Raw genomic sequence first — 53,650 nt, forward strand, 5'->3', positions numbered from 1 at the left:
CATGATCCGCGACTGGCTCACCGAGCGCACCGACGACATCGAGATGCACTTCCTGCCCGGCTACGCCCCTGAACTCAACCCCGTGGAACTGCTCAACCACGACGTCAAACACCATGTCGCACAAGCCCGCCCGGCCAGCCCTACAGATCTGGCCACCGCAGCCAGCCGGCACCTACGCCGCCGGCAGAACCAGCCAGCCACGGTGAAAGCCTTCTTCGGCAAGCCCGAAGTCCGCTACGCCGCAGAATAACCACGGCACATTTGCCCTACCCCTCAATAACACCTGACCCACCCGCGCCCCGTGGCGCACGCAGCGCGGGCCCCCCGGCGTTAAGAAGGGGCCCCGCACATCCGTATGCGTTAAAAGGGGTCCCTTCCTTACACCTCGGGCAGACTGGGGGGACCGCCGACTGGAGGATGTCCCCGTGAGTCTGTCGCAAGTGGTAGGCCGCCTGATCGGCGTACGCGAGCACGTCGTGGACCCGGGCGGCGGTGGCACCGACCGCGTGCCGCGACCGGTCCCGGCGCTCGTGGTCGGCGGCGGCATTGCGGGCATGTCGGCGGCGGTGGTGCTGGCCGAGCGCGGGGTGGCGGTGACGGTGCTGGAGGCGGCGCCGCACCTCGGCGGACGGCTCGGCGCCTGGCCGGAGGAGTTACCCGACGGCGTCCAGCGCAACGAGCACGGCTTCCACGCGTTCTTCCGGCAGTACTGGAACTGGCGGTCGATCCTGCGCCGGGTCGACCCGGCGCTGGGCTTCCTCAAGCCGATCCCGGGCTACCCGATCCTGTCCGAGCAGTGGCCGACCGAGGAGTTCGGCAAGCTTCCGCCCGCGCCGCCGGCGAACCTGCTGGCGCTGCTGCTGCGCAGCCCCAGCCTGCGCCTGGCCGATTTGCGCACGATGGACCGGGACGCGGCGCTGCCGCTGCTCACCTACGACCCGGTACGAACGTACGAGGAGTTCGACGAGCGCACCGCGGACGAGCTGCTCACCTCGCTGCGGCTGCCGGACCGGGCGCGGGCCATGCTGTTCGAGGTCTTCTCGCACTCGTTCTTCAACCACGAGGCGGAGATGTCGGCCGCGGAGATGATCGCGCAGTTCCACTTCTATCTGCTCGGCAACCCGGAAGGGCTGGCCTTCGACTGCCCGGACCGGGACTACGGCACGGCGATCTGGGAGCCGCTGACCGGGTACGTGGAGAAGCACGGCGGCCGGGTGCTGACCGGCGCGGCGGCGGCCCGGATGGACCGTACCCCGGCGGGGTGGCGGGTGACCGGCACCGACGGCGACGTCTGGGAGGCGCCGCACGTGGTGCTCGCGGTGGACCCGCCGGCGCTCGCCGCGCTCGTCGACGCCTCCCCCGGCCTGGCCGCGGCGGCGCCCGAGCTGGCGGCGCGGATGCCCGCGTTCGGTACGCCCGGCCCGCCGTACGCGGTGGCGCGCTACTGGATGGACGGGGACGTCCGGGCGGATCGTGCGGTGTTCAGCGGCGTCTCCCGGCAGCCGACGCTGGACTCGGTGACGCTCTACCACCGGCTGGAGGACGAACCCCGCCGCTGGGCCGAGCGGACCGGCGGCTCGGTGATGGAGCTGCACGCGTACGCCTGCGAGCCGGACGTGCCGGCCGACGAGCTGGCGGCGCGCATGCTGAGGGAGTTGACCGCGCTCTGGCCGGAGGTCGCCGAGCTGCGGGTTCGCGAGCTGCGGGCCCGCGTCGAGGCGCAGGCCCCGGCGTTCACGCCGGGCAGCCACGCCTGGCGTCCGGGGGTACGTACCGACGCGCCGGGCCTTTACCTGGCCGGGGACGGCATCCGCACCGAGTTCCCGAGCGCCCTGATGGAACGGTCGGCGGCCACCGGCATCATCGCCGCGAACCACATCCTGCGGGCCGAGGGTGCGGCGGCCGAGCCGGTCCGGTCGATCCGGCCGCGCGGCCTGCTGGCGGGCACTGTCGGCGCGAAAAGGTCGTAGGCGCATAAAAACCGCTTTACGCTCGACTGATCCGGTGACACGGGAGGTCGGGCGGTGAGCACCGCGACGCGGGATCGGCGCGACGAGGAGCACGGAACGCCACGGGACGAACGGACCGCGGTGGTCACCGCGCTGCGGCTCGGCTGGTCCATGGCGGACGCCTACCACCACGCGCAGACCGCCGACCTGACCGGGGACGGGCACCGGCAGTCGCCCGCGCCGCCGAAGCTGTCGAACCTGACCGAGCTGGCCGGACGCCACCGGCTCGGCATGTACCTCGACGGCGTGGACGTCGCGCTGGCCCAGATCGCGCCGCTCACCACGGACGGCCGTACCGTGCCGTCCACCGCCGCCGCCCGGGGCGCCACCGGGTCCGGCCGGGAACCGCTGCTGCGCGCGCTCGACGACCTCAACATCGACGTGCTGCGCTGGACGATGGCCACGAACCACCGGGTGGGGGTGGCGTACCGGCTCGGGCGCTCGCTCGCCGACACCGTGCGACGCGGCGACGCCGACCAGCTCGCCGCGCGCTTCGGCGGCCGGCACCTCCAGATCAGCAGGTGGCTGGACGAGCTGGCGAGCGTGCTGCCGCCGTACTCGGCCGCCGTGGTGCGCCGTTCGCTCGCCGCTTGGGCCGCGGCGGTCGGTCGCGCCACGGTGGGCGACCCGGGCGAGGCCGGGCCCGCCGAGCTTGCCCGCGAGCTGCGCAACCAGGGCGACCTGTGGCAGGACGTGCTGACCGGCGGCCTGCACCCGCGCGACCTGCTGGACGAGGAGAACTGGGCGGTGATCGCCCGCAACGTCGTCATCCGGGACCGGAAGCTCGTGGCACAGGCGGCCCGGGGCATCTTCTGGCCGGTGCTGGCGCCCCTGCTGGTGGTGCTGCTGGCGGTGGTCGGGGTCAGCGCCGCCGCCGCGGCCGGCTCGCCCACCACCCGGGCGGCGGTGGCGCTCGTCGGCCTCGGCGCCGGGCTCACCGCGATCTGGCGGTCGATCTCCACGCCCACGCTGACGGTGGCGGCCGAGGTGAACCGCCCGCTGCTGGACAGCGAGCTGGTGGTGCAGATGACCGCCCGGATCGACCGGCCGCTCGCCGCCGCGCGGCGGGCCGGCCGCGCCGGACGGCAACGGCGGCCCGCCGACCACGGATCGAAATACGTTGCCGGCGATTCCCGCATCGATCTACCGTGAGCGCGCAAGGTCAACCACCGTTCCGGGAGCCGTCGATGTCGCTGCGATCCGCCACCACGATGCCGTCGTGGCTGCTCGGCGACGGCTGCCGGGAACATGGTCCCTGGCCCGGGGGGCACGACTGACGCGCATCGCGCGTACCCGTCGTCGCCGCCCGGTCCCGTGGACCGGGCGGCTTTTTCGTCGCCGTACCGCCGATCGTGAAGGGAGAGCCCGGTGGACGCCGTCCTCGTCATCAACGCCGACCTCGGCCCGCTGCACCGGGTCACCGTCAAACACGCGATCCGGATGCTCTGCCGCAGGGTCGCCGAGATCCACGAGGCCGAGCCCGACCGGGTGATCGGCGTCTTCCCGCTGCCGCGGGTGGTCCGCCTCGTCCGGTACGTGGTGACCCGCTGGCGGTTCAGCGCCGGCCCGGCCTGGTCCCGGGCCGGGGTGCTGGCGCGGGACCGGCGGCGGTGCACCTACTGCGACGGTGCGGCGAGCACGATCGACCACATCCTGCCCCGCTCGCGCGGTGGCCGGAACACCTGGGGGAACACCACCGCCGCCTGCTACGCGTGCAACCAGCGTAAGGGCGACCGGACCCCGGCCGAGGCGGGCATGCCGCTGCGGCGGGAGCCGGTGACGCCGAGCTGGGCCGCACTGGCGCGGTGACGGACGGCCGGCGGGCACAGGGGGCGGTGTCGGGAGTACGTCCCGGCGCCGCGCCCGCCGGTCCCACCCCCACCGATCCAGACCTTGGGAAGGGGACGGCCCTCATCGGGGCCGAAGTCCTCCAAGATCTCGGACGGCGCCGTGTTACCCGACGGTCTCTCTCAGACCGCAGTCGGCTCGGACGCGCGGTGCCGGAGGAACGCCTCCGCCCGGCGGGCGTCCCGGTGGACCCGCCAGCCCGTCAACGCGAACAGCGCCGCCGCCAGACCGAAGATCGCCAGCGCCACGCCGGAGGTGAACCATGCGAGCACCTGACCGAGGTTGAACACCACGAGCCCGGCCGCGAGAACAGCCCACCAGCCGCCGTCCACCATCTGGCGGGCGACGACCGTGAGCGTCGGCAGGTCGGCGTCGGGTGCGGTCCCGCCGCGCCGCACCTGCTTCACCAGCCGGGACCGCTTCCGCATGCTCATCGCCCAGAGCGGGGACCGTCGACTGGACCGGAGCCGCCCTCGCCGGGCGGCCCACACGAGGGCGCCCAACTCGACCAGTACGCCGACCACGATGAGCACGATCCCGGTGATTCTTGCCCACTCCGGCGACTGCCCCGCCGACCGGGTCGCCCAGCCCTCGTCGGCCACCTGGCCGACGATCAACGCACCGATCACCCCGCCCAGCAACGGCGCCGCGAGAGCCAGCGCCAGAAACCGGCGAGTCCCTCGCCGGATCAGGTGTGCCTGATCGTCCATCCCAGACCCCCGTCTCCGCAGGCATCGACATACCCGATGCGGGAGGCGGTCAAACGGCGGTCCGCGCTAGGCGGGCGGGGTCCAGCCGAAGCGCGGCGGCCGGCGCTCGTTGATCGCCGCCACCCCTTCGCGGGCCTCGCCGCTGTCCCGCACCTGGGCGTGCCACCAGGCGAGCCGGTCGGCGTCGGCACGCCCGTCAACGATCTCCTTGGCGGCGGTCACCGTGAGCCGGGACCGCTCGGCGATGGCGGCGGTCAGCGCCGCCACCCGCCCGGCCAGCTCCCCGTCCGGCAGCACCTCGTCCACCAGGCCGATCCGCAGCGCCCGCTCGGCGTCGACCAGCTCGCTGGTGAACAGCAGGTGCTTGGCCGCGGACGGCCCGACCAGCGCGGCCAGCCGCCGCGTGGTCGGCGCCGGGTAGACCAGGCCGAGCCGGGCCGGGGGTACGCCGAATCGGGCTTCCGTCGAGGCCAGGCGCAGGTCGCAGGCGACGGCGAGCTGGCAGCCGCCGCCCACGCAGGCGCCCTCGATCGCGGCGACGGTGGGGCGGCCGAACGCGGCGAGCCGTTCCTCGGCGGCCACCGCGATGCTGCCGTCACCGGCGGCCAGCAGCTCGTCCAGGTCGCCCAGGTCGGCGCCCGCGCAGAACGTGCCGCCCGCGCCGGTGAGCACCAGGACCCGGACCGCCGGGTCGGTTTCCAGGCCGTCGAGCAGCACGGGAAGCTGCCGCCACATGGCCGGGGTCATGGCGTTGCGCCGGGCCGGGTTGTGGATGACGACAGTGGCCACCGGGCCGTCCAGGGTGACGGTCAGTTCCGCGTCGGACATGGGTCCGACCGTAACGGGCGGGGCCCGGCGACCACCCGCGTGGGGTGGCCGCCGGGCCCCGGGACCGGGCCGTCAGGTCAGGAGACGTTGACAGCGGTGTCGTCGAGCACGAACGAGGTCTGCAGCGAGCTGTCCTCGGTGCCGGTGAACTTCAGCGTGACGGTCTGCCCGGCGTACGCCGCCAGGGAGAACGACTTCTGGCTGTAGCCGCTGGCCTTGTTCAGGTTCGAGTAGGTCGCCAGCGTGGCGAGCACCGAGCCGGACGCGTTGAGCACCTGCACGTTCTTGTTGCCGGTCGAGCTGCAGGGCGCGTCGTTGCCGGCGACGTTCACCGCGGTCCACGCGGCCTGCACGGTCTTGTACTCGGTGGAGCAGTTCCCGTACAGGTCGGTCGCGGCCCGCAGGGTGTACGCGCGGGCGGTGTTGGCCGGGTTGCTGGTGCTGACGTACTGGGTGTTCGAGGTGAAGTACACGTCGAGCGCCCGGTACCAGATCTTCTCCGCCTTGGCGCGGCCGATGCCGGTCACCGCCGGGGCCGAGCCGCAGACCGGCGAGGTGCCGTACGCGGTGGCGCCGGTGCCCTCGGCGAGGTTGAAGAAGAAGTGGTTGCCGACGCCGGAGGAGTAGTGCACGTCCTTGTTCTTCGTGCTGGTGGACCAGCAGGAGTCGGACGAGCCGTCCAGCGACGGGTTGTACATGTAGCGCAGCGGCGTACCGTTGCCGTTGATGTTGATCTTCTCGCCGACCTGGTAGTCGCCCGGGTCGCTCGGCGCGGCGGCGTAGAACTCCACCATGTTGCCGAAGATGTCGCTGGTGGCCTCGTTGAGGCCGCCGGACTCACCGGAGTAGACCAGCCCGGCCAGCGCCTCGGTGACGCCGTGGCTCATCTCGTGTCCGGCGACGTCCAGCGAGACCAGCGGGCGGGAGTTGCCCGAGCCGTCGCCGTAGGTCATCTGGGAACCGTCCCAGAAGGCGTTGACGTAGTTGTTGCCGTAGTGCACCCGGCTCGGCACGCCCTGGCCGTCGCCGAAGATGCCGTTGCGGCCGTGCACGTTCTTGAAGTAGTCGAACGTCTTGGCGGCGCCGAAGTGGGCGTCCACGGCGGCCGACTGCCGGTTCGAGGTCGCGCCGTTGCCCCAGGTGTTGTCCGCGTCGGTGAACGTGGTGCAGGTGGAGGTCCCGTTGTTCATGTCGCAGGTACGGCCGTTGCCGCGCACCGGGTCGATCATCTGGTACAAGCTGCCGGACTGCGTCGTGTCGATGGTGACCGAGCCGGTGTAGACGCCCTGGCCGGTGCCGGCCACCGTCTCGATCTCGTCGTACGAGCCGATCACCTTGCCGGTGGTGGCGTCGGTGAGGACGTGCAGCTTGGACGGCGTCTGCTTGTCCGCCTTCCAGCCCGTCGCGACGGTCTCCCAGGCGAGCCGGCCCTTGCCGCTGCTCGCGTCGACGAACAGCTCCGGCGCGCCGACCGAGGTGAGGGAGCCGGAGAACGTCTTGCGGGCGCTGGCCTTGGCCGCGTCCGCGCCGACCTTGGCGGTGGTGCTCAGGGTCAGCGGGGCGTGGAGGCTGACCGACGCGAACCCGGACAACTGCGCCGACGGGTTCACCTACCGGCTCACCGTCGGCCCGGCCGAGAGCGGGTACGTGGACTGCGGGCCCGTCGCCCGGCAGCCGGCCGTCACCGCCGAGGTGGTCGAACTGCTCACCCGCGCCACCGGCTGATCCGGCTCTCAAACCCCCTGCCGCTGTGACATCGGCCTATGGCCGGCGGACGGCGGCCACGCCAGCATGGACGGCATGACTCGCGCACTCATCGCCCTGACCAGTCACTCCGAGCTGGGCCGCACCGGCCGCTCGACCGGCTACTACGTCGGCGAGGCCGCCGAGCCGTGGGAGGTGTTCCGGGCCGCCGGGTACGACGTCGACCTGGCGTCGGTGGCCGGCGGGGAACCGCCAGTCGACGGGCGGGACGAGAACGACAGCACCCAGAACGACTTCCTCGCCACCGCCGGCGTCACCGACACCCCGAAGGCCGCCGACGTCGACCCGGAGCGGTACGACGTGATCCTCTTCGCCGGTGGTCACGGCACCATGTGGGACTTCCCCGACGACCCCGACCTGGCCCGGATCGCCCGCTCGGTCTACGAGCGCGGCGGCGTGGTGGCCGCCGTCTGCCACGGCCCGGCGGCGCTGGTGAACCTCACCCTCTCCGACGGCTCCCGGCTCGTCGCCGGCAAGCGGGTGGCCGGGTTCACCAACAGCGAGGAGGCGGCCGTCGGCCTCACCGACGAGGTGCCGTTCCTGCTCGCCGACAAGCTCGGCGAAGCGGGCGCGCAGCACGTACCGGCACCGGACTTCACCGAACACGTGGTGGTCGACGGGCGCCTGGTGACCGGCCAGAACCCGCAGTCCGCCCGCGCCGTGGCCGACGCCGTGGTGAAGCTACGCGCCTGAGTCAGATTCGGTAGTCGTCGGGCAGGCCGGTGGCGCGCAGCTCGGGCGGCAGGTGGGCGACGTCGTTGAACGCGATGAGCGCCGGCGGTCCGCCCGAGCCGTAGCGGATCACGGTGAGCCCGCAGTTCTGCTGGTTGAGCCCGATCCACCGGCGCTCCGGCGCGTCCAACGCGTTCAGCACCAGCCAGGCCACCAGGAAGTTGTGGGTGACGACCAGTTCGCGTACGTCCCCCTCGGTGGGGGCGGTGGCGAACCGGGCCACCGCCTCCGCGGTGACGCGCGGCCCGTCGCGCCGCTCCCGCTCGGTGAAGCCGGCCAGGAACTCCGCGTACGACTCCGGCAGACCGGCCGGGTCGGTGTCGTGCGGCATGTGGTCGCCGGCGCGCTCGTCCGCGCGTACCGGGACACCTGGTAGCGACGCCGCGACCAGCGCGGCGGTCTCCGCGGCCCGGCGGGCCGGCCCATGGTGTACGGCGGTGAGCCCGGCCCCGCGCAGCCGCTCGCCCAGCAGCGTCGCCTGCCGCCGGCCCCGCTCGGACAGTCCGGTGTCCGCCTCCTCCTCCGGCCGGTCCTGCTCGCCGTGACGGACCAGGTAGAGCAGGCGGCTGGGCATCGGCACCTCCACGGTCGGGGACCGCGAGACTAGCCCACGCCCTTCGCGACCAGGTCCGCGTACGTCTCGTGCGCGTCGTCGGTGGTGAAGAACAGCAACCCGCCCGCGGCGTCCTTGGTCAGCTGCTCCCGGACCTGCTCGGCGGTCTTCGGGTCCAGGGCCGGCGGGCCGGCTTCTCCAGCAGGATCTCCCGGCCCGGGTCGCCCGGCACGTCGACGGTGAGCCAGCGCATGAAGCCGGCATGGTCACCCCGTTCCTGGCACCCGGGTTCGTCGCCGCCAGCTTCGCGGTATCCGGCGACCGTTACGACCCAGCGCAGTCGAATCCCGCCCGGATCGGGTCTAGCCTGAAGCCGGCAGGCTCAGCCAGGTCCGAGAGGGCACGGAAAATCGCCCGGCGGGGAGAAGACATCGTGGAACGCGTGACGGGCATCGGCGGCGTCTTCTTCCGCGCCCACGACCCGGACCGGATCAACCACTGGTACGCCACCCATCTCGGCGTCGAACTGGCACCGGAGTCCTACGACGTGTCCTCCTGGTGGCAGAAGCCCGGTCCTACCGTCCTGGCAGCCATGCCGGCGGACTCCGAGCACTTCGGCGGCCCCGAGTATTCCTGGTCGCTCAACTTCCGCGTCGACGACCTGGACGCGATGGTCGGCCAGCTACGCGACGCGGGTATCGACGTCGAGGTGGACCCCGAGGAGTACCCGAACGGCAGGTTCGCGAGCCTCAGAGATCCGGAGGGCAACATGGTCCAGCTCTGGGAGCCGGCCGGGGCCGACGCCCGTGGGCCCGCCTGACCCTCGCGCGGGGTGCCGTCGTGGCGCTGCTGACGGAGCCGGGCGTCCCGCGGCGGCATCGGCCCCGGAACGCCTTTGTGGAATTGGAGCCCCCGGCCGGGATCGAACCGGCGACATCTCGCTTACAAGGCGAGTGCTCTGGCCAGCTGAGCTACAGGGGCGCGTGCGTCGCGCTCAGCATAGCGACTGAGCCCCGGAAATCCCGCCTCGCAGGGCTCCCGAGCACGGAAAACGTCGGCATCCCGACCGGCACGACCGATGGAACATCGCCCCGCCGCGCTCACGGGTGGGGAGATTGATGCCTCGCAGTGCCTTCCTGACCGATATGCGTATGCGATCCGTCCCATCCCACGTGCCACGCCTTGGCACGATCGCGAAAGCCGTTTACCGTGCAGTGACACGGACGACACTCCGGCCGGCCTCGGCCGCCTGAGCGGCGACCCCGTTGGCCGGTGCCTTGGGCGCCGGTCGCTCCTTCACTCGGATCGTCCGGCACGTTCCTGCCGGTGAAAGGAAGCGCTCCATCATGGCTACGGTCACCTACGCGAAGGCGTCCCGGATCTATCCGGGCACCGAGCGCCCCGCCGTCAACCAGCTCGACCTCCAGATCGGTGACGGGGAGTTCCTCGTCCTGGTCGGTCCGTCCGGCTGCGGTAAGTCCACCAGCCTCCGGATGCTCGCCGGCCTGGAGGACGTCGACGACGGCGCGATCTACATCGACGACCGGGACGTCACCCACCTCCCGCCGAAGGCCCGCGACATCGCGATGGTCTTCCAGAACTACGCTCTCTACCCGCACATGACGGTGTACGAGAACATGGCGTTCGCCCTCAAGCTGCGCAAGACCTCGAAGTCGGAGATCGACCGGCGGGTCAAGGAGGCGGCCGGGCTGCTCCAGTTGGAGGAGTTCCTCAGCCGCAAGCCGAAGGCGCTCTCCGGCGGTCAGCGCCAGCGTGTCGCCATGGGCCGGGCGATCGTCCGCGAGCCGCAGGTCTTCCTCATGGACGAGCCGCTGTCGAACCTCGACGCCAAGCTGCGCGTGCAGACCCGCACCCAGATCGCCTCGCTCCAGGCGAAGCTGGGTGTCACCACCGTCTACGTCACCCACGACCAGGTCGAGGCCATGACCATGGGTCACCGGGTGGCGGTCATGCTCGACGGCGTGCTCCAGCAGGTGGACACCCCGCGGGCGCTCTACGACACCCCGGCCAACGTCTTCGTCGCCGGCTTCATGGGCTCTCCCGCCATGAACATCAAGACGGTGAAGCTGACCGACCAGGGCGGCGCCTTCGCCGAGATGATCGTGCCGCTGACCCGCGAGCAGGTCCAGGCGGCCCGCGCCGAGGGCGGCGACGGCAAGGTCACAGTCGGTTTCCGTCCGGAGGACTGCGACCTGGTCAGCCCGTCCGAGGGTGGCATGCCGGTCGTGGTCGAGCTGGTCGAGGACCTGGGCTCGGACGCCAACATCTACGGCCACGCCGCGCTCGAGGGCCACAACGAGCGGTTCGTGGTCCGTACCGACCGGCGCAGCATGCCGAACATGGGTGACACCGTGTTCGTCAAGCCGCGTACCGGCCGCAGCCACGTCTTCCACGCTGCCAGCGGCCAGCGGATCTGACGTACGCGAGAAAGGGGCGGCCCGCCACGGCGGACCGCCCCTTTCTGTTGTTCCCGGGTCAGACCTCGACGGACCGGCGACGGGCGACCTCGGCGAGCGTGACCGCGGCGGCGACGCTGGCGTTGAGCGACTCCACGTCGGAGACCATCGGGATGCTGACGGTGAGGTCGCAGGTCTCCCCGACCAGGCGGGACAGCCCGCGCCCCTCCGAGCCGACCACCACGACGAGCGGGCCGACGGCGGCCTCCAGGTCGTACAGGTCGGTCTGTCCGTCGGCGTCCAGGCCGACCACGACGAAGCCGGCCTCCTTGCACGCCTTGAGCGACCGGGTCAGGTTGGTCACCTGCGCGACCGGCACGCGCGCGGCCGCGCCCGCGCTGGTCCGCCAGGCGGTCGCGGTGATCCCGGCGGCACGCCGTTCGGGTACGAACACACCCTGCGCGCCGAACGCGGCGGCAGAGCGGATGACCGCGCCGAGGTTGCGCGGGTCGGTGACGCCGTCCAGCGCGACCAGCAGCGGGGCGGCCTGCTCCAGCGCGGTGGCGACCAGATCGTCGAACGGCTCGTAGGCGAACGGCGGCACCTGGAGGCCGACGCCCTGGTGTAGCACGCCGCCGGTCATCCGGTCCAGCTCGGCGCGGCTGACCTCGAGGATCGCGATGCCGCGGTCCGCGGCGGTGCGGACGATCTCCTTGACCCGGTCGTCGATGTCGATGCCCTGGGCGGTGTAGAGCGCGGTCGCGGGCACCTGGGTGCGCAGCGACTCCAGCACCGGGTTGCGCCCGACCAGCAGTTCGGGGCTGTCCTTCGCCGGGTTGGCCTTGCGGCCCGGCGCGACCCGGGGACCGCCCCGGCCGGCGGGCTTGCCCTTGCCGCCCTTGAGTGGCACACCGGCCCGGCTGCCCTTGCCCCAGGTGGTGTCCTTGGTGCCGGGCTGACCGATCTTCGGCGCGCGGCCCTCCTCGGCGGCCGCGCGGCGTTCCTTGTCCTGCTTCCAGGCGGTGCGCTGGGGCAGCTTCTCGGTGCCCGAGTACGCCTTGTGCCAGGGCCGCTCGTCGGCGGGCAGCGTGCGGCCCCGCCCGGCCAGGGAGTCCTTGTTCTTGCCACCGGTGCCCTTGGGGGCGCCCGCCTTCGGCGTCAGTCGCCGGCCACGGCGCTGCGAGTTGCCGGCCATCAGTCCTGCTCTCCAATAGTCCAACGCGGGCCCTGGGGGGTGTCCTCGACAACCACGCCTGCCTGCTTGAGCTGGTCGCGTACGGCGTCGGCGGCAGCCCAGTCCTTGCGGCTGCGGGCCTGCGCGCGCTGCTCCAGAGCCAGCGCGATCAGAGAGTCCACCACGCCGCGCAGGTCGTCCGTGCGGCCGCCGCCGGTCCAGGCCGGGTCCAGGGGGTCGACGCCGAGGATATCCAGCATCGCCCGGGTGGCGGACAGCGTCGTGCGGACGGTCACATAGTCACCGGCGGTGAGTGCGGTGTTGCCGTCGCGGACCACCTCGTGCAGCGCCGCCAGTGCCGCCGACGTGTTGAGGTCGTCGTCCATCGCGGCCACGAAACCGCCCAGCAGGTCGCCGGGTCGGCCCGGGCCGACCCGCTCGGCCGCCCGCTGCACGAAGCCCTCGATCCGCCGGTACGCGACGGCGGCCTCCCGCAGCGCGTCCTCGGAGTAGTCGATGCGGGACCGGTAGTGCGCCGCGACGTAGTAGTAGCGCAGCTCGACCGGGCGCACGCCGAGCGAGGCCACGTAGTCGAGGTCGAGCGTGTTGCCGAGCGACTTGCCCATCTTGGTGCCGCCGATGCCGAGCAGGCCGTGGTGCACCCAGTAGCGGGCGAACGGCAGGTCGGCGGCCTGCGACTGGGCGATCTCGTTCTCGTGGTGCGGGAACGTCAGGTCGAGCCCGCCGCCGTGGATGTCGAACTCGGGGCCCAGGTAGCGCCAGCACATGGCCGAGCACTCGATGTGCCAGCCGGGTCGCCCGCGACCCCACGGCGACGGCCAGTAGGCGTCGGCCGGTTCGCCCGGCTTGGCACCCTTCCAGAGCGCGAAGTCACGCGGATCCCGCTTGCCCCGGTCGGGGCTGTCGCCGGCGGGCTGCATGTCCGCCGGGGTCTGGCCGGACAGCGAGCCGTACGCGGGCCAGGACGCCACGTCGAAGTAGACGTCGCCGGAACCGTCGGTCGCCGGGTAGGCGTGGCCGGTCTCGATCAGCCGGGCGATCAGCTCGTGCATCTCCGGGACGTGCCCGGTGGCCCGCGGCTCGTACGTCGGCGGGAGCACGTTGAGCGCCCGGTAGGAGGCGGTGAGGATCTGCTCGTTGGCGTACGCGATCGACCAGAACGGCCGGCCGTGCTCCATCGCCTTGGCCAGGACCTTGTCGTCGATGTCGGTCAGGTTGCGGATGAACGTGACCTCGAAGCCCTTGCTCAGCAGCCAGCGGCGCAGCACGTCGTAGTTGACGCCGGAGCGAAGGTGGCCGATGTGCGGCGGGGCCTGGAGCGTGAGACCACACAGGTAGACCCCCACCTTGCCGGCTTCCCGCGGGACGAAGTCCCGCACCGATCGGGTGGCGGTGTCATACAGGCGTAGCGTCACCTCACAAGGGTAGCCGTCCGCACATTTCCGGGTTGGCCGGAGCCGGGTCGTACGCTGCGTGCTGTGGACACGGCGGCGCGCACGGGAGAGACGGCACAGACCCTGGACCGGGGCCTGCGGCTGCTGCACCTGGTCGCGGACGCGCCGGGCGGGCTCACCGTCACCGAGGCGGCGCACCGGCTGGGCATCGGCCGCGCGGCCGTCTACCGGCTGGTCGGCGCGTTGACCGGCCACGGGATGCTCCGGCGCGACGGCGAGGGCCGCCTGCGCATCGGTGTGGGCGTGCTGCACCTGGCGCGCCGCGCCCAGCCGCTGCTGGCCGAGGGGGCGCTGCCGGCGCTGCGCCGGCTCGCCGAGGGGAGCGGGGCGACCGCCCACCTGACAGTGGTCGAGGGCGGCGAGGGGGTCGCGCTCGCGGTGGTCGAACCGAGCTGGACGTCGTTCCACGTGGCGTACCGGACCGGCACCCGGCATCCGCTGGAGCGGGGCGCCGCCGGTCGGGCGGTACTGGCCGGGCGGGCCGGCGATCCGGGGCCGGTGAGCACCAGCGGTGAGCTTCAGTCAGGCGCGTTCGGGGTGGCGGCACCGGTGCTCGGCGTGCCCGGTCTGGAGGGCAGCGTCGGGGTGGTGTCGCTGACCCCGCTCGACGTGGCCGAGGTCGGCGCCCAGGTGACGGCAGCCGCCGGGGCGGTGGCCGCCGCTCTCTCCTGACCTTCGTACGTCTGTGGATCATGTGCAGGTCGAGGGCCATAGCACACGGACAGAACCGGTCGGGGGTTGTCCACAGGGCGCGGCAGGCGGCACGGCCACGGCTGTCCACAGGGGTACCGATCTCGACCCGCGCGCCGCCACGCTCGTCACATGCCACCTCATCCTCATCGCCCACCGGAGTTGGCCTGGCAGGTCTTCCGGGGCTCGGAAGCGATCCGGCGCGGGCTGCTGTCCCGGCACCATCTGCGGGGCGCGTCCTGGATCCGGCTCCGGCAGGACGTCTACGCCGACGCGCGGCTCGCCCGCGACCACGCGCTGGCCTGCCGCGCGGCGCTGCTGCGCATGCCACCCGGCGCGACGATCGCCGGCCCTTCGGCGGCCTACCTGCACGGGGTCGAGCACGCCGCCGGCTTCGACGACGACGTGCACGTCCTGCTGCCGGCCACGGTCCGGGCCGACTCCCAGCCGGGTGTCCGGGTGCACCACGCCCCGATGTCGAGCACCCGCAGCGGCCTCCTGGTCCCCGTCGGCGCCGACGCACCCGCGCGAACGAGCCCACCCGCGGGCACGAGCCCACCCGGCGCAGCACCGACGGCGGTCGACCGCCCACCGGGCCGGACCAGATCGCCGCACCCGGCCGACCCCCGCAACCGCCCCGGGCCGCCCGGTCCAACCACCCCACCCTCAGCCGCGGCATCGAACCCGTTCGCACCCACGACCCTCGGCCCGACGATGATCATGACCGGGCCGCCGCCACGGACCGAGCCGGCCGCCTGCGCCTGGGAGACCGCGGTCTGGGCCGATCCCGTGAAGGCGGTCGGCATCATCGACGGGCTGCTGCGCGCCGGCTCGGTGAACCGGTCGGCGCTGGCGAGCGAGGCGGCCCGCAACGCCTGTCGTCCCGGTGGGCGGCGGGCGTCGTGGGTCTTCGGCCTGTCGGACGGGCTGGCCCAGTCCCCGCCCGAGTCGCACCTGCGGGTACGCCTCGTCTTCGCCGGCCTGCCGCGTCCGGTGGCCCAGCATCCGGTGCGCGTGTCGACCGGCCTGATCCTGCACCCCGATCTGGCCTGGCCGGAGTTCCGGGTCGCCGTCGAGTACGACGGTCTGTGGCACTCCGACGCGGACCGGATGCACCTCGACCGGCCGCGGCTCAACCAGCTCGTCGAGGCCGGCTGGCTCGTGCTGCATGCGACCGGCCGCCGTCTGCACAAGGATTTTCCCGCCCTGGTGCGGGAGATCCGCGCCGCGCTGGTGGCCCGAGGGTGGCGCCCGTGACACCGCCCGCCGCCCCACCCGCCGCCGCCCCACCACCCCGCCGCGCCACCAACCGCCGAGACGCGGTCCGCCGCCGTGCGGACCCCGGAACGCCGAGGTGGCGGTGTCCGGAGCTCCGGACACCGCCACCTCGGGGGAAAGAGTCGTTACGGTCGGACGTTCGGCTTGACCGGGGTCTTCACCGCGGCGTAGGCGTCGACGATGCCGTAGCCGTAAAAGCCGTTGAAGTTCAGCGAGCCCGCGCAGTACGCGTCGAACTCGGCGTCCCGGCCCTCGTCGGTGTAGCTCTGCAGCCGCGGCTCCGGGCAGGCGTGCTCGGCCGCCGTCCGGTAGAGGTGCTGCTCGACCAGGTCCGGGGCCATGCCGTAGCCGTTGCGCCCCTCCTTCTTGCCGTGCTTGCTGACGATCAGCGCCGCCACGCCCGAGACGTGCGGGGACGCCATCGAGGTGCCCTGGAGGTAGGTGTAGTAGCCACACTCACCCTTGGCGGTGCACTGCTTGAACACCGAGTCCTCGAAGCCGGCGACGATGTTGCCGTCCTCGTCGACCGCCCCCTCCTCCTGGAGCACCTTCTTGGGGTACGTGGAGAGGATCATGTTGGCGTCGGTGCGGTACGTGTCGGTGCCGAAGCCGTCCCGGAACCAGCCACCCGGCGCCGCCACCGAGATCTGCTCGGTGCCGTAGTTCGAGTAGTCGGACTTCTTGCCGGACGGGCCGACCGCCGACACGCCGATCACGTGCGGGCCCTCGACCGGCAGATCCCAGCAGGTCGCGTTGTCGATCGGGCGCGGGTACGGGTCGGCGCCGTAGTCCGGGCTGCTCACGTCGGTGCGCGGCGCGCCCAGGTCCTCGTGGTTGTTGCCGAGCGAGCCGACGAGGGTGACGCCCTTGCGGTGGGCGAAGTTCAGCGCCCGCTTCATGGCCTCGATGATGGTGCGCTGCTCGGCCTGCGCCTCCGGCGAGTCGACCGGGTTGGCGGTGCAGTTGTAGAGCCACGGGTCGACGTAGAAGGACATGTTGACCACGTCCAGCCCGGAGCGACCAGCGTGCACCAGGGCGTTGACCACCGGGTTGAGGAAGAAGTAGCCGCTGTCCTGGCCACCCTTCAGATCGACCAGGGAGACGTTCGGGGCGACGCCGGAGAGGCCGAAGCCGTTCGCGGCGGCGCCGATGGTGCCGGCCACGTGCGTGCCGTGCCCGCCGTCGTCGGTACCGACCGGGTCGAGGCAACTCGCCACCTCGCACGGGCCGTCGACCTCGGGGATGTCCGGGGCGAAGTTGCGCGACAGCGCCCAGTTGAAGTTCGGCGCCAGGTCGGGCTGGCTGGCGTCGACGCCGGTGTCCAGGACACCGACGGTGACCCGGCGGTCGCCCGGCTCGACCTTGCGGGCCTTGTCGGCCCGGATCATGTCCAGACCCCAGAGCTTGTCGTCGAGCGCGTCCATCTTCTTGCCGTTGTTCCTGGCGGCCTTGCCCTTGGTCGCCGCGGCGGCCAGCAGGTGCTCCTGCTCGACCCGGTCCAGCTTCGGCTTGCGGCCGATCGCCTTCTCCTCGGCCGCGCCGACCAGCGCGGCGGCCGCGGTCGCCCGGCTGGCGAAGTCCGCGCGGTCGCTGGTGACCTGGAACAGACCGACCTCGTCGGTGCGGGCGACGACCTTGCCGCCAGCGGCGGTGATCGCGGCGACCGCGGCGTCGCCGGAGACACCGCTCTCGGCCAGCACGGTGAAGGTCCGGTTCTCCGACAGCGCGGCGTTCGCCGGAACGCTCAGACCGGTCACCGTGAGTGCCAGCGAGGCCGCAGCCGCGACCGCGCCGACGGTGAAGCGCTTGCTCACCACATCAGATCCTCTCGTTGAGGGACGTGGTGCCATCCCACATCACGGGAGCGGGTTCCGCCAGATCGAAGTCCGTTATCGGCCGCAACTAGGCATTCGCGTTCGTCACGGTGATCAGGGCCGCCGGTAGTTCGGCCAGCGTGGACACCTCGGCGTCCGGTTCGAGGCCGCGAGGGCGGGGCAGTCCGGCCCGGTTGAGCCAGACGGCACGCAGCCCGGCCCGCTGAGCGGCCACCACGTCGTGCTCCGGCGAGTCACCGACGTGGACGATCCGCGACGCCGGCAGCCCGGTCGCCGCCACCACCGCCGCGAAGAACTCCGGCGCCGGCTTCTTGGGCAGGCCGCCCTCGTGCGCGTACAGCTCGAAGGCGAACTGCCCGGCGAGGCCGCAGCGTTCGGCGCGGCTGTTGCCGTTGGTGGCGAAGCCCAGCAGGTGGTGCGGGCGCAGCGCCGCCAGCGCGGGCAGTACGTCCGGGAAGGGGCGGCTCAGCTCGTACCGGCGGGCGAAGAACAGCGCCGCGAACTCGTCCAGGTCCGCCTCCAGCCCGGCCCGGGCCAGCGAACGGGTCAGGGCGATCCGCCGGATCTCCTGCACCGGGACGGCGCTGAGCGCGCCGAAGACCGCACCCCAGTCCTCCTCCAGGTCCGCGAGCACCACCCCAGCCGCCGCCGGGGTCCGCCGCCGCATCTCCTCGAGTACGGCGACGAGCGCGCCGGTGACCGCCGGGCGCAGGTCGACGAGTGTCTCGTCGGCGTCGAAGACGACGGCGCCACGTGGCCCGCTCATCGCTCGCCGGTCAGCACCGGCTCGGCCGGGGCAGTCGCCGGCGCCGACGGTGTGCCCCGCAGTTCGTCCGCCCGGACCAGGGCGACGCCGCCGAGGATGAGCGCGCCACCGGCCAGCTGGATCAGGCTGGGCAGTTCGTCGAGCACCAGCCAGGCGATCAGCACCGCGAACATCACCTCGGTGAGCCCTACGAAGGAGGACAGCCGTGCCCCGAGCAGCCGGGTGCCGGCGACCCCGGCGAGGTACGCGACCACGGCGGCGATCAGCGACAGCCCGGCGATCGGCACCAGCCAGCTCACCCGGTGCCCGCCGAAGGTGACGTCGGCGGTGCCGGCGGCGAGCGGCAGCGCTCCGATGCCGCCGAGCAGCAGCAGCGCCAGCGCGCCGACGGCCATGCCGCCGCTGGCCATCACCACCGAAGGCAGGCCCGCGTCGATCCGGCCGGCGATGACGAAGTATCCGGCCAGTCCGACGCCCGCGCCGAGGCCCCAGAGCACGCCCACCGGGTCGAGCCGACCGGCGCCGGTGAGGTCGAGGACGAGCCCGAGCCCGCACAGGGCGGTGACCGAGCCGGCCACTGTGAGCAGTCGGGGGCGCTGCCCGTGGACCAGCCACATCCATCCGACCACGAGCACGATGCCGAGGTATTCCAGCAGGAGCGCCACGCCGACCGGGAGGTAGCGGACCGCGTTGAAGAAGCACGCCTGCGCCGTGGCCACGCCGAGCAGCCCGAACAGCACCACGCTTCCCGCGTTGCGGCGCAGCACCGCCCACCTACCGCGCAGCGCCAGCAGGGCGGGGACGGCGAGCACCAGGGCGGCGATGCCGACCCGGGCGATTACCACCGCGACCGCCGACCACTCGCCGGTGATCAGCGGGCGGGCGAAGGTGCCCGAGGTGGCGAACGTGATCGCGGAAAGCAGTGCCAGGCCGAGCCCGACGCTTGACCGTTCACGCACCGGCATCTCCTGGTCATGAGTCAAGGGAAGTTATGCTGATGACGCTAGGCGTCGCCTCCGACAGGAGTCAAGTTGCTTTTCGCTCATGACACCGAATGCGCGCTGGTCGCCGCCGCCGCGCTGGTGAACACCGCCGGCGGCCGGGACGGACTGCCCGACGTTCCCGCACTGGACGCCTTCTTCACCACCCACGGGTGGAGCGGCCGGCACGAGCACACCGACGTCGAACTGCGCCAGGTCCGCGCGCTGCGGCCCCGGCTGCGCCGCATCTGGTACGCCGACACCGACGAGGTGGTGGCGATCGTCAACGGCCTGCTGCGCGAGTCACACGCCCTGCCGCAACTCGTCCGGCACGACGACGAGCCGTACCACGTGCACGCCGTGCCGCGGGACGCGCCGCTGGCGACCCGGATGGCGGTCGAGGCCGCGATGGCGATGGCCGACCTGGTCCGGATGGGCGAGCTGAGCCGGCTGCGGCACTGCGACCACCCCGACTGCAACAACGTGCTCGTCGACCTGTCCCGGAACCGGTCCCGCCGGTTCTGCGACGCCGGCTGCGGCAACCGGGCCGCGGTGAGCGCCTACCGGGCCCGCAGGGCCGCCGCGTCCCACTCCTGACGGGTCGCGGGCCAGGCGTCGCGGCGCAGCTCGCACTCCACCTCGCCGTGCTCCGTACCCGCAATCGGGTCGTCGAAGGTCAGGTGGAAGGTGCGGACGTAGCGCAACCCGGCGCGGGCCATGACCGCGCGGGAGCGGTCGTTGACCGCCATCGTCTGAGCCCACACCCGGCGGACGCCGACCGTGTCGAACGCGTGCCGCACCAGCGCCCGCGCGCCCTCGGTGGCCAGCCCGTGTCCCCACGTGGCGCGGCGCAGCCGGTAGCCCAGTTCCGCCTCGACGCCGTCGCCGGACGGGTCGAGCGAGTGCCAGCCGAGGAACTCGCCGGTGAACCGGTCGAGCGTCGCCCAGCGGCCGAGCCCGGGGTGCCGGGCGTACTGCGCGAGCATCCGGGGCAGGACCTCGTCCCGGAACGTCCGGGCCGAGGTCGGCGCACCGCCGGTCAGGAAGCGCATGACCTCCGGGTCGGCGTCCAGCGCCACCAGCCGGTCCACGTCGTCCATCGTGAACCGGCGCAGCGTCAGCCGCGCGGTCTCCAGCAACACGCCGCCGTCGTCACGCACGGTCGGATCATTCCGCGCCCACCGTGACGGGTCGAGGCAATTACCGGCACCGGCTCAGGGGTGGGTCATCCGGAGCAGGTCCAGGGCCTCGTCCAGCTGGGTCTCGGTGAGCTTGCCGGAGTCGACGTGCCCCCGGGCGATCACCACCTCGCGGATGGACACCTGCTTGGCCAGCGCCTCCTTGGCGATCGAGGCGGCCTCGTCGTACCCCAGGTGGCGGTTGAGCGGGGTGACGATCGACGGCGAGCCCTCCGCGTACGCCAGGCAGACCTCGGCGTCGGCGACCAGGCCGGCCACCAGGCGCTCGGTGAACAGGCGGCTCGACGCGGCGATCAGCTTGATCGACTCCAGCAGGTTGCGGCCCATCACCGGGAGCATCACGTTCAGCTCGAAGTCGCCCTGCGAGCCGGCGAAGGCCACCGCCGCGTCGTTGCCGATCACCTGGGCGCAGACCTGCCGCATCGCCTCGGCCACCACCGGGTTCACCTTGCCCGGCATGATCGACGACCCCGGCTGGAGGTCCGGGATGCGCAGCTCACGCAGCCCGGCGCGCGGGCCGGAGCCCATCCACCGCACGTCGTTGGCGATCTTGTAGAGGCCGACCGCGACGGTACGGAGCTGGCCGGACGTCTCCACCAGCGCGTCGCGGGCGCCCTGCGCCTCGAAGTGGTTCCGCGCCTCGGTCAACGGCAGCCCGGTCGACTCCCGCAGCTTGCCGATCACCCGGTCGGCGAAGCCCAGCGGCGTGTTGATGCCGGTACCCACAGCGGTGCCGCCCAGCGGCAGCTCGGCCAGGCGGGGCAGCGCCGCCTCCAGCCGCTCGACGCCGTAGCGCACCTGCGCGGCGTAGCCGCCGAACTCCTGCCCGAGCGTGACCGGAGTGGCGTCCATCAGGTGGGTCCGCCCGGCCTTGACCACCGTCTCGAACTCGGCCGCCTTCTCCTCAAGCGCGCCCGCGAGCTGCTTCAGCGACGGGATCAGGTCCTCCACCACGAACTGGGTGGCGGCCAGGTGGATCGACGTGGGGAACACGTCGTTGCTGGACTGCGACGCGTTGACGTGGTCGTTCGGGTGCACGTCCCGGCCCAGCTCGCGGCTCGCCAGCGTGGCGATCACCTCGTTGGTGTTCATGTTGGACGAGGTGCCGGAGCCGGTCTGGAACACGTCCACCGGGAACTGGTCGTCGTAGCCGCCCTCGGCCACGTGCGCGGCGGCGGTGGCGATCGCCTGCGCCACGTCCGTGTCGATCACGCCCAGCTCACCGTTGACCAGGGCCGCCGCGCCCTTGATCTGGGCCAATGCCTTGATCTGGGCCGGTTCCAGGCCGCGCCCCGAGATCGGGAAGTTCTGCACCGCACGCTGGGTCTGCGCCCGCCACAGCGCCTCGGCGGGCACCTCCACCTCGCCCATCGAGTCGCGTTCGATCCGGTAGCCGGTCGCCTCTGGAGTCGTCACGCGTACCATCCTGCCGCGCCGCCGGTCGGTGTGCAGGGAAAGTGGCGCGGTCCGCAGCCCAGCCCGGCCAGCGACCTCTGCTCGTGGCGGGCGCCGAGCCGGGTGGCGTCGGTCAGCACCCGCCGGCGCAGGTCCAGCGCGCTGGCGACGTCACCCTGGTCCAGGATGGCGTGTCGGCCGGCGGCCCGAGCGCCGCGAACCGCTGCCGCGACACGCAGATCTGGAGCTGGGTCCGTACGGTCGCCGGTGGACGCTCATCCCTGACGGCGTCGACCAGTTCTCCACCGGCACCACCCGGCCGGGACGCAGCAACAGCATGGCGACCACGGTGCGATCCCGGCCCGCGGTGACGGTGGCTTCGCCACTGCCCGGGAACGTTCCCGGGCACCCCTCGCGTACGTCTGCGGTCACCGCCGGCCGACGGTGAGCACCGGCTTGGTGACCTCGGCGAAGAAGTCGTTGCCCTTGTCGTCGACGACGATGAAGGCGGGGAAGTCCTCCACCTCGATCTTCCAGACCGCTTCCATGCCCAGCTCGGCGTATTCGAGCACCTCGACGTGCTTGATGCAGTCCTGCGCCAGGCGGGCGGCCGGGCCGCCGATCGAGCCGAGGTAGAAGCCGCCGTGGGCCTGGCAGGAGCGGGTGACCTGGGTGGACCGGTTGCCCTTCGCCAGCATCACCATCGAGCCGCCGGCCGCCTGGAACTTCTCCACGTACGCGTCCATCCGGCCGGCCGTGGTGGGACCGAACGAGCCGGAGGCGTAGCCCTCGGGGGTCTTCGCCGGGCCGGCGTAGTAGACCGCGTGGTCGCGGAGGTACTGCGGCATCGGCTCGCCCGCGTCCAGCCGCTCGGCGATCTTCGCGTGCGCGATGTCCCGCGCGACGACCAGCGGACCGGTCAGGGACAGCCGGGTCTTCACCGGATACTTCGACAGCTCGGCCCGGATCTCGCCCATCGGCCGGTTCAGGTCGACGCGGACGACCTCCTCGGTCTCCAGCGTCTCGTCGGTCACGTCGGGCAGGTAACGCGCCGGATCGGTTTCGAGTCGCTCCAGCCAGACGCCCGACGGGGTGATCTTCGCCACCGCCTGCCGGTCGGCCGAGCAGGAGACCGCGATCGCCACCGGGCACGAGGCGCCGTGCCGGGGCAGCCGGACCACCCGTACGTCGTGGCAGAAGTAGCGCCCGCCGAACTGCGCGCCGATGCCGAAGTTGCGGGTCAGCTCCAGCACCTCGGCCTCCAGCTCCAGGTCACGGAAGCCGTGCGCGCTCATCGAGCCCTGGGTGGGCAGCGCGTCCAGGTATTTCGCGGAGGCGTACTTCGCGGTCTTCAGCGCGTACTCCGCGGAGGTGCCGCCGATGACGACGGCCAGGTGGTACGGCGGGCAGGCCGCGGTGCCGATGAGCCGCAGCTTCTCCTCCAGGAACTGCATCATCCGCGTCGGGTTGAGCAGCGCCTTGGTCTCCTGGTAGAGGTAGGACTTGTTGGCCGAACCGCCGCCCTTGGCCATGAACAGGAACTTGTACGCGTCGGCGTGGCCGTCCGGGTCCTCGGCGTACAGCTCCACCTGGGCGGGCAGGTTGCTGCCGGTGTTCCGCTCGTCCCACATGGTCAGCGGGGCGAGCTGGGAGTAGCGCAGGTTGAGCCGGGTGTACGCCTGGTAGACGCCGCGCGAGATCGCCTCCGCGTCGGTGCCGTCGGTGAGCACGTGCCGGCCGCGCTTGCCCATCACGATCGCGGTGCCGGTGTCCTGGCACATCGGCAACACGCCGCCGGCCGCGATGTTCGCGTTGCGCAGCAGGTCGAGCGCGACGAAACGGTCGTTCGGCGAAGCCGCCGGATCATCGATGATCGAGCGGAGCTGAGCGAGGTGGGCCGGGCGCAGGAAATGGGCGATGTCGTGCATCGCCTCCGCCGTCAGCGCGGTCAGCGCGCCCGGATCCACGGTGAGGAACCGGCGGCCTCCCGGGCCGTTGACGACGTCCACGCCCTCGTCGGTGACCAGGCGGTATTCGGTCAGGTCGGGACCGGTCGGCAGCAGGGGTGCGTACGAGAAGGCGGCGGCACTGCTCATGACCGAAAAGCCTAGGGCAGAGCCGTCGATCGGTGACACCCGCAGGTGGGTCGTGGGACGACGCTCTCACCCACTGTCACTTGCCGTCGGCGCAGAGTTCCCGTTTCGGCCCGCAACTGCCCTGGTCGTCGGGCGGGCGCCAGCTGCCACCCGGGTCCGGCGCCACCGGCGCGCCGTCCTGGCCCGGCCCCGGCGCGTCGCCCGTGCCGGCGCCCCAGCGGACGTACCCGATCTCCCGCCCCTCGCCGATGATCATGCCGTTCGGGCCGACCGCCAGCGCGTTCGCCGAGGTACGCAGCTCGACCAGCACCCGGCCCTCCCGCGGCTCGACCGCGATCAGCCGGGACGGCTTCTCCTCGCTGATCACCGCCGCGTACGGGGTGAGCGCCGCACCGCTCTTGCCGCCCGCCGGCCGGGTCCAGCGGGTCCGGTCGGCCGACAGTTCCCGGCCCAGCAGCGAGCCCTTGTCGGCGCTGCGCACCACGGCGTACCGGTCGTCCACGGCGAGCAGCTTCTCGCCGTCCGCGCCGACCTGGAGCAGCCGGCCGTCGTACCCGTCGAGCACCGTCTCACGCCCGTCCGGGGCGACCCCGATGATCACGTTGCGCCCGCCCTGCGGGTCCTCCCGCTGCACGCAGCCGGCGTAGTCGGCGGTGCGCAGGTTGATCCCGGTACGCCGCCACACCTGCTGACCGGTCGCCGGGTCGACGGCGGTCACCGCGTAGTAGCAGCTCCCGTCGCGGGAGGTGGCCGCGATCCGCAGCAGCCGGCCGCCGACCACGGCGAGCCGCTCCTCCCGGCCGGGCTGGACGTTCTGGAGCACCCGGCCGGTGGCGGTGTCCACCACGTGCACCCGTCCGTCGACCGGGAAGCCGAGCAGCGGCGGGACGGACTCCGGCCCGGCCACCCCGCCGTCGATCCGGGTGGCGCCGAGACGCCGGGTGCCGAGGAGTTCCGGGTTGTCGGCGAGCACGCCGCTGTGCACGCCGGGCAGGAACGCGGTCCACAGCGGAGCGGTGCCACGCGGATCCCAGGCGCGCAGCGTGCAGTCGGTGGCCTGCACGCAGTACGCGTCCAGCAGCAGGTTGCGGTAGGTCCAGACGGCTATCGCGCGGTCGTCGCGGCGGCGGGTCACGCCGGTCACCGGGTCGAGCACCTCGTACCCCCTGTCGAGCAGCTTGCCCACGGCGACGACCGACTCGCGGCCGCTGCCCGCGACCGCCGACCAGTCGGCCTTGCGCTCCCACAGCTGGCCGCCGTCGGCGAGGTTGCGCGCCTCGATCCGGGTACGCTGCTCGACGATCACGGTGTCGCCGGCGATGGTGACGCTGCGCGGCGTGCCGCCGACGCGCTGCTGCCAGGCCACGTCCGGCTCGCTGATCGGCTTGCTGCGGTCGACCCAGTCCCACAGCGCCGGGAACGGGTTCCAGACGCCGGTCGCGGCGAGGACGACCACGGTGACGAGCCCGAGCAGCAACCAGCCGCGTATCCCTAGGCCCTTCACACCGCACACGGTAGCGACGATCACCGGTCCCCCGGGTCCGCGTGCGGGGCGTGTCGCGGCGCTTCTTGCCCCGGCAGGTGTTAATACGGGGCCCTTCCACCTCCTGAGGCGTTAATAGGGGGCCCTTCCTTACCCGCGGGCGGCGGAGCGGACGAGCGGCAGCGTCCGGTACGGGATCTGCTCGGCCAGCGCGATGATGGTGGACGCCCGGCGGATGCCCTCCGAAGCGACGATCTGGTCGATGACCCGCTGGAGGTCGGTGTTCGACCGGGCGACGATCCGGCAGAGCAGGTCGCTGGAACCGGTGATGGTGTGTGCCTCCAGCACCTCGGGGATCGCCGCCAGGTGCGCGGTGACCTGGTCGTGGCCGTGCCGCTGGCTGATCTCCAGCGTGACGAAGCTGGTCACCCCGAAGCCGATCGCGGCGGGGGTGATGTCCGGCCCGAACCCGGTGACGACGCCCCGGCCGACGAGCTTGTCGAGCCGGGCCTGCACCGTTCCCCGGGCCACACCGAGGCGGCGGGAGCACTCCAGCACGCCGATCCGGGGCTCCTCCGCCAGCAGTTCGATCAAGCGGGCGTCCAGCTCGTCGAGCTGTACATCCTGACCAGTGTTCATGGTGCCCTACCGTACCGAATGCACAACCTGACCAGGAATAACGTCGACTGTTGCCCAACTCGCCGCGGTCCGTGGATCCTCGCCGGAAGAGCACATTCACGGCGGCCCACGAGGCCGGCCGGTACGCGAGGGAGGCCACCATGACCCAGGCGATCGACCGACCCCAGTCGACCGAGGAGGTCGACGTCGACGCTCTCGTCGGCGCAGTCGACCACGACATCACCCGCGACCCGTTCCCGGTCAAGGGCATGGACCACGTCCACTTCCTGGTGGGCAACGCCAAGCAGGCCGCGCACTACTACTCCACCGCGTTCGGCATGACCTGCGTGGCGTACCGGGGGCCGGAGCAGGGCTACCGGGACCACGCGCAGTACGTGCTGACCAGCGGTTCGGCCCGCTTCCTGCTGACCGGCGCGGTACGCCCGGACGCCGACGGCGCCGAGCACGTGGCGAAGCACAGCGACGGCGTCTCCGACATCGCGCTGGAGGTGCCGGACGTCGACGCCGCGTACGCGCACGCCGTGGCTCAGGGCGCGACCGGCCTGGTCGAGCCGCACGACGTCAGCGACGAGCACGGCACCGTGCGGATGGCGTCCATCGCCGCGTACGGCGACACCCGGCACAGCCTGATCGACCGGTCCCGCTACACCGGGCCGTTCCTGCCCGGGTTCGTGGCCCGCGGCCCGATCGTGAACCGGCAGCCGATGATCGACGCCGGCATCCAGCCGAAGCGGTTCTTCCAGGCGGTCGACCACGTCGTCGGCAACGTGGAGCTGGGCCGGATGGACGAGTGGGTCGAGTTCTACAAGCGCGTCATGGGCTTCTCGAACATGGCCGAGTTCATCGGCGACGACATCGCCACCGACTACTCGGCGCTGATGAGCAAGGTCGTCGCCAACGGCACCCGCAAGGTGAAGTTCCCGCTCAACGAGCCGGCCGTGGCCCGCAAGAAGTCGCAGATCGACGAGTACCTGGAGTTCTACCAGGGCCCCGGCGCCCAGCACATCGCGGTGGCCACCAACGACATCCTGGCCAGCGTGGACGCCATGCGCGCCGCGGGTGTCGACTTCCTGGAGACCCCGGACTCGTACTACGAGGACCCGGAGCTGCGGGCCCGCATCGGCGAGGTCCGGGTGCCGATCGAGGAGCTTCAGTCCCGCAAGATCCTGGTCGACCGGGACGAGGACGGCTACCTGCTCCAGATCTTCACCAAGCCGGTGCAGGACCGCCCCACCGTCTTCTTCGAGCTGATCGAGCGGCACGGCTCGCTCGGCTTCGGCAAGGGCAACTTCAAGGCCCTGTTCGAAGCGATCGAGCGCGAGCAGGAGAAGCGCGGAAACCTGTAACACTGTCCGCGTGACCCAGCCTCCTCCGAACCCGATGCCGCCGCCCGCCGGTCCTCCACCCGCGGGCGGCGGCTTCGCGCCGCCCGGCGGACCGGCGGTGCCCGCACAGCACGTTCCTCCGGGGTACGGCGGCCCGCCCGGCTACCTGCCGCCCGGGTACGCCCCGCCCGGGTACGCCCCGGCGCCCGTCCCGCCCCCGGTGGCGCCGAACGGGCAGCCGCTGGCGAGCTTCGGCGACCGGCTGCTCGCGTACCTGATCGACACCGCCGTCGCCACTGCGGTGGCGCTGGTGCTGTTCGCGCCGGTCGTCTTCCTGATCTTCTTCCGGATGATCGACGAGGTCGAGCAGGCCGGCCCGGCGGGACCGGACCCGGCGACGTTCTGGACGGACGTCTTCCTGCCGCTGCTCGCCGCCGAGTTCGGGGTCCTGCTGCTGATGCTCGCCTTCTACTGGGTCCACCACGTCGAATACGCCCGCCGGACCGGGCAGACGTTCGGCAAGAAGGTGATGAAGCTGCGGATCGTACCGGTGCAGCCGGGCGCCGCGCTGACCCGGGGCGTGCTCGGCAAGCGCTGGCTCGTCGAGTTCGCCGGCGGGATGTTCGTGCCGTTCCTCAGCTACCTCGACGGTTTCTGGCAGCTGTGGGACAAGCCCTGGCAGCAGTGCCTCCACGACAAGTTCGCCGGAACGGTCGTCGTTAAGGTTGCCCCGTGAGCGCGAGGAGTGAGCCGGGCCTGCGAGCCCCGCAGTCGCGAACGAGGACGGCATCGTGAGCGCGAGGAGTGAGCCGGTTTTGCGAGCCCCGCAGTCGCAAGCTAGGACGGCATCGTGAGTTTGGAACCCGGCTGGTACGTCGACCCCGCCGACACGGCGACCCGCAGGTGGTGGGACGGCGAGGGCTGGATCGGTGCGCCGATCCCGGTCGACGTCACCCCGCCCGACGGTCCGCCGCCCGCCGAACCGGAGCCCGCGCCGGCCACCCCGGCGCCCGCCGCCGACAGGCCGGCCTCCGGTCCCGGCCGCCCCGACGCGACCCCGGCGTCCGGCACGCCGGGCGCGCCGAGCCCGTGGCCGGGCCAGCCGGGCCCGGCGAACCCGTGGCCCGGACAGCCGGGTCAGGCGGGACAGCCGGGTCAGGCGGGACACGCGGGACAGCCGGGTCGGGCCGGGCCGGGCATGCAGGGACCGCCTCCGGGCTGGCCGTACCCGCACTGGCCGGGCGCGCAGCCGATCCCGCGTCCGCACGGACTGCCGCTGGCGTCGTACGGCGTCCGGCTGGTCGCGCGCCTGATCGACCTGGGCATCGTGTTCCTGCTCAACGCCGTGGTCAACGGCTGGTTCGTCTGGCGCTACGTCGAGGCCATCTCCCCGTACCTGCGTGCATCGGTGCGCCAGGCGCTCAACGGTGACACGTCCACCGAGGGGTTGCCCCAGATCGACGACCAGGCCGGCGGCCTCCAGATCGCCATCCTGGTGATCGCCACCGCGCTCTGGTACGCGTACGAGGTGCCGTCGATGGCGGCGCGCGGGCAGACCTTCGGCAAGCGGGTGATGGGCGTCCGCGCGCTGCCGGTCGAGGCGGACCAGCCGCTCGGCTTCGGCCGGGCCACCCGGCGCTGGAGCACGCTCGGCCTGCCGACGCTGCTCTGGTACTGCTGCGGGCTGGGCCTGCTGCTCCAGCTCATCGACGCGATCTCGCCCCTGTTCGACCAACCGCTGCGCCAGGCCCTGCACGACAAGCGGGCGCAGACGGTGGTGGTCCAGCTCCCCCGCAAGCGTGACACCAGTACCGCCCCGCCCGAGAGCGCCGACACCCCGGGAGACACCCCATGACCGAGACCGGACGCCACCAGCCCGCGCTGCGGCTGACCCGCGCCGACCTGGACGCGCTGCCCAACTACGTGCCCGGCCGCAGCCCGGCCGACCTGGCCCGGGAGCTGGGCCTGGCCGAGGCGATCAAGCTGGCCAGCAACGAGGTGCCGTACGGCCCGCTGCCGGGCGTGGTGGAGGCGGTCGCCGAGGCCGTCGCCGGTTCGCACCGCTACCCGGACATGGGCGTGGTGGCGCTGCGCCAGGCGCTCGCCGAGCGGTACGGCGTGGACGCCGACCGGATCGCCACCGGCTGCGGCTCGGTGGCGCTGGCCGAGCACCTGGTCCGCGCCACCTGCCTGCCCGGTGACGAACTGCTCTACTCGTGGCGCTCGTTCGAGGCGTACCCGATCATCGCGGCGACCAGCGGCGCGACCAGCGTGCGGGTGCCGAACGACGCCGGCCACGGGCACGACCTTTCCGCGATGGCGGCGGCGGTGACCGACCGGACCCGGATGGTCCTGGTCTGCAACCCGAACAACCCCACCGGTACGGCGGTGCGCCGGGCCGAGCTGGACCGCTTCCTCGACGCGATGCCGGACGACGTGCTCGTGGTGATCGACGAGGCGTACCGGGAGTTCGTCACCGACCCCGAGGTGCCGGACGGCCTGACCTACCTGGACCGGCCGAACGTGGCGGTGCTGCGCACGCTGTCCAAGGCGTGGGGCCTGGCCGGTCTGCGGATCGGCTGGCTGGTAGCGGCGCCGGAGGTGGCCGCCGCGGTGCGCAAGGTGGTCACCCCGTTCTCCACCAGCATGGCCGCCCAGGCGGGCGCGCTGGCCGCGCTGGCGCAGGCCGACGAGGTGGAGCGGCGCTGCGCGCTGGTCGTGGCCGAGCGGGACCGGGTCACCGAGGCACTGCGCAAGTTCGTCCCGGACGTGCCGGACAGTCAGGCCAACTTCGTCTGGCTGCCGCTGGGCGAGCGGGCGGTGGAGTTCGGCCGGGCGTGCGAGGCGCGCGGCGTGATCGTCCGCCCGTTCCCGGGCGACGGCGTCCGGGTCACCATCGGCACCCCGGCCGAGAACGACGCGTTCCTGGCCGCAGCCGAGGCCGCGCTGGCCTGACCGGGCGCGCCCGGCGCCGGTCCGTCAACCCCCTACGGACCGGCGCCGGGCGTCTTCGTCCAACCGATCCAACAAGAGCACTATAGAGGCTTTTGTCCGTTTTTGACGTTGACTCGCCGGATCAGGTCACGGCGAACAGCACCGGTTCCGCCATCAGGAAGTAGCCCTGGTCGTCGTCCTCCGGAGCGGCGCTCTCCCGCAGCCGCTCCACCGCGACGTAGCCGTCCACCGCGTACGCCCGGCCCGGCCGCCAGCCGATCCCGTCCCGGCCCAGGTCGAGCACGAAAGTCGACCGGGTCGTACCGGTTAACGGGTCGACGGTGACCAGTTCCCGCCGGTCCGTCAGCAGGTGCACCCGTCCCGGCTCGGTCGCGAGCACCCGGGCCGGATGGATGTCCGGCCGGCGCCACAGCTCCTCGCCGGTACGCGCCGACCGCCCGACCACCACCGGGCCCGACGTGTCCACCGCCCGCTCGCCGTCGAGCACCGTGTCCGGATGGTCCAGGCCCGGCGCGGCGGCCGGCTCGCCCGGGTCGGTCACCAGCCAGCCCCGACTGCCCGCGCCGTCCGGCCCGGCGGTACGCAGTCCGCGACAACCGGAGTGACCGTCGCGGCAGCCGACCGGCGTGACGACGAGCCGCTCCGGCGCGTCCGGCGGCCGCCAGCGGGTCCGTACGGCACCGGTCGCCGCGTCCCGCAGTTCGACCGTGGCGGGGCCCTCGCAGCGGTCCACGCCGACCAGCTGCCCGCTGGCGGTCGTACCCACGTCGGACCGGCAATCCCGGCTCACGTCCGCACGCCAGAGCCGGCGACCGTCGGTGAGGTCGTACCCGCCCATGCCGCCCGGACCGGTCGCGAGCAGCACCGTCCGCCCGTCGGCCGTACGTGCCACGTGCAGACCGGCCGGATCCCAGACCGTGGCGGCGAAAGTGCGTCGCGGCTCCGGCACGGACCCCGGCTGCGGGCCGTCCGCCCGCCAGGCCACCCGTCCGGTACGCGCGTCGAGCGCCACCAGCTTCCCGTCGGACCAGCGGCTGACCACAGTGGTCCCCTCGGCGAGCACTCCGACCAGCTTCGCCGGCCAGCGGCGGAAGGACCAGAACGGGGTGACCCGGTGCCGGCCGGTGACCGGCTGGTCCGCGTACACCTGACGGGCGCCCGCGTAGACGCGGAGGCGGCCGTCCACGACGAGCGGCGCCACCGGCAGCCGCGCGAGCACCCCCGCGGTCGGCGCGGGCGCCGCCGGGTAGGGCTCCCGGGCTGCGGTGTCGACCTCGGCGGGCGCCAGCACCCGGACGACCACGGCGACCGACGCCGCGACGGCGAGCACCGCCACCAGCGCCACCACGACCCGCTGCCTCGCGGCCTTCGCCATCCGCCACCTCCGCCCCGGCACCCTACCGGCCGCACGCGGGCCGGGTGCGGGGAGCGGCCGGGTCGGCTCAGGCGGCCTCGGTGGATTGGGCGGGACCGGCGGCCAGCGCCAGGTCGGCCAGGTCACGCCGGAGCGCGCCCTCGACCGCGCGGGCCGCCAGGCCGCCGAGGATCAGGGCCAGCACCCGCCCGTACGCCCGGGTCGGCACCGCCTCCTGCTCGACTGTGACCTCGGTGCAGCCGCGCCGTCGCCGCTCGACGGTGCGCAGCGTCCAGGTGATCCGGTAGTCGGCACCGGCGCCGCGCGACCCGAGCACGAGGCGGCCGGGCGCGACCGCCTCGAGCACCTCGAACTCCTCCGGCTCGGTGCCGCCGTCCGGCCGGATGCGGGTCTCCCGCCACACGGTGCCCGGCCCGAACCCACCGGCGGCGAGAACCTCGACCGCGTCCACCGCCGAGAGCCAGTCGGCGCGGGCCGGGAGGTCGGTGAGCAGCCGCCACAGGTCGGCGTCCTGCGCTTCGATGGATGCGGAAACCGTCACCGTCGACATGGCACCTCCCGTGTCGTACACGGTACGGGCCGTGACCGGAAACGGGGAGCCTCCCGGTGACATTTCCATCACCGGTGCCCCGGCGGGGGCACCGGTGTGGCGCAGACGGTCAGCCGCGGAGCGCGCCGCCCCGCAGCGCGGTGACGAACGCGGCCCAGCCCGGCGGGCTCACCGCGAGCGCCGGACCGTCCGGGTCCTTGGAGTCGCGTACACCCACCACGCCGTGCGCGGCGACCACGTTCGTCGCCACCTCGACGCAGAGGCCCTGGTCGTTCGAGCGGCTGCTGGTGCGCCAGACGGCACCGGTCAACTCGGTCATGCTCGGTCCTTCCTGTTCCGGCTTCCGCGGGTACGCCCCCCGACCCGGCACCACCGGCGGCTCCGGTTCGACCGGGAGCCGCCGTCCGGGGCGTACGTGATCCGGAGCGATCAACGCCGAAGGAACCGGCCCCGGTCGCACATCGGGTGCGACCGGGGCCGGTTCGGAAGGTCGGATGTCAGCGGGCCGGCAGGATCGCCCCGGTGACCTCGCCCAGCGCGACTGTGGTGCCGTCCGGCCCGGGCGCGGTGGCGGTGATCGTCACCGTGTCGCCGTCCTCCAGGAACGTCCGCTCGCTGCCGTCGGCGAACTTGACCGGCTCGGATCCGCCCCAGGTCAACTCCAGGAACGACCCGACCTGACCGCGCTGGGGACCGGAGACGGTGCCGGAGGCGTAGAGGTCGCCGGTCCGCAGCGACGCGCCGTTGACGGTGAGGTGCGCGAGCTGCTGCGCCGGAGTCCAGTACATGCCGGCGAACGGCGGCTCGGCGACCCGCTCGCCGTTCCACTCGACCGACAGCGTCAGGTCCAGCCCGAGGCGCGGGGTGTCGCGCAGGTAGTCCTGCACCGGCGGATCCTGGTCGGGCGCGGGCACGAACGCGTCGGCCAGCGCCTCCAGCGGGGTCACCCACGCCGAGACGGAGGTGGCGAACGACTTGCCGAGGAACGGTCCGAGCGGCTGGTACTCCCACGCCTGGATGTCCCGGGCCGACCAGTCGTTCACCAGCACCACGCCGAAGACGTGGTCGGCGAAGTCGGCCACCGGCACCCGCTCGCCGAGCCAGCTCGGCACTCCCACCACGAAGCCCACCTCGGCCTCTATGTCCAGCCGGACCGAGGCGCCGGTGGTCGGGCCCTGCGCGCTGGCCCGCTGACCGGTCGGGCGGGTCACCGGGGTGCCGGAGACGACCACCGTGCCGGCCCGGCCGTGGTAGCCGATCGGCACGTGCTTCCAGTTCGGCAGCAGCGGCGGCTGCCCCGGCCGGAAGATCTGCCCGACGTTCGAGGCGTGATGCTCGGAGGAGTAGAAGTCGACGTAGTCGGCCACCTCGAACGGCAGCGCCATCTCGACCTCGCGCAGCGGCACCAGCAGCGGCTCGACCGCCGCCCGGTGCTCCGCCTCGGTGAGCAGCTCGACGACCCGCTGCCGGACCGCCGTCCACTGCGGGCGGCCGAGCGCCATGAAGGCGTTGAGTGTCGGCTGGCCCAGCGCGCCGCCGGCCAGCACCAGACCGGCGGCCTCCGCGCCGGCCAGGTCCAGCGCGAAGTCACCGATGCGGACGCCGACGCGCGGCTCGTCCTCGCCGTGCCGGAACACCCCGTACGGCAGGTTCGTCACCCCGTACGGCGAGCCCGCCGCCCCTGGTACCCAGGTCATGCCGTGCCGACCGGGCATGCCCTCACGGCCCTCGCTCCGCTCGGTGCGTTCGCTCATGCCTCGTAGCCTCCGTTCACCAGCCCCAGCCGGATCAGATCGGTAAGTGGTTCGGAGACGCTGCACGAGCCGTACCCGGCCCACAGCGGGCGCTCGGCGTCGCGGTGCGCCCGGGCGGGCTCGACCACGCGTACCGGGTCGGTGGCGGCGAGCAGCTCGGCCACGCCGTCCACCTCGGCGCCCCCGACGGCGGCGAGCGAGGCACCCAGGACGTTGACGAAACCGTGGTGGTTGAAGCCGGTCTCCGGGTCGCGGTGCCGGATCGCGTGGTGCAGCCCGGCGGTGAGCTTGAACGGCAGCTTCCGGTCCCGGCAGGCGCAGATCACCGCGGCCAGCTCCACCGGGGTGGGGAACAGCTCGGCGGCGAGCCCGCCGGTACGGAACTTGGCGGCCACCGGCAGCCCGCCGGCGCGCGCCTCGGCGAGCGTGTCGAGCGCGCCCATCAGCCCGAGGGTCAGCGGGATCTCCGCGTACACGGCGGTGCCGTCGAGCCGGCCGGCGAGCGTCATCAGCTCGGACAGCCCGGGTTGCGGGTCCTCGCCGCGCTTGGCCACCGGCGCCTCGATCTGCCGGGCGGTCACCCCGTCGGGCGCGAGCGCGTCCAGCGCCTGCGGGAGCTGGTCCAGACCGGTGTCGCCGATCAGCCCGATCACCAGGCCCTCGGCCGGGTCCACCAGGCCGTTGAGCGACCCGCGCTGGATCTCCGAGGCGGGCAGCAGCAGCGGGCCGACCAGGCCGGTGTACCAGGCGGCGCGGTGGGTGCGGTGCGCGGTCACCGCGTCGGGCAGCGCGGCGTTGCCGGGCGGGAAGACCGCCGCGTCGTCCACCAGGCCGGAGAGGAGGCGGGGCACCTGCGTTGACACGAGACAAGAATGTACGGGACGCTACGAGGAACGGACAACAGCGTCCGATTATCGGACGCCACCGGCCGGAGAACGGGACATATCGGGAGGCGAGATGCCGTACTACCGCAGCGTCGGCGACGTGCCGCGCAAACGCCACACCCAGTTCCGCCAGCCCGACGGCACGCTCTACGCCGAAGAACTGGTCGGCCAGGAGGGCTTCTCCTCCGACTCGTCGCTGCTCTACCACCGGCACGCGCCGACCGCGATCCTCGCCGCGCAGGAGTACGCCCCGCCCACCGTCACCCGCGTGCCGAACCTGCCGCTCAAGCCGCGCCACCTGCGCACGCACAAGCTCGACGGCACCGGCGCGGACCCGGTGCTCGGCCGGCAGTACCTGCTCGCCAACGACGACGTACGCATCGCGTACGTGCTCGCCGACCGGCCGTCGCCGCTGTTCCGCGACGCCACCGGCGACCACTGCCTCTACCTGGAGTCGGGCACCCTGCGGGTCGAGTCGCCGTTCGGCGTGCTCGACGCGGTCGCGGGTGACTACGTCGTCATCCCCACCTCGACCATCCACCGCCTGGTACCCACCGGCGACGAGCCGACCCGGCTGCTCGCCGTCGAGGCGTCCGGCCACATCGGGCCGCCCAAGCGCTACCTCTCCGTACGCGGGCAGTTCCTGGAGCACGCGCCCTACTGCGAGCGCGACGTCCGCGGACCGGACACCCCGCTGCTGGTCGACGGCGAGGAGGTGGAGGTGCTCGTCAGGCACAGGTCTCGGGCCGCAGGCCCGGGTGGCAGCGGCACAGCCTGGACGCGTCACGTCTATGCGAACCACCCGTTCGACGTGGTCGGCTGGGACGGGCACATGTACCCGTGGGCGTTCTCCATCCACGACTTCGAGCCGATCACCGGGCGGATCCACCAGCCGCCGCCGGTCCACCAGACGTTCCAGGGCCCGAACTTCGTGATCTGCTCGTTCGTGCCGCGCAAGGTGGACTACCACCCGGCCGCCATCCCGGTGCCGTACAACCACCACAACGTCGACTCCGACGAGATGCTGTTCTACACCGGCGGCAACTACGAGGCCCGGCGTGGCTCCGGCATCGAGCAGGGCTCGATCTCGCTGCACCCGTCCGGCTTCACCCACGGCCCGCAGCCGGGCGCCGCCGAACGCTCGATCGGGGCGGAGTTCTTCGACGAGCTGGCGGTCATGGTGGACACGTTCCGCCCGCTCGACCTCTGCGACGCGGCCGCCGCCTGCGAGGACGACGGCTACGCCTGGACCTGGGCGCGCAAGTCCTGACGGCGGGTACGTGGTGATGCCGGCGCAGGTCCCTCTCACCGGCGAGCGAACGCGGTGAATCCGGCCACCACCGACGCGGTGATCGCCCCGACCAACGGCCACGGGCCGCCGACCAGCGCGTACCCGAGCAGCAGCACCACCGCGGCGGCGGCCGCGTAGACCGGCACGACCAGGCCGCGCGACATCGCCTCCCGCAGGCCGGGCCACCACGTCGCCGGGCGTCGCAGCAGCACCGCCACCGCGACCACCGCCAGCACCGCGAACAGCCGGGACGCGCCCGGCGAGGCCGGGGCCAGGGCGCCGACCAGCACGCTCGCGACCAGGGACAACCCGGCCACCGACAGCAGGAGACGCCGGATGCCGGCGTCCACGGTCCGCGCCGGGTCGGGACGAGCCACCGGCAGGTCGGCCATCGCGGTCAGGTGTTCCAGCGTCTCGGCGTACCGGCGCCGTTCCAGCCGGGCCACGCCCACGTCCTGCCCCGCCTCACCCAGCTCCGGGTCCAGCCGCAGCGCCTCCCGGTAGGCCCGCTCGGCCAGGTCGAACAGTTGCAGCCGCACCGCGACCAGGCCGAGCACCAGGTGCGCCTCCGGCTCGTCCGGCGACAGCTCCACCGCGCGCCACGCCGCGTCCAGCGCCGCCTGCCCGTTGCGTGACGCGGAGAGGATGGCGGCGGCGCTGCGCTGCGCGTACGCGTCACCTGGCGCACGCGTCAGGATCTCGTCGGCGGTCGCCGCGGCCTCCTTCCAGCGCTCCAGGTCGAGCAGCGCGAACCCGCGCGTCACGAGCGCCGGCACGACGATCCCTGCCGTGTCGGCGGCGGCGAGCGCCTCGGCGGGCCGGTCGGCGGCCAGGTGCATCCGGGCCAGCATGGTCAACGCGGGTACGTGCCCGGGCTCGGCCGCGAGCAGCGCGGTGAGTTCGCCGATCCCCTCGTCGTAGCGCCCCAGCTCGGCGAGCAGGTGGGCGCGTTGCAGGTAGCCGTCGGCGGCGGACTGGTCGGGAGCGGCGTCACTCGGCATCCCGGCGAGCGTATCCGCCCCGCCCCAGCCGCCGTTCCCGGCCACCGCGTCAGTCGGCCGGGGCCTCGTAGACCAGGGCCACCGCGATCCCGGCCAGCCCTTCCCCGCGCCCGGTGAAGCCGAGGCCGTCGGTGGTGGCGGCGGAGACGGTCACCGGCGCGCCCACCGCCTCGGAGAGCACCCGCTGCGCCTCCTCCCGGCGCGGCCCGATCTTGGGCCGGTTGCCGACGACCTGCACCGACACGTTGCCGATCCGGAAGCCCGCCGCCCGTACCCGGCGTGCGCTCTCGGTCAGCAGCGCCACGCCGGAGGCGCCCGCCCACTCGGGCTGGCCCACCCCGAAGTTCGCGCCCAGGTCACCGAGACCGGCGGCGGAGAGCACGGCGTTGCAGGCGGCGTGCGCCGCCACGTCGGCGTCGGAGTGACCGGCCAGGCCGTCCTGGTCCGGCCAGTGCAGGCCCGCGACCCAGCAGGGCCGCCCGGCCGCGAACGCGTGCACGTCGGTGCCGACAGCCACCCGAGGAACGATCATGACCAGAGGGTACGCGTCGCGCCTCGGCGGCGGCCCGGGCTGTACGAGTGGAGCGTCGCTCTGACCGGCACGCGTTGAAAATCCGGAACAGGCCGCCACCCGCGAGCGGCGGGCGGCGCGCGTCAGGCGCCCGTGGTCAGCAGGTGTTCGGCGAGGGCCAGGTCGAACGGTCGGGTGATCTTCAGGGCCAGCTCGGAGCCGGGTACGCAGGTCACCGCGATCCCCTGCTTCTCGACCAGGCCCGCGTCGTCGGTCAGCGCGTCACCTGCCGACCGGTGCGCCGCGACCAGCACCGACCGGCGGAAACCCTGCGGTGTCTGCACCGAGCGCAACGCGGACCGGTCGACGGTGCCGAGCACCCGTTCGGTCGCGTCGACCTCCTTGATCGTGTCGACCACCGGCAGCACCGGGATCACCGCGTCGTGCCCGTCGCGGACCGCCGCGGCCACCGACTCGACCAGATGGGGCGGGGTGAGCGCGCGGGCCGCGTCGTGCACCAGGACGATCTCCGGACCGGCGGGTACGGCCGCGAGGGCCGCCGCCACCGACGCCTGGCGTTCGGCGCCACCGGGCACCACTGTCACCGGGGCCGCGGGGGCGAGCATCGCGCGTACCGCCTCGACCTCGGTCGCCGGCGCGGCCACCACGATCGTGTGCACCGACGGCGCGGCGGCGATCCGGCGGACCGCGTGCACCAGCAGCGGCTCACCGGCGAGCAACCGGAGCGCCTTCGGGGCACCGGGGCCGAGGCGTACCCCGGCACCGGCCGCAGGAACGAGGACCGCGACGTCACCGCGCGGATCGAGCTGCGCGGTCACGTCGCGGTCCTCGGATTCGTTCGCTGCGGGGTGGGTAGAGGCAGACGCGTGGATCAGGCCTCGGTCAGCACCTTGTCGAGCAGCGTCTCGGCCTCGTCCTTGGTGCTCTTCTCCGCCAGCGCGACCTCGCCGACGAGGATGTCACGAGCCTTGGCGAGCATCCGCTTCTCGCCCGCCGACAGGCCCCGCTCCCGCTCCCGGCGCCACAGGTCGCGGACGACCTCGGCCACCTTCAGCGGGTTACCGGAGGCCAGCTTCTCCAGATTCGCCTTGTAACGCCGCGACCAGTTGGTCGGCTCCTCGGTGTGCGGTGCACGGAGCACGTCGAAGACCTTGCCCAGGCCCTCTTCGCCAACCACTTCGCGCACACCCACGATCTCGGCGTTCTCGGCGGGAACCCGGACCGTCAGGTCACCCTGTGCGACCCTCAGGACGAGGTATTGCTTGGGCTCGCCCTTGATGACCCGAGTCTCGATTGCCTCGATGAGTGCGGCCCCGTGGTGGGGGTAAACAACGGTCTCGCCGACACTGAAAACCATAGGTTCGAAACCCCTTTCGCTGTGTCTAGGGTAACACGCTCAGGCACCGATGTCTCACCGCCGTCCTGACCGTTGGCGCAGCTCAGGGGCCCTGTGAGAGGTATTTCTTCAGCTTGACAGGCGGTCAAACCGATGGTTTAGACACGCTCCGTGAGGAACACGTGACAACCCGGTAAGGGCGCACGGGAGCGTCAGATCTAGGGCTATGCGCTCCTCCCATGGTAGCTGCGTAACTCCGTCCGCGCCCAGGTGTGGCGTTACGGCGGCCGGTGCGGGACGCTGGTGAGGGACGTGACGTCCGCTCACCGAGACGTTCCTGGGGGTCCGATGGGCGTGCCTGACGCTGACGGCCAGGGGCCGCCGGACGGTCTGCCCGGCCTGCCTTCGGAGTGGGGCCGGGTGGTCGTCCCGAGCGACGCCTCGGCACTCGCCGACGAGGCCCGGCAGGTCCGCCGGGAGCTGCGCCGCGCACGGCAGGGCTCCGGCCGGCGTACCGTTCCGGCCCGCCTCGGGCTGCCGGCGCTGATCCTGCTCGTGTCGGTGCTTGTCACGCTCGCCGGGCTGGCCGCCGTGACCTGGCCGCGTGCCGCCACCCGGCCCGGCGCGCCGACGGTGCTCCCCCGCTCCACCACCGCGCCGCAACCGGTCGGCCCGCTGCCCGCGCTGGACCTGGTCGGCGCGGACGACACGCCGGTGCCGCTGCGCAGCCTGCTGCCCGCCATGATCATCCTGGTCGACGCCTGCGCCTGCGGCGAGCAGGTCGGCACCGCGGCGCGCGCCGCCCCGGCCGGCGTCACCGTGGTCACCGTGACCGAGGGCCGCAGCGCCGGGCCCGCGAGCGTCCCGGGAGTACGCCCGCTCGGCGACCCGGCCGGCGGCCTGCGCTCCTACCTGCACCTGTCCGCCCACCCGGGCACCGCCGCCGCAGTGCTCGTGGACCGGCAGGGCTCGCTGGTCCGGGTGGTACCGGAGCTGGGCCCGCTGTCGGACTACGGCGCCGACCTGGCCCGGCTGGGCGGCTGAGGCGCCGGGTGCGGGACCGCTGTCAGTAGAGCGCTTCGAGCCGGGCGTTCAGCTCGGCCCGGCCGCTCACCCCACTGAACCGCACCAGCACCGGCGCGCCGGTTCCGCCCAGCACGGGGACGTCCAGTCGCCCGCCGCACCGCAGCACCCGCCGTGCGTCGCCGGTCCCTGCGCCGGACAGCTGCACGGCGATCGACCCGTCACCGGAGCAGCTCACCGACAGCCGGTAGTCGTCGCCCTGCGAGGGACTCACCTGCCGCACGACGGGCGGCCCGCCCGGCACCAGCCGGGACGTCTCCCGCCACACCACGTGCGACACCTGCAGCACGCGTGCCGCGCCGTTCGCCTCCACCCGGACCACCACCGACCGGTCCGGCTCGGCGGCCGGCCCACGGCGCGCCCGGAGCGTCGGATCGCCACCCGGGCGTGCGGGCCAGGCGTCACCGGTCGACGGGTCGACCCGCCAGGTACGGGAGATCGGCTCGGCGGTCGCGGGAGCTGCCGTGGCCGAACCCGGCTCCGGTGCCGCCGCCCGCCACCAGGCCGCGCCGGCCACCAGCGCCAGAACGGTCAGGACGGCCAGCGGTACCCGCCCGTCACGCTCGTCAGAGGCCATGACGGCAGCGTATCCACGCGGCCCGATCGGGGCGAGCGGTCAGCCCACCCGTTCCAGCAGTACCGCGTAGAGCGTCAGTCCCGGCCCGAACGCGACCATCACCACCCAGCGCGGCGGCGACGGCTCCGTACGCCACAGCCGGTCCAGGATCAGCAGCACCGTCGGGGACGAGCAGTTGCCGTGCTCGGCGAGCGTGCCCCGGGAGGCGGCGAGGCCGTCCGGTGGCAGGGCCAGCTCGCGCTCCACCACGTTGAGGATCCGCGGCCCGCCCGGATGCACCGCCCAGCCGTCCACGTCGGAACGCTCACAGCCGTGCCGCGCCAGCAGGTCGTCGATCAGCGTCCGTACGTGCCGGGAGAGCACCTGCGGCACCTTCGGCGACAGCCCCATCCGGAACCCGGTGTCGGTGACGTCCCAGGTCATGTGGTCGGCCGTGGAGGTGTCGGTGACCGAGGTGACCTCGCGCAGCGCGTACCCCCGGCCGCCGGGGACGACCACGGCGGCGACCGCGGCGTCCGAGAACAGCGCGTGGGAGACGATCTGCTGGGTGTCCACCCGGGCACCCGGTGGCTGGATGTGCAGGCTGGTCAGCTCCGCGCAGAGCAGCAGCGCGGGCCGCCCGCGAGCGGTGACGAAGTCGCTCGCCGCACCGAGCCCGGGCAGGGCCGCGTAGCAACCCATGTGCCCGACGAACATGCGCTGGGTGCTCGGGGACATGCCCAGATCCCGGGCGAGCAGGATGTCCAGCCCCGGGGTGGCGTACCCGGTGCACGAGCAGACGATGAACAGGCCGACGTCGGCGGCGTCCAGGCCGGCGGCGGTGAGTGCCCGGCTGACCGCCTCCTTGCCCAGCGGCAGCGCCTCGACCTGGTAGCGGCGCATCCGGCGCTCGGTCGGCCACTCCGAGACGTCCTCCAACAGCGGATTCACCGCCGCCTGCCGCCGGGTCACGCCCGAGTTCGCGAAGATCCGCTCGGCCAGCGCCCGGGTGTTCCCCTGGAAGTGCCCCGCGAAGAAGCCCGTCCACAGTTCGTCCTGCCGTGCGGCCGGCGGTTGTGCCGTACCCAGACCCGCGATCACCGGCATGCCCACGTCCCCCACCCATCCCTCATCTCTCGCACCGACTCCTGCTCACCGTGCCGCTTTTCGTTCGCGACTGCGGGGCTCGCAACACCGGCTCACCCTTCGCGCTCACCAACGAGGGAGCGCGCTGTCCCGGTCCGGGTCGCCGCCGAGCGCGGCGATGCCGAGCCAGTCGGCGCACACGTCGGACGTGGCCGGATGCAGCGAGCCGCAGCGGGCGTCCCGGTAGAGCCGCTCCAGCGGATGCCCACGCCGGGTCGCCGACGTGCCCGCCGCCTCCAGCATGGAGGCCGCCACCTCGGCGGCGGTGGTGCCGGCGAGCAGCTTGGCCCGCCACACCCAGCGGTTCGTCTCGGCGTCGCCGGTTGCCTCGTCGACCCGCCGGGCCGCCTCGGCGACCACCAGCTCGGCGGCGGCGGTGGCCGCGTCGGCCCGGCCCAGGCGGGCCCGCACGGCGGGCAGACCGGCGAGATTACGCGCGTTGAGGTGCTCGGCCGCGGCGTCGACAGCCGCCCGGGCCACGCCGACGTAGACCGCCGCGTAACTCGCCACCAGCCAGTGCGGCATGAGTTGGGCGACGACCAGGGCCAGCCCCTCGACGCCGCCGAGCAGCCGGTCGGCCGGGACCGTCACGTCCAGGTGCACGTCGTGCGAGGAGGTGGCCCGCATGCCGAGCGAGTCCCAGGTGGGCTCGACCGTGATCCCGTCGCCGGCCGGCACCAGGAACTGCGACACCACCGACTGGTCGGCGGCGCTGCGGGCGGCGACCAGGTAGCCGTCCGGATGGCCGGCGCCGGAGCAGAACGTCTTGCTGCCCTTGATGTGCCAGCCGCCCTCGACCGGCTCGTAGACGGTGCTGAGCTGGGACAGCCGGGCGCCGGCACCACGTTCGCTCATCGCGACCGCGTACCAGGCGCCGTCGGCCGCCGCGCGCAGCAGCCGGTCCCGCGCCGCCAGCGCCTCGTCCGGTACGCCGAGCGCCTCGGCCAGTTCCTCGGTGACCGCGCCCAGCGCGCCGGTGACCGAGGCGTGCATGTTGAACACCAGCGCGGTCGCGCCGTTGCCCCGGGCCAGTTCGGTGGCGACCGCGGCGTACTCGGCGAAAGTCGCACCCGTACCGCCCAGTTCGGGCGGCACCATCAGGCCGAACAGCCCGGCCGCCCGCAGGTCCGCGAAGTCGTCCACGGGGAACGAACCGTCCCGGTCGTGCTCGCCCGCGCGGGCGGCCAGTCGCGGTGCCAACCGGCGGGCCGCCTCCAGCGCGTACACAGTCATGTCGCCCCCTTCTCGCGTCCTTTACCCCGGGCGGCCCCGGCTACCCGCCCCGGCGCCCCCAGCCCTGGTACAGCACCGCCGTCGACCGGGTCGGCACGATGCGCGGCTCGGTCCGGTCCGGACGGTCGGCACCGCCGCGCATGCGACGCAGCAGCCAGGTCAGCGTGCCGCCCAGCTCCGGCCGGACCCCGCGTACCGCCAGTGGCACGCCGCGCCGGGCGCACTCGGCGACCAGCTCGCGGGCGTCGACGAACAACCGTGGGTCGTGGATGCCGCGCGGCACCGTGGGCAGCCGTTCGCCCAGTTCCACCGCGACCAGCCGGGCCAGCAGCGTGTCGTTGAGCGTGTCCAGCACCAGCAGGCCGCCCGGGCGCAGCAGCCGGCACGCCTCGGCGACCGCCCGCCGCCAGTCCGGTACGTGCTCCAGCAGTTCCCCGGCGGAGACCACCGCCGCGCAGCCGTCGGCGAGCGGCACGGCTGTCGCGTCGGCCTGGATTACCGTCACGCCGTGCGCGGCAGCCTGGTCGAGCGCGGAGCGCGTCAGGTCGACCCCGACGTGGCGGTAGCCCTTGCCGGCCAGGTGCGGCGCCAGCAGCCCGGCGCCACAGCCCAGGTCGACGAGAAGGTCGTCCGGCTTGGCCGCCGCTGGTACCAGCGCCGCCCGGGCCCGGGCCAGCCAGTGCAGCATCGCGAACGCCCCGTCCGGCCGCCACCACTCGCCGGCCAGGTCGTCGTACTGCCGGGGGTCGTTCGGCGGCAGCACCCGGTACGGAGTGGACACCGGCGACGCGTCGGGCATGCGTCGAGCGTGGCACGACTGCCCGGTAACGACCAGACTTCTCTTATGTCGACACGGGTGTTAGGGCTGGTCAGGGCGAGCCATCCGGAGCCCGCTGCGGCGGTCACGGTGGTCGCCGCGCTGCTCGCCGCCGGCGTCGGGCACTCCGCGGCGGGCGTGGCGGCGGTGGCGCTGACGGTGCTGGCCAGCCAGCTCGCCGTGGGGTGGAGCAACGACCTCATCGACGCCGATCGGGACGCGGCGGTGGGGCGTACCGACAAGCCGGTGACCACCGGCGAGGTCGCCCGGCCGACGCTGGCCCGGGCCACCGCGGTGGCCGCCGTCGCAGTGCCCGTGCTGGCGCTGGCCGGCGGTCCGGCCGCGGCGGCCTGCGCGACGCTGGGCCTGGTCTCCGCGCTGCTCTACAACCGGCCGCTGAAGTCGACGCCGGTGTCGGTGCTGCCCTACGCGGTCTCGTTCGGCGCGCTGCCCGCGTTCGTGGTGCTCGCGCTGCCCGGCTCGCCGGTGCCCCCGGCCTGGCTGGTGGCCGCCGCCGCGCTGCTGGGCGCCGGGGCGCACTTCGCCAACGTGCTGCCCGACCTGGCCGACGACGCCCGGACCGGGGTGCGCGGCCTGCCGCACCGGCTCGGGCCGGTGGGCAGCCGGCTGGCCGCCGCCGGGCTGCTGCTCGCGGCCACCGTCGCGCTGGTCCTCGGTCCGCCCGGGCCGCCGTCGTGGACCGGCCTGTCGGCGGTCGCGGCCGCCGTCGCCGTGCCGGCGGTCGGCTGGTACGCGGGACGCGCGACCGCCGGACGCTCGGCGACCGCCTTCCGGGCGGTGCTGGTGGTGGCGCTCATCGATGTGGTGCTGCTGGTGACGAGCGGCCGGGTGGTCTGAGGAGTCCCCGCCGAAGGTGGCATTGCCGGGTCCGCGTGCGGGCCTCGATCAGCTCCAACTACCCTGGAGCGCGGTCTGCGCGGGTATGGCCACCCCGTGCCCGGCGGTCGACCGGGCGGGGATCGTGACGAGGAGGACCGACGTGACGCGCTCGATCAGGGGTTCCCGGGGGCCGGCCCTGCTGCTGGCCGGCACGGCGGCGGCGAGCCTGCTGCTGTCCGGGTGCGGCGCCGGGCAGATTTCCGAGACCGCCAACAAGATCCCGTCGGTCCAGGGCGTCAACGTCCAGACCTCCGACGACCTCTACAAGGTGCGCGGGCTCTACGTGCAGTTCCCGGGCCCGACGGGCTACGAGGCCGGGTCGAACGCGCCGGTCAACGTGGTGATCTACAACGACAGCAAGAAGCCGGTCACCGTCACCGTCACCACCGACAGCGCGCGCGACATCGTGCTCACCGGTTCCGGCGCGGGCGAGAGCGGCGCGGCCACCCCGACCGGGTCGCCCACCGAGCCGGCCACCGCCTCGCCGACCGCCACCGACCCGAGCGCGTCGCCGAGCCAGTCGCTGGAGGTGCCCGCGTCGCCGTCGGCCAGCCCGTCACCGAGCGAGTCCGCGCCCGCCGGTCAGCCGGCCCGGATCGAGATCCCGGCGCTCAGCTACGCCCAGCTCAACGCCGGCAACCCGCGCTTCCTGCAGCTCATCGGCCTCAACCAGGAGCTGCTCGTCGGCCAGCAGGTCAACCTGACCTTCGACTTCGGTGACGGCAAGGTCATCACGACCCCGGCGCCGATCGGCGTCCCGCTGACCCCGGCGGCCACGCCGTCGAAGATCGTGAACCCGCGTGAGCACGTCGGTGAGGACGGCGGCGCCGAGGGCGGCCACTGACCTCCGTACCCTTTCCGCCGGCACCGCCGCCGTGGCCAACGCCACGTCGGCGGTGTCGCCGTTGCGGGTGGGCTTTCGTCGTACGGGCCGGTTAGCGTCCGGTGGTGACCACGCCCCGATCGACCCGTGCCGGCGCCGGCCGCGGTCGCGCCGCCACCCGTGAACCCCGCCCGGCCTACGAGTGCGACGCCTGCGGCCACCAGCCCCCGAAGTGGGTGGGCCGGTGCCCCGAGTGCGGCGAGTGGGGTTCGGTGGTCGAGTGCACCGTCACCGGCCCGACGGTCTCCGGCCGGGTGGTCAGCTCGCGGATGCCGGCCGAGCCGGCCCGGCCGATCGCCACCATCAGCGCCGCGCCCGCCCGGGCCCGTCCCACCGGCGTCAGCGAACTCGACCGGGTGCTCGGCGGCGGGCTGGTCCCCGGTGCGGTGGTGCTGCTCGCCGGTGAGCCCGGCGTGGGCAAGTCGACGCTGCTGCTCGACGTGGCACAGCAGTGGGCGGCCGGATCCGGCAGCCCGTCGCTCGTGGTCAGCGGTGAGGAGTCGGTCAGCCAGGTGCGGCTGCGCGCCGAGCGGATGGGCACCCTGCACGATCAGCTCTACCTGGCCGCCGAGAGCGACCTGTCGGCGGTGCTCGGCCACCTCGACGCGGTGAAGCCGGGGCTCCTGGTGCTCGACTCGGTGCAGACCATCTCCACCACCGGCACCGAGGGTGTGCCCGGCGGCGTCACCCAGGTCCGCGCCGTCACCGCCGCCCTGGTCGCGGTGGCCAAGGAGCGCGGCATCGCCACCGTGCTCGTCGGGCACGTCACCAAGGACGGCCAGGTGGCCGGTCCCCGCGTGCTGGAGCACCTGGTCGACGTGGTGCTGCACTTCGAGGGCGACAAGCACTCCTCGCTGCGCATGGTGCGCGGCGTGAAGAACCGGTTCGGCGCGGCCGACGAGGTGGGCTGCTTCGAGATGCACGAGGGCGGCATCAGCAGCCTGGCCGACCCGTCCGGCCTGTTCCTGACCCGCTACTCCGAACCGGTGCCGGGCACCTGCGTGACGGTGGCGATGGAGGGGCGCCGGGCACTGGTCACCGAGGTGCAGGCGCTGATCGGGGCCACGGTGGCCGGCTCCCCCCGGCGTACCGTTTCCGGCCTCGACAGCGCCCGGCTCGCCATGGTCCTCGCGGTGCTCCAGCGCCGCACCGAACGGCTGACGCTGCACGACCGGGAGGTCTTCGCCGCCACCGTCGGCGGCATCCGGGTGGTCGAGCCGGCGGCCGACCTGGCCGTGGCGCTCGCGGTCGCCTCCGGCGGGCTCAACCTGGCACTCAACCCGCACCTGGTGGCCATCGGCGAGGTGGGACTCACCGGCGAGGTCCGCCGCGTCGGCGCGGTACCCCGCCGGCTGGCCGAGGCGGCCCGGCTCGGCTTCCGGCTGGCCCTCGTGCCGCCCGGGTGCGGGCCAGAGAGCAGCGGCGCCGGGCCGGAGAACATGCGGGTGATCGAGGTCACTGACGTGCGGGCCGCCCTCCAAGCGGCCGCACGCGCGTCGGCGGAGTGACAGGGTGGGATCCACGGGGCGTTTCCGGGCAGGCCACGCAGGCCGCACCGATTCGCCCGACCCGGGCATCGTGACACATCACAGTAACCACGAGAGCACCCACCGCATGGCAGTCCGTAGACTGTGCCCGTGCCGATCGACCGCGATGCCACCAAGCCCGCTACGGCGACGCCGCACGCCCGTACCAGCGCCGTGAGCGGCAACCCCGCCCGTGCCATCAGCGTGAGCGTCAACGGAAGCGTCGGCGGCGGGGCCGGCGCTGATCCGCTGCGCGCCAACCTCGCCCTGATGGCTCCCGGCACCGCCCTGCGGGACGGTCTGGAGCGGATCCTGCGCGGCCGCACCGGCGCGCTGATCGTCCTCGGCTACGACAAGGTGGTCGAGCAGATCTGCACCGGCGGCTTCCCGATGGACGTGGAGTTCTCCGCCACCCGGGTCCGTGAGCTGTGCAAGATGGACGGCGCTGTGGTGCTCTCCAGCGACGGCACCCGGATCGTGCAGGCCGGCGCGCACCTGATGCCCGACCCGTCCATCCCCACCGAGGAGTCCGGCACCCGGCACCGGACCGCCGAGCGGGTGGCCCGGCAGACCGGCTACCCGGTCATCTCGGTCAGCCAGTCGATGCGGATCATCAGCCTCTACGTAAACGGCCAGCGGCACGTGCTCGACGACTCGGCGGCCATCCTGTCCCGCGCCAACCAGGCACTCGCCACGCTGGAGCGCTACAAGCTCCGGCTGGACGAGGTCTCCGGCACGCTCTCCGCGTTGGAGATCGAGGATCTGGTCACCGTCCGCGACGCGGTGGCGGTGGTGCAGCGGCTGGAGATGGTCCGGCGGATCGCCGACGAGATCGCCGGCTACGTAGTGGAACTGGGCACCGACGGCCGCCTGCTGGCGCTCCAGCTCGACGAGCTGATGGCCGGTGTGGACGCCGACCGCACCCTGGTCATCCGCGACTACCTGCCGACCGGCCGAAAGTCGCGCACGCTCGACGAGGCGCTCGTCGAGCTCGACCTGCTCAGCGCCACCGAACTCATCGACCTCGTGGCGGTGGCGAAGGCGATCGGCTATCCGTCCGCCTCGGACGCGCTCGACGCGGCGGTCAGCCCGCGCGGGTTCCGCCTGCTGGCGAAGGTGCCCCGGCTGCCGGTCGCCGTGGTCGACCGGCTGGTGGTGCACTTCGGCAGCCTCCAGCGGCTGCTCGGCGCGACCGTGGAAGACCTCCAGGCGGTCGAGGGCGTGGGCGACGCCCGCGCCCGTGGCGTCCGCGAGGGCCTGTCCCGGCTCGCCGAGGCCAGCATCCTCGAACGGTACGTCTGACCGGCCGCTCAGCCGGTGATCGTCAGCTTCACCGGCTCGCTGATCTTGGTGCCGACGCGGGCGAACACCTGGTACTCGCCGATCGCGGCGAACTCACCGTTTGCCAGCCCGCTCGCGCACTTGTTGTCCCGCTTGCCGTTCCAGCCCAGCGCGTAGGAGCGCTCGAAGTTCGGCGTGAACGACTGCGGGTCCGAGCCCGTGCCGGTGCCGCACGTGTCCGACGACCAGATCTTCTCCGCGCCCGCCTTGATGTACAGCTCCTGGAGGTCGGCCCCGACGTCTCGGCTGCACGTACGGTTCGACACGTTCTTGACCTTGAGGCGCAGCGTGACAACTGCGCCCCGCTGGGCGGTCTGCGGCACCGCAACCGGCGTCACCAGCAGCTCGGAGTCGGTGCAGGTGCCGTCGTCGGAGACCGGCTGACCGGTAGCGCCACCGTTGCCGGTGCCGCCCCCGTTGTTCGCGCCGCCGCCGTCGTCCCCACCACCGGTGTTCCCGCCACCGGTGTTCCCGCCACCGGTGTTCGCCCCACCGTCACCGGAGTCGCCCGGTGTCGGTGACGGGCTGCCCGACTGCGGGGTCAGCACCGAGTCCGACGGGTCGGGCCCGGCGGAACCGGTCGGGGACGGGTCGGTGCCCGGCGCGCCGGTGTTGCGGTCCGAAACGGTGCAGGAATAGAGCAGGACAATCAGGAAGAGCAGCCCGGCTCCGAGCACGACGGCACGACGCCGCCAGTACACAGCAGGGGGCAGGGGGCCGACCGTCAGACGCATGATGCGCCTACCGTAGCCGCGCGGCGCACGGCTCGCCGGTCCGACGCGCCGGTAACCCGCCGCCGTACGGCCGCTTTCGTCCACACTGGATCGCGACGGCCACCGTCAGAGGTAGTCCTTGCGCTGGTAGATCGCGTGCGCGCCGGCCACCCGGTCGAGGAAGAGCAGCCCGGCGCAGTGGTCGATCTCGTGCTGGAGCGCCCGCGCCTCGAAGCCGTCCGTCACCAGCCGGACCGGCTCGCCGCTGCCGGGAAGCGCGCCCTCGACCACCAGACGGCTGGCCCGCTTCACGTCGCCGGTCAGGTCCGGCACCGACATGCAGCCCTCCCGCCCGGCCTTCCACCGGGACGCCTCCACCACGCGCGCGTTGCAGAGCACGAACGTGCCGTGCACGGTGACCGCCTTCGGGTGCCCCGTGACGTCCACCGCGAACACCTGCGCGCTGACCCCGACCTGCGGCGCCGCCAGTCCCACACAACCGGGCGAGACGCGCATCGTGGCCACCAGGTCCGCGGCGAGGCGCACCACCTCGGCGGATGTGGGGTCGACCTCCGGCCCGGGCCGGCTCAGCACCGGCTCCGGCGCGGTGACCACCGGGCGTACCGCACCGGGAACGCCGAGCTTCTCCGGTGTCCAGCCGCCCAGGCCCGCGTACTCCGGGCCGGTCACAGCAGATCCGTGTCCGCCGGGCGGAGGCTGACCCCCACGCCCAGCTCCGCGGCGACCCGGGTGAGCCGACCGGCCACCTCGTCGGACACACCGGGCGGCAAGTCGACCTCGGCGACCACCACGTACAGCGAACCGGTCAGCCGGGTGCTCAGGTCGGTCACGTTTCCGCCCGCGTCGGTAAGCACCCGGGTCATGGCCGCGACGATGCCCATCCGGTCGGCGCCGTGCACCGCCAGCACGTACGGCTCACCCGTGGGCTCACTGCCACCGTCGGGCGTGACAGCACGTACGGTCGCCAGCAGGCGCCCGTCGGCGGCGAGCGGAGCCAGCGCGGCCTCGACGTCGGCGGCGGCCGGGCCCACGCAGATCAGCGTCATCGCGAAGTGTCCACGCAGCCGGGTCATCGTCGAGTCGGTGAGGTTCGCGCCGAGCCGGGCGAGGACCTCCGCGACGTCGGCCACGATGCCCGGCCGGTCCCGGCCGATGACGGTGATCGCGAGCTCGTTCATTCGGACATTCTGCCCCGACGCCCATGATCGATCGCGCCCGGCCACCCGGCCCGCCCAACCTGCGGGAAAGACCGCCGTGACATGATCGACGGCGCGATGTCCGATCCCACATTCGCCACCCAGGTCAGCCGGTGGTACGAGCGCAACGCCCGCGACCTGCCGTGGCGCAAGCCCGGCATCGGCGCCTGGGCGATCCTGGTCAGCGAGGTCATGCTCCAGCAGACCCCTGTGGTCCGGGTGGTGCCCGCCTTCCAGGCGTGGCTGGCCCGCTGGCCCGAGCCGCGCGCGCTCGCCGAGGACACCCCGGCCGAGGCGATCCGGATGTGGGGGCGGCTCGGCTACCCCCGCCGGGCGGTACGCCTGCGCGAGTGCGCGGTGGCGATCGTCGAGCGGTACGGCGGCGTGGTGCCCGACCGGCTCGACCAGTTGCTGGCACTGCCGGGCGTCGGCACGTACACGGCCCGCGCGGTCGCCGCGTTCGCGTACGGGCAGCGACACCCGGTGGTGGACACAAACGTCCGGCGCGTGGTGTGCCGGGCGATCGCCGGTGAACCCGACGCCGGCCCCACCACCCGCCCGGCCGACCTGGTCGCCACCGAGGAACTGCTGCCGGTCGAGCCGGCCGCCGCCGCGCTGGCCAGTGCCGCGTTCATGGAACTCGGGGCCGTCGTCTGCACCGCCCGTGCGCCGCGCTGCGCGGTCTGCCCGGTCGAGTCGAGCTGCGCCTGGCGGGCCTCCGGGCAGGCTGCGCCCACGGGTCCGACCCGCCGGCCGCAGCGCTACGCCGGCACCGACCGGCAGGTGCGCGGACTGCTGCTCGCGGTGCTGCGGGAGTCCACCGGTCCGGTGCCGCACCAGCGGCTGGACCAGGTGTGGCACGACGACGTCCAGCGGGCGCGAGCGCTGGCCGGGCTGGTCACGGACGGCCTGGTGGAACCGGTGGGCGAGGAGTCATTCCGCCTGGCCGGCGACGGCCCCGCCGTCCCCCTCCCCTAATCCCGCACCCACCCACCGCGCCCCGGCCCGGCCCGGTTGATCATGAAGTTGACCGCAACTTCCGTCCGATTTGTCGCCGTCAACTTCATGATCGACACGTGCGGGCGGGGGCGGCAGGGCGGGGTGGGCGGTGCGGTGGGCAGAAGAAGGCGACGGCCCCGGTGGCTTTCGCCTACCGGGGCCGTCGCCCTTGGTGCTCTGGTTATGCGGCGTCGTCCGCGCCGGTGGCGGCGGTGCCGCCGAGGTCCGCCGGGACCGCGTCCGGCACAGCGTCCGGCCGGTCCGCGCCCCGGAAGACGAGCTTGGACTTGTCGATGTTTTCCGGGTCGCCCTCGCAGTCCACCACCACGATCTGGCCCGGGGTCAGTTCGTTGAAGAGGATCCGCTCGGACAGGTTGTCCTCGATGTCGCGCTGGATCGTGCGGCGTAGCGGCCGTGCGCCCAGTACCGGGTCGAAGCCCTTCTTCGCCAGGTACTTCTTGGCGTTGTCGGTCAGCTCCAGACCCATGTCCTTGTTGCGTAGCTGCGTCTCGATCCGCTGGATCATGATGTCCACGATCGAGAGGATCTCGTTCTCGCGCAGCTGGTGGAAGACGATGGTGTCGTCGATGCGGTTGAGGAACTCGGGCCGGAAGTGCTGCTTGAGTTCGTCGTTGACCTTCTGCTTCATCCGGTCGTAGTTCGACTCGGAGTCCTCAGATGCCTGGAAGCCCAGCGACACCGCCTTGGCGACGTCACGCGTACCGAGGTTGGTGGTCAGGATGATGACCGTGTTCTTGAAGTCCACGATCCGGCCCTGACCGTCGGTCAGACGCCCGTCCTCCAGGATCTGCAGGAGCGTGTTGAACACGTCCGGGTGGGCCTTCTCGATCTCGTCGAACAGGACCACCGAGAACGGCCGGCGCCGCACCTTCTCGGTCAGCTGCCCACCCTCGTCGTAGCCGACGTAGCCCGGAGGGGCACCGACGAGCCGGGACACCGTGTACCGGTCGTGGAACTCCGACATGTCGAGCTGGATGAGGGCGTCCTCGCTGCCGAACAGGAACTCGGCGAGCGCCTTGGACAGCTCGGTCTTACCGACGCCGGACGGGCCGGCGAAGATGAACGAGCCGGAGGGACGCTTCGGGTCCTTCAGGCCGGCCCGGGTACGCCGGATCGCCTTCGACACCGCCTTGACCGCGTCCTCCTGGCCGATGACGCGCTTGTGCAGCTCGTCTTCCATACGCAGCAGACGCGAGGTCTCCTCCTCGGTCAGCTTGTAGACCGGGATACCGGTCCAGTTACCGAGCACCTCGGCGATCTGCTCGTCGTCGACCTCGCTGACGACGTCCAGATCACCGGCCTTCCACTCCTTCTCCCGCTGCGCCTTCTGACCCAACAGCTGCTTCTCCGTGTCGCGCAGCTGCGCAGCCCGCTCGAAGTCCTGCGCATCGATCGCGGACTCCTTGTCACGGCGCACCTGAGCGATGCGCTCGTCGAAGTCGCGCAGGTCCGGCGGCGCGGTCATCCGGCGGATCCGCATCCGGGCACCCGCCTCATCGATCAGATCGATCGCCTTGTCCGGCAGGAACCGATCCGAGATGTACCGGTCGGCGAGCGTCGCCGCGGCGACCAGAGCAGCATCAGTGATGGACACACGGTGGTGCGCCTCGTAACGGTCCCGCAGACCCTTGAGGATCTCGATGGTGTGAGCCAGAGACGGCTCACCCACCTGGATCGGCTGGAAACGACGCTCCAGAGCAGCGTCCTTCTCCAAGTGCTTACGGTACTCGTCGAGCGTGGTGGCACCGATGGTCTGCAACTCACCACGGGCCAACATCGGCTTGAGGATGCTCGCGGCGTCGATCGCGCCCTCAGCCGCCCCCGCACCCACCAAAGTGTGGATCTCGTCGATGAACAAAATGATGTCACCACGAGTACGGATCTCCTTGAGCACCTTCTTCAGACGCTCCTCGAAATCACCACGGTAACGGGAACCAGCCACCAGAGCACCCAGGTCAAGCGTGTAAAGCTGCTTGTCCTTCAGCGTCTCGGGCACCTCACCCTTGATGATCTTCTGCGACAGACCCTCCACCACAGCGGTCTTACCGACACCAGGCTCACCGATCAACACCGGGTTGTTCTTGGTCCGGCGGGACAGCACCTGCATGACCCGCTCGATCTCCTTCTCACGCCCGATCACCGGATCGAGCTTGCCCTCACGCGCCGCCTGGGTCAGGTTACGGCCGAACTGGTCCAACACGAGACTGGTCGACGGCGCGGCCTCACCCGGGGCAGCACCAGCAGCAGCCGGCTCCTTACCCTGATAGCCCGACAGCAACTGGATGACCTGCTGCCGCACCCGGTTCAGATCAGCACCCAGCTTCACCAGAACCTGCGCAGC

53 protein-coding genes, 1 tRNA gene and 1 pseudogene are annotated in these 53,650 nt (G+C 72.8%); 22 read left to right on the plus strand and 33 right to left on the minus strand.

All coding sequences use genetic code 11. From position 1 onward, the window contains the following. The 4 genes from C569_RS31090 to C569_RS0125920 form a co-directional block, all read left to right on the plus strand. Positions 1-250, plus strand: a 250-nt coding sequence (locus tag C569_RS31090; protein WP_018788020.1) for a transposase, incomplete at its 5' end; no start/stop codon positions are given. A 175-nt stretch (positions 251-425) separates the two neighbouring features. Beyond that, the gene (locus C569_RS0125910) at positions 426-1,970 is read left to right on the plus strand and encodes an FAD-dependent oxidoreductase (RefSeq protein ID WP_026268651.1); all 1,545 of its coding nucleotides are present in this window, start codon (positions 426-428) and stop codon (positions 1,968-1,970) included. 54 nt (positions 1,971-2,024) lie between these two features. After that, complete coding sequence (locus C569_RS0125915) at positions 2,025-3,161, plus strand: hypothetical protein (protein ID WP_018788652.1); 1,137 nt, start codon at positions 2,025-2,027, stop codon at positions 3,159-3,161. Positions 3,162-3,377: 216 nt separating this feature from the next. Then, on the plus strand, positions 3,378-3,818 hold the full coding sequence (locus tag C569_RS0125920; RefSeq protein ID WP_018788653.1) for an HNH endonuclease: 441 nt from the start codon (positions 3,378-3,380) through the stop codon (positions 3,816-3,818). Between the two features lie 161 nt (positions 3,819-3,979). Here C569_RS0125920 and C569_RS0125925 read toward each other — a convergent pair whose 3' ends face one another. From C569_RS0125925 to C569_RS0125935, 3 genes are all read right to left on the minus strand, one after another. After that, the gene (locus tag C569_RS0125925; protein WP_018788654.1) at positions 3,980-4,567 is read right to left on the minus strand and encodes a hypothetical protein; all 588 of its coding nucleotides are present in this window, start codon (positions 4,565-4,567) and stop codon (positions 3,980-3,982) included. 66 nt (positions 4,568-4,633) lie between these two features. After that, positions 4,634-5,395, minus strand: a complete 762-nt coding sequence (locus C569_RS0125930; RefSeq protein ID WP_018788655.1) for an enoyl-CoA hydratase/isomerase family protein — start codon at positions 5,393-5,395, stop codon at positions 4,634-4,636. A gap of 77 nt (positions 5,396-5,472) precedes the next feature. After that, positions 5,473-6,987 carry a M4 family metallopeptidase gene (locus tag C569_RS0125935; RefSeq protein ID WP_018788656.1) on the minus strand — a complete coding sequence of 505 codons (1,515 nt, stop codon included), beginning with the start codon at positions 6,985-6,987 and terminating at the stop codon, positions 5,473-5,475. Here C569_RS0125935 and C569_RS0125940 point away from each other — a divergent pair. Both C569_RS0125940 and C569_RS0125945 read left to right on the plus strand, forming a co-directional pair. After that, positions 6,938-7,120, plus strand: coding sequence for a hypothetical protein (locus C569_RS0125940; protein ID WP_155945613.1), 183 nt, complete (start codon positions 6,938-6,940; stop codon positions 7,118-7,120). The two genes, C569_RS0125935 and C569_RS0125940, sit on opposite strands and share 50 nt — an antisense overlap. A gap of 75 nt (positions 7,121-7,195) precedes the next feature. Then, complete coding sequence (locus tag C569_RS0125945) at positions 7,196-7,852, plus strand: type 1 glutamine amidotransferase domain-containing protein (RefSeq protein WP_231394893.1); 657 nt, start codon at positions 7,196-7,198, stop codon at positions 7,850-7,852. Between the two features lies 1 nt (position 7,853). On the opposite strand, the gene C569_RS0125950 is transcribed toward C569_RS0125945, so the two are convergent. Further along, positions 7,854-8,465 carry a histidine phosphatase family protein gene (locus tag C569_RS0125950; RefSeq protein ID WP_026268652.1) on the minus strand — a complete coding sequence of 204 codons (612 nt, stop codon included), beginning with the start codon at positions 8,463-8,465 and terminating at the stop codon, positions 7,854-7,856. A gap of 412 nt (positions 8,466-8,877) precedes the next feature. Here C569_RS0125950 and C569_RS0125955 point away from each other — a divergent pair, with 412 nt between their 5' ends. Beyond that, on the plus strand, positions 8,878-9,264 hold the full coding sequence (locus C569_RS0125955; RefSeq protein ID WP_018788660.1) for a VOC family protein: 387 nt from the start codon (positions 8,878-8,880) through the stop codon (positions 9,262-9,264). A gap of 84 nt (positions 9,265-9,348) precedes the next feature. On the opposite strand, the gene C569_RS0125960 is transcribed toward C569_RS0125955, so the two are convergent. Continuing rightward, positions 9,349-9,425 (minus strand) — tRNA-Thr (locus C569_RS0125960). 365 nt (positions 9,426-9,790) lie between these two features. On the opposite strand from C569_RS0125960, the gene C569_RS0125965 reads away from it, so the two are divergent. Further along, a complete protein-coding gene (locus tag C569_RS0125965; protein WP_018788661.1) occupies positions 9,791-10,882 on the plus strand; it encodes an ABC transporter ATP-binding protein in 1,092 nt (363 codons plus the stop codon). A gap of 58 nt (positions 10,883-10,940) precedes the next feature. On the opposite strand, the gene rlmB is transcribed toward C569_RS0125965, so the two are convergent. Both rlmB and cysS read right to left on the minus strand, forming a co-directional pair. Further along, complete coding sequence (rlmB, locus tag C569_RS0125970) at positions 10,941-12,056, minus strand: 23S rRNA (guanosine(2251)-2'-O)-methyltransferase RlmB (protein ID WP_018788662.1); 1,116 nt, start codon at positions 12,054-12,056, stop codon at positions 10,941-10,943. Beyond that, positions 12,056-13,471: a cysteine--tRNA ligase gene (cysS, locus tag C569_RS0125975; RefSeq protein ID WP_018788663.1), complete on the minus strand. Its 1,416-nt coding sequence runs from the start codon at positions 13,469-13,471 to the stop codon at positions 12,056-12,058. Before cysS ends, rlmB begins: the two co-directional genes overlap by 1 nt. Before the next feature lie 63 nt (positions 13,472-13,534). On the opposite strand from cysS, the gene C569_RS0125980 reads away from it, so the two are divergent. Together C569_RS0125980 and C569_RS0125985 are read left to right on the plus strand one after the other, a co-directional pair. Then, a complete protein-coding gene (locus tag C569_RS0125980; protein ID WP_018788664.1) occupies positions 13,535-14,182 on the plus strand; it encodes an IclR family transcriptional regulator in 648 nt (215 codons plus the stop codon). Positions 14,183-14,332: 150 nt separating this feature from the next. Next, on the plus strand, positions 14,333-15,457 hold the full coding sequence (locus C569_RS0125985) for a hypothetical protein (protein ID WP_051090540.1): 1,125 nt from the start codon (positions 14,333-14,335) through the stop codon (positions 15,455-15,457). Between the two features lie 146 nt (positions 15,458-15,603). Here the strand turns inward: C569_RS0125985 and C569_RS0125990 are convergent, their stop codons facing one another. The 3 genes from C569_RS0125990 to C569_RS0126000 form a co-directional block, all read right to left on the minus strand. Continuing rightward, the gene (locus tag C569_RS0125990) at positions 15,604-17,292 is read right to left on the minus strand and encodes a S8 family serine peptidase (RefSeq protein ID WP_026268653.1); all 1,689 of its coding nucleotides are present in this window, start codon (positions 17,290-17,292) and stop codon (positions 15,604-15,606) included. A gap of 88 nt (positions 17,293-17,380) precedes the next feature. After that, the gene (locus C569_RS0125995; RefSeq protein WP_018788667.1) at positions 17,381-18,079 is read right to left on the minus strand and encodes an HAD family hydrolase; all 699 of its coding nucleotides are present in this window, start codon (positions 18,077-18,079) and stop codon (positions 17,381-17,383) included. Further along, entirely contained in the window at positions 18,076-19,044 is a 969-nt protein-coding gene (locus tag C569_RS0126000; RefSeq protein ID WP_018788668.1) for an EamA family transporter, read from the minus strand. Before C569_RS0126000 ends, C569_RS0125995 begins: the two co-directional genes overlap by 4 nt. 66 nt (positions 19,045-19,110) lie before the next feature. Here C569_RS0126000 and C569_RS0126005 point away from each other — a divergent pair, with 66 nt between their 5' ends. Next, the gene (locus C569_RS0126005) at positions 19,111-19,656 is read left to right on the plus strand and encodes a CGNR zinc finger domain-containing protein (protein ID WP_018788669.1); all 546 of its coding nucleotides are present in this window, start codon (positions 19,111-19,113) and stop codon (positions 19,654-19,656) included. On the opposite strand, the gene C569_RS0126010 is transcribed toward C569_RS0126005, so the two are convergent. From C569_RS0126010 to C569_RS0126030, 6 genes and pseudogenes are all read right to left on the minus strand, one after another. Beyond that, entirely contained in the window at positions 19,620-20,219 is a 600-nt protein-coding gene (locus C569_RS0126010; RefSeq protein ID WP_018788670.1) for a GNAT family N-acetyltransferase, read from the minus strand. The genes C569_RS0126005 and C569_RS0126010 overlap by 37 nt on opposite strands. A 54-nt stretch (positions 20,220-20,273) precedes the next feature. Next, positions 20,274-21,683 (minus strand): class II fumarate hydratase, encoded by a 1,410-nt coding sequence (locus C569_RS0126015; protein ID WP_018788671.1) that lies wholly within the window; start codon positions 21,681-21,683, stop codon positions 20,274-20,276. A gap of 163 nt (positions 21,684-21,846) precedes the next feature. After that, positions 21,847-22,085, minus strand: a pseudogene (locus C569_RS34555) (hypothetical protein); the annotation flags it as partial. After that, the gene (locus tag C569_RS0126020; RefSeq protein ID WP_018788672.1) at positions 22,082-23,749 is read right to left on the minus strand and encodes a fumarate hydratase; all 1,668 of its coding nucleotides are present in this window, start codon (positions 23,747-23,749) and stop codon (positions 22,082-22,084) included. The pseudogene C569_RS34555 and the gene C569_RS0126020, both read right to left, overlap by 4 nt. Positions 23,750-23,825: 76 nt before the next feature. Further along, complete coding sequence (locus C569_RS0126025) at positions 23,826-25,262, minus strand: PQQ-binding-like beta-propeller repeat protein (protein WP_081636032.1); 1,437 nt, start codon at positions 25,260-25,262, stop codon at positions 23,826-23,828. Between the two features lie 120 nt (positions 25,263-25,382). Then, positions 25,383-25,871: an Lrp/AsnC family transcriptional regulator gene (locus tag C569_RS0126030; protein ID WP_013288920.1), complete on the minus strand. Its 489-nt coding sequence runs from the start codon at positions 25,869-25,871 to the stop codon at positions 25,383-25,385. Positions 25,872-26,011: 140 nt separating this feature from the next. On the opposite strand from C569_RS0126030, the gene hppD reads away from it, so the two are divergent. The 4 genes from hppD to hisC all read left to right on the plus strand — a co-directional run bounded on the left by hppD (position 26,012) and on the right by hisC (position 30,151). Continuing rightward, entirely contained in the window at positions 26,012-27,217 is a 1,206-nt protein-coding gene (gene hppD / locus C569_RS0126035; protein ID WP_018788674.1) for a 4-hydroxyphenylpyruvate dioxygenase, read from the plus strand. Between the two features lie 34 nt (positions 27,218-27,251). After that, on the plus strand, positions 27,252-27,932 hold the full coding sequence (locus C569_RS0126040; protein ID WP_018788675.1) for an RDD family protein: 681 nt from the start codon (positions 27,252-27,254) through the stop codon (positions 27,930-27,932). A 114-nt stretch (positions 27,933-28,046) separates the two neighbouring features. Next, positions 28,047-29,051: an RDD family protein gene (locus tag C569_RS0126045; RefSeq protein WP_026268656.1), complete on the plus strand. Its 1,005-nt coding sequence runs from the start codon at positions 28,047-28,049 to the stop codon at positions 29,049-29,051. Continuing rightward, a complete protein-coding gene (gene hisC / locus C569_RS0126050) occupies positions 29,048-30,151 on the plus strand; it encodes a histidinol-phosphate transaminase (protein WP_018788677.1) in 1,104 nt (367 codons plus the stop codon). Before C569_RS0126045 ends, hisC begins: the two co-directional genes overlap by 4 nt. A 121-nt stretch (positions 30,152-30,272) precedes the next feature. Here hisC and C569_RS0126055 read toward each other — a convergent pair whose 3' ends face one another. The 5 genes from C569_RS0126055 to C569_RS0126080 form a co-directional block, all read right to left on the minus strand. Next, a complete protein-coding gene (locus C569_RS0126055; protein ID WP_018788678.1) occupies positions 30,273-31,526 on the minus strand; it encodes a PQQ-binding-like beta-propeller repeat protein in 1,254 nt (417 codons plus the stop codon). Positions 31,527-31,593: 67 nt separating this feature from the next. Further along, positions 31,594-32,076: an SRPBCC family protein gene (locus tag C569_RS0126060; protein ID WP_018788679.1), complete on the minus strand. Its 483-nt coding sequence runs from the start codon at positions 32,074-32,076 to the stop codon at positions 31,594-31,596. Positions 32,077-32,185: 109 nt separating this feature from the next. Beyond that, positions 32,186-32,395 (minus strand): DUF397 domain-containing protein, encoded by a 210-nt coding sequence (locus tag C569_RS0126070; RefSeq protein ID WP_018788680.1) that lies wholly within the window; start codon positions 32,393-32,395, stop codon positions 32,186-32,188. 178 nt (positions 32,396-32,573) lie between these two features. Beyond that, the gene (gene fahA / locus C569_RS0126075) at positions 32,574-33,773 is read right to left on the minus strand and encodes a fumarylacetoacetase (RefSeq protein WP_026268657.1); all 1,200 of its coding nucleotides are present in this window, start codon (positions 33,771-33,773) and stop codon (positions 32,574-32,576) included. Between the two features lie 53 nt (positions 33,774-33,826). Continuing rightward, positions 33,827-34,693: a hypothetical protein gene (locus C569_RS0126080; protein WP_026268658.1), complete on the minus strand. Its 867-nt coding sequence runs from the start codon at positions 34,691-34,693 to the stop codon at positions 33,827-33,829. Between the two features lie 94 nt (positions 34,694-34,787). Here C569_RS0126080 and C569_RS0126085 point away from each other — a divergent pair, with 94 nt between their 5' ends. Continuing rightward, the gene (locus C569_RS0126085) at positions 34,788-35,984 is read left to right on the plus strand and encodes a homogentisate 1,2-dioxygenase (protein WP_018788683.1); all 1,197 of its coding nucleotides are present in this window, start codon (positions 34,788-34,790) and stop codon (positions 35,982-35,984) included. A gap of 35 nt (positions 35,985-36,019) precedes the next feature. On the opposite strand, the gene C569_RS0126090 is transcribed toward C569_RS0126085, so the two are convergent. From C569_RS0126090 to C569_RS0126105, 4 genes are all read right to left on the minus strand, one after another. Beyond that, positions 36,020-37,006 (minus strand): tetratricopeptide repeat protein, encoded by a 987-nt coding sequence (locus tag C569_RS0126090; RefSeq protein WP_026268659.1) that lies wholly within the window; start codon positions 37,004-37,006, stop codon positions 36,020-36,022. Between the two features lie 49 nt (positions 37,007-37,055). Then, a complete protein-coding gene (gene ispF / locus C569_RS0126095; protein WP_026268660.1) occupies positions 37,056-37,538 on the minus strand; it encodes a 2-C-methyl-D-erythritol 2,4-cyclodiphosphate synthase in 483 nt (160 codons plus the stop codon). 122 nt (positions 37,539-37,660) lie between these two features. Continuing rightward, a complete protein-coding gene (gene ispD / locus C569_RS0126100) occupies positions 37,661-38,356 on the minus strand; it encodes a 2-C-methyl-D-erythritol 4-phosphate cytidylyltransferase (protein ID WP_018788686.1) in 696 nt (231 codons plus the stop codon). A 53-nt stretch (positions 38,357-38,409) separates the two neighbouring features. After that, positions 38,410-38,895 (minus strand): CarD family transcriptional regulator, encoded by a 486-nt coding sequence (locus C569_RS0126105; RefSeq protein WP_007073334.1) that lies wholly within the window; start codon positions 38,893-38,895, stop codon positions 38,410-38,412. Positions 38,896-39,222: 327 nt separating this feature from the next. Here C569_RS0126105 and C569_RS0126110 point away from each other — a divergent pair, with 327 nt between their 5' ends. Continuing rightward, complete coding sequence (locus tag C569_RS0126110) at positions 39,223-39,918, plus strand: hypothetical protein (protein WP_018788687.1); 696 nt, start codon at positions 39,223-39,225, stop codon at positions 39,916-39,918. 22 nt (positions 39,919-39,940) lie between these two features. Here the strand turns inward: C569_RS0126110 and C569_RS0126115 are convergent, their stop codons facing one another. The 4 genes from C569_RS0126115 to C569_RS0126130 form a co-directional block, all read right to left on the minus strand. Next, complete coding sequence (locus C569_RS0126115; RefSeq protein WP_018788688.1) at positions 39,941-40,534, minus strand: hypothetical protein; 594 nt, start codon at positions 40,532-40,534, stop codon at positions 39,941-39,943. A 39-nt stretch (positions 40,535-40,573) separates the two neighbouring features. Further along, a complete protein-coding gene (locus C569_RS0126120; protein ID WP_018788689.1) occupies positions 40,574-41,626 on the minus strand; it encodes a type III polyketide synthase in 1,053 nt (350 codons plus the stop codon). A 99-nt stretch (positions 41,627-41,725) separates the two neighbouring features. Further along, positions 41,726-42,892, minus strand: coding sequence for an acyl-CoA dehydrogenase family protein (locus C569_RS0126125; RefSeq protein ID WP_018788690.1), 1,167 nt, complete (start codon positions 42,890-42,892; stop codon positions 41,726-41,728). A gap of 40 nt (positions 42,893-42,932) precedes the next feature. Continuing rightward, complete coding sequence (locus C569_RS0126130) at positions 42,933-43,691, minus strand: methyltransferase domain-containing protein (RefSeq protein WP_018788691.1); 759 nt, start codon at positions 43,689-43,691, stop codon at positions 42,933-42,935. A gap of 45 nt (positions 43,692-43,736) precedes the next feature. Between C569_RS0126130 and C569_RS0126135 the strand changes: the two genes are divergently transcribed. From C569_RS0126135 to disA, 4 genes are all read left to right on the plus strand, one after another. Beyond that, positions 43,737-44,567: a UbiA family prenyltransferase gene (locus tag C569_RS0126135; protein ID WP_036346982.1), complete on the plus strand. Its 831-nt coding sequence runs from the start codon at positions 43,737-43,739 to the stop codon at positions 44,565-44,567. 142 nt (positions 44,568-44,709) lie between these two features. Continuing rightward, entirely contained in the window at positions 44,710-45,453 is a 744-nt protein-coding gene (locus C569_RS0126140) for a hypothetical protein (protein WP_026268662.1), read from the plus strand. A gap of 104 nt (positions 45,454-45,557) precedes the next feature. Beyond that, the gene (gene radA, locus C569_RS0126145; protein ID WP_026268663.1) at positions 45,558-47,000 is read left to right on the plus strand and encodes a DNA repair protein RadA; all 1,443 of its coding nucleotides are present in this window, start codon (positions 45,558-45,560) and stop codon (positions 46,998-47,000) included. 129 nt (positions 47,001-47,129) lie between these two features. Beyond that, entirely contained in the window at positions 47,130-48,320 is a 1,191-nt protein-coding gene (disA, locus tag C569_RS0126150; RefSeq protein WP_018788695.1) for a DNA integrity scanning diadenylate cyclase DisA, read from the plus strand. An 8-nt stretch (positions 48,321-48,328) separates the two neighbouring features. Here the strand turns inward: disA and C569_RS0126155 are convergent, their stop codons facing one another. The 3 genes from C569_RS0126155 to C569_RS0126165 all read right to left on the minus strand — a co-directional run bounded on the left by C569_RS0126155 (position 48,329) and on the right by C569_RS0126165 (position 50,271). Beyond that, positions 48,329-49,093, minus strand: a complete 765-nt coding sequence (locus tag C569_RS0126155) for a hypothetical protein (RefSeq protein WP_026268664.1) — start codon at positions 49,091-49,093, stop codon at positions 48,329-48,331. Positions 49,094-49,198: 105 nt separating this feature from the next. Further along, positions 49,199-49,762 carry a peptide deformylase gene (locus C569_RS0126160; RefSeq protein ID WP_018788697.1) on the minus strand — a complete coding sequence of 188 codons (564 nt, stop codon included), beginning with the start codon at positions 49,760-49,762 and terminating at the stop codon, positions 49,199-49,201. Beyond that, the gene (locus tag C569_RS0126165; RefSeq protein ID WP_018788698.1) at positions 49,759-50,271 is read right to left on the minus strand and encodes a glycine cleavage system protein R; all 513 of its coding nucleotides are present in this window, start codon (positions 50,269-50,271) and stop codon (positions 49,759-49,761) included. The genes C569_RS0126160 and C569_RS0126165 overlap by 4 nt, the downstream gene beginning before the upstream one ends. 96 nt (positions 50,272-50,367) lie before the next feature. On the opposite strand from C569_RS0126165, the gene C569_RS0126170 reads away from it, so the two are divergent. Beyond that, a complete protein-coding gene (locus tag C569_RS0126170) occupies positions 50,368-51,267 on the plus strand; it encodes an A/G-specific adenine glycosylase (RefSeq protein ID WP_026268665.1) in 900 nt (299 codons plus the stop codon). Between the two features lie 202 nt (positions 51,268-51,469). Here C569_RS0126170 and C569_RS0126175 read toward each other — a convergent pair. Then, on the minus strand, positions 51,470-53,650 hold a 2,181-nt coding region (locus C569_RS0126175; protein WP_026268666.1), incomplete at its 5' end, for an ATP-dependent Clp protease ATP-binding subunit.

Origin of the sequence: Micromonospora sp. CNB394 (genome assembly GCF_000374985.1) — a bacterium.
Classification (GTDB): Bacteria; Actinomycetota; Actinomycetes; order Mycobacteriales; family Micromonosporaceae; genus Micromonospora; species Micromonospora marina.

What these genes read in the sequence shown, in the direction of transcription:
- C569_RS0126130 (WP_018788691.1), bottom strand. Translation starts at nt 43,691, where the DNA reads ATGCCCGACGCGTCGCCGGTGTCCACTCCGTACCGGGTGCTGCCGCCG.
- C569_RS0126135 (WP_036346982.1), top strand. Translation starts at nt 43,737, where the DNA reads ATGTCGACACGGGTGTTAGGGCTGGTCAGGGCGAGCCATCCGGAGCCC.
- C569_RS0125950 (WP_026268652.1), bottom strand. Translation starts at nt 8,465, where the DNA reads ATGCCCAGCCGCCTGCTCTACCTGGTCCGTCACGGCGAGCAGGACCGG.
- C569_RS0126000 (WP_018788668.1), bottom strand. Translation starts at nt 19,044, where the DNA reads ATGCCGGTGCGTGAACGGTCAAGCGTCGGGCTCGGCCTGGCACTGCTT.
- C569_RS0126055 (WP_018788678.1), bottom strand. Translation starts at nt 31,526, where the DNA reads ATGGCGAAGGCCGCGAGGCAGCGGGTCGTGGTGGCGCTGGTGGCGGTG.
- C569_RS0126115 (WP_018788688.1), bottom strand. Translation starts at nt 40,534, where the DNA reads ATGGCCTCTGACGAGCGTGACGGGCGGGTACCGCTGGCCGTCCTGACC.
- hisC (WP_018788677.1), top strand. Translation starts at nt 29,048, where the DNA reads ATGACCGAGACCGGACGCCACCAGCCCGCGCTGCGGCTGACCCGCGCC.
- rlmB (WP_018788662.1), bottom strand. Translation starts at nt 12,056, where the DNA reads ATGGCCGGCAACTCGCAGCGCCGTGGCCGGCGACTGACGCCGAAGGCG.
- C569_RS0126165 (WP_018788698.1), bottom strand. Translation starts at nt 50,271, where the DNA reads ATGAACGAGCTCGCGATCACCGTCATCGGCCGGGACCGGCCGGGCATC.
- C569_RS0126170 (WP_026268665.1), top strand. Translation starts at nt 50,368, where the DNA reads ATGTCCGATCCCACATTCGCCACCCAGGTCAGCCGGTGGTACGAGCGC.
- C569_RS0125925 (WP_018788654.1), bottom strand. Translation starts at nt 4,567, where the DNA reads ATGGACGATCAGGCACACCTGATCCGGCGAGGGACTCGCCGGTTTCTG.
- hppD (WP_018788674.1), top strand. Translation starts at nt 26,012, where the DNA reads ATGACCCAGGCGATCGACCGACCCCAGTCGACCGAGGAGGTCGACGTC.
- ispF (WP_026268660.1), bottom strand. Translation starts at nt 37,538, where the DNA reads ATGATCGTTCCTCGGGTGGCTGTCGGCACCGACGTGCACGCGTTCGCG.
- C569_RS0126155 (WP_026268664.1), bottom strand. Translation starts at nt 49,093, where the DNA reads ATGCGTCTGACGGTCGGCCCCCTGCCCCCTGCTGTGTACTGGCGGCGT.
- C569_RS0126090 (WP_026268659.1), bottom strand. Translation starts at nt 37,006, where the DNA reads ATGCCGAGTGACGCCGCTCCCGACCAGTCCGCCGCCGACGGCTACCTG.
- C569_RS0126110 (WP_018788687.1), top strand. Translation starts at nt 39,223, where the DNA reads ATGGGCGTGCCTGACGCTGACGGCCAGGGGCCGCCGGACGGTCTGCCC.
- C569_RS0125985 (WP_051090540.1), top strand. Translation starts at nt 14,333, where the DNA reads ATGCCACCTCATCCTCATCGCCCACCGGAGTTGGCCTGGCAGGTCTTC.
- C569_RS0126030 (WP_013288920.1), bottom strand. Translation starts at nt 25,871, where the DNA reads ATGAACACTGGTCAGGATGTACAGCTCGACGAGCTGGACGCCCGCTTG.
- C569_RS0126105 (WP_007073334.1), bottom strand. Translation starts at nt 38,895, where the DNA reads ATGGTTTTCAGTGTCGGCGAGACCGTTGTTTACCCCCACCACGGGGCC.
- C569_RS0126040 (WP_018788675.1), top strand. Translation starts at nt 27,252, where the DNA reads ATGCCGCCGCCCGCCGGTCCTCCACCCGCGGGCGGCGGCTTCGCGCCG.
- C569_RS0126015 (WP_018788671.1), bottom strand. Translation starts at nt 21,683, where the DNA reads ATGGTACGCGTGACGACTCCAGAGGCGACCGGCTACCGGATCGAACGC.
- C569_RS0125965 (WP_018788661.1), top strand. Translation starts at nt 9,791, where the DNA reads ATGGCTACGGTCACCTACGCGAAGGCGTCCCGGATCTATCCGGGCACC.
- C569_RS0126020 (WP_018788672.1), bottom strand. Translation starts at nt 23,749, where the DNA reads ATGAGCAGTGCCGCCGCCTTCTCGTACGCACCCCTGCTGCCGACCGGT.
- C569_RS0125930 (WP_018788655.1), bottom strand. Translation starts at nt 5,395, where the DNA reads ATGTCCGACGCGGAACTGACCGTCACCCTGGACGGCCCGGTGGCCACT.
- C569_RS0125945 (WP_231394893.1), top strand. Translation starts at nt 7,196, where the DNA reads ATGACTCGCGCACTCATCGCCCTGACCAGTCACTCCGAGCTGGGCCGC.
- fahA (WP_026268657.1), bottom strand. Translation starts at nt 33,773, where the DNA reads ATGACCTGGGTACCAGGGGCGGCGGGCTCGCCGTACGGGGTGACGAAC.
- C569_RS0125995 (WP_018788667.1), bottom strand. Translation starts at nt 18,079, where the DNA reads ATGAGCGGGCCACGTGGCGCCGTCGTCTTCGACGCCGACGAGACACTC.
- C569_RS0126125 (WP_018788690.1), bottom strand. Translation starts at nt 42,892, where the DNA reads ATGACTGTGTACGCGCTGGAGGCGGCCCGCCGGTTGGCACCGCGACTG.
- C569_RS0126070 (WP_018788680.1), bottom strand. Translation starts at nt 32,395, where the DNA reads ATGACCGAGTTGACCGGTGCCGTCTGGCGCACCAGCAGCCGCTCGAAC.
- C569_RS0126060 (WP_018788679.1), bottom strand. Translation starts at nt 32,076, where the DNA reads ATGTCGACGGTGACGGTTTCCGCATCCATCGAAGCGCAGGACGCCGAC.
- C569_RS0126085 (WP_018788683.1), top strand. Translation starts at nt 34,788, where the DNA reads ATGCCGTACTACCGCAGCGTCGGCGACGTGCCGCGCAAACGCCACACC.